Annotated in this window: 53 protein-coding genes; 25 read left to right on the top strand and 28 right to left on the bottom strand. The window is 62.5% G+C overall.

Annotated features, from left to right (window positions below; translation table 11 throughout):
• Positions 1-75: 75 nt before the first annotated feature.
• The 5 genes from AB1E34_RS20185 to AB1E34_RS20165 all read right to left on the bottom strand — a co-directional run bounded on the left by AB1E34_RS20185 (position 76) and on the right by AB1E34_RS20165 (position 4,493).
• The gene (locus AB1E34_RS20185) at positions 76-711 is read right to left on the bottom strand and encodes a queuosine precursor transporter (RefSeq protein WP_372574119.1); all 636 of its coding nucleotides are present in this window, start codon (positions 709-711) and stop codon (positions 76-78) included.
• 93 nt (positions 712-804) lie between these two features.
• Complete coding sequence (locus tag AB1E34_RS20180) at positions 805-1,689, bottom strand: esterase-like activity of phytase family protein (RefSeq protein ID WP_372574118.1); 885 nt, start codon at positions 1,687-1,689, stop codon at positions 805-807.
• Positions 1,662-2,534, bottom strand: a complete 873-nt coding sequence (mepA, locus tag AB1E34_RS20175; protein ID WP_372574117.1) for a penicillin-insensitive murein endopeptidase — start codon at positions 2,532-2,534, stop codon at positions 1,662-1,664. Before mepA ends, AB1E34_RS20180 begins: the two co-directional genes overlap by 28 nt.
• Positions 2,534-3,898 (bottom strand): MFS transporter, encoded by a 1,365-nt coding sequence (locus tag AB1E34_RS20170; RefSeq protein WP_372574116.1) that lies wholly within the window; start codon positions 3,896-3,898, stop codon positions 2,534-2,536. Before AB1E34_RS20170 ends, mepA begins: the two co-directional genes overlap by 1 nt.
• A gap of 46 nt (positions 3,899-3,944) precedes the next feature.
• Positions 3,945-4,493, bottom strand: a complete 549-nt coding sequence (locus AB1E34_RS20165) for an acyl-CoA thioesterase (RefSeq protein ID WP_372574115.1) — start codon at positions 4,491-4,493, stop codon at positions 3,945-3,947.
• A 133-nt stretch (positions 4,494-4,626) separates the two neighbouring features.
• Here AB1E34_RS20165 and AB1E34_RS20160 point away from each other — a divergent pair, with 133 nt between their 5' ends.
• From AB1E34_RS20160 to yaaA, 3 genes are all read left to right on the top strand, one after another.
• Complete coding sequence (locus AB1E34_RS20160; protein WP_306197155.1) at positions 4,627-4,914, top strand: YggT family protein; 288 nt, start codon at positions 4,627-4,629, stop codon at positions 4,912-4,914.
• A gap of 89 nt (positions 4,915-5,003) precedes the next feature.
• Complete coding sequence (gene recQ, locus AB1E34_RS20155; RefSeq protein WP_372574114.1) at positions 5,004-7,043, top strand: DNA helicase RecQ; 2,040 nt, start codon at positions 5,004-5,006, stop codon at positions 7,041-7,043.
• 30 nt (positions 7,044-7,073) lie between these two features.
• Positions 7,074-7,880, top strand: a complete 807-nt coding sequence (gene yaaA, locus AB1E34_RS20150; protein WP_372574113.1) for a peroxide stress protein YaaA — start codon at positions 7,074-7,076, stop codon at positions 7,878-7,880.
• A gap of 22 nt (positions 7,881-7,902) precedes the next feature.
• On the opposite strand, the gene AB1E34_RS20145 is transcribed toward yaaA, so the two are convergent.
• The 9 genes from AB1E34_RS20145 to AB1E34_RS20105 form a co-directional block, all read right to left on the bottom strand.
• Positions 7,903-8,691, bottom strand: a complete 789-nt coding sequence (locus AB1E34_RS20145) for an IclR family transcriptional regulator (RefSeq protein ID WP_372574112.1) — start codon at positions 8,689-8,691, stop codon at positions 7,903-7,905.
• Entirely contained in the window at positions 8,681-9,835 is a 1,155-nt protein-coding gene (locus AB1E34_RS20140; RefSeq protein ID WP_372574111.1) for an acyl-CoA dehydrogenase family protein, read from the bottom strand. The genes AB1E34_RS20145 and AB1E34_RS20140 overlap by 11 nt, the downstream gene beginning before the upstream one ends.
• Positions 9,836-9,859: 24 nt before the next feature.
• Positions 9,860-11,056 carry an acyl-CoA dehydrogenase family protein gene (locus tag AB1E34_RS20135; protein ID WP_372574110.1) on the bottom strand — a complete coding sequence of 399 codons (1,197 nt, stop codon included), beginning with the start codon at positions 11,054-11,056 and terminating at the stop codon, positions 9,860-9,862.
• On the bottom strand, positions 11,056-12,234 hold the full coding sequence (locus AB1E34_RS20130) for an acetyl-CoA C-acyltransferase (RefSeq protein ID WP_372574109.1): 1,179 nt from the start codon (positions 12,232-12,234) through the stop codon (positions 11,056-11,058). Before AB1E34_RS20130 ends, AB1E34_RS20135 begins: the two co-directional genes overlap by 1 nt.
• A gap of 11 nt (positions 12,235-12,245) precedes the next feature.
• On the bottom strand, positions 12,246-14,315 hold the full coding sequence (locus AB1E34_RS20125; RefSeq protein ID WP_372574164.1) for an FAD-dependent oxidoreductase: 2,070 nt from the start codon (positions 14,313-14,315) through the stop codon (positions 12,246-12,248).
• A gap of 184 nt (positions 14,316-14,499) precedes the next feature.
• A complete protein-coding gene (locus AB1E34_RS20120) occupies positions 14,500-16,542 on the bottom strand; it encodes a hypothetical protein (protein ID WP_372574108.1) in 2,043 nt (680 codons plus the stop codon).
• The gene (locus AB1E34_RS20115; RefSeq protein WP_372574107.1) at positions 16,539-19,310 is read right to left on the bottom strand and encodes a DUF4159 domain-containing protein; all 2,772 of its coding nucleotides are present in this window, start codon (positions 19,308-19,310) and stop codon (positions 16,539-16,541) included. Before AB1E34_RS20115 ends, AB1E34_RS20120 begins: the two co-directional genes overlap by 4 nt.
• A complete protein-coding gene (locus tag AB1E34_RS20110; RefSeq protein ID WP_372574106.1) occupies positions 19,307-20,182 on the bottom strand; it encodes a DUF58 domain-containing protein in 876 nt (291 codons plus the stop codon). The genes AB1E34_RS20115 and AB1E34_RS20110 overlap by 4 nt, the downstream gene beginning before the upstream one ends.
• Positions 20,179-21,186, bottom strand: coding sequence for an AAA family ATPase (locus AB1E34_RS20105; RefSeq protein WP_372574105.1), 1,008 nt, complete (start codon positions 21,184-21,186; stop codon positions 20,179-20,181). The genes AB1E34_RS20110 and AB1E34_RS20105 overlap by 4 nt, the downstream gene beginning before the upstream one ends.
• Positions 21,187-21,251: 65 nt before the next feature.
• On the opposite strand from AB1E34_RS20105, the gene AB1E34_RS20100 reads away from it, so the two are divergent.
• The 3 genes from AB1E34_RS20100 (at position 21,252) to AB1E34_RS20090 (ending at position 24,669) form a co-directional block, all read left to right on the top strand.
• Positions 21,252-21,830: a DUF1285 domain-containing protein gene (locus AB1E34_RS20100; protein WP_372574104.1), complete on the top strand. Its 579-nt coding sequence runs from the start codon at positions 21,252-21,254 to the stop codon at positions 21,828-21,830.
• Between the two features lie 77 nt (positions 21,831-21,907).
• Positions 21,908-23,362: a xylulokinase gene (xylB, locus tag AB1E34_RS20095; RefSeq protein ID WP_372574103.1), complete on the top strand. Its 1,455-nt coding sequence runs from the start codon at positions 21,908-21,910 to the stop codon at positions 23,360-23,362.
• On the top strand, positions 23,359-24,669 hold the full coding sequence (locus AB1E34_RS20090) for a cytochrome-c peroxidase (protein WP_372574102.1): 1,311 nt from the start codon (positions 23,359-23,361) through the stop codon (positions 24,667-24,669). Before xylB ends, AB1E34_RS20090 begins: the two co-directional genes overlap by 4 nt.
• Here the strand turns inward: AB1E34_RS20090 and AB1E34_RS20085 are convergent.
• On the bottom strand, positions 24,666-26,189 hold the full coding sequence (locus AB1E34_RS20085; protein WP_372574101.1) for a CRTAC1 family protein: 1,524 nt from the start codon (positions 26,187-26,189) through the stop codon (positions 24,666-24,668). The two genes, AB1E34_RS20090 and AB1E34_RS20085, sit on opposite strands and share 4 nt — an antisense overlap.
• The gene (locus tag AB1E34_RS20080) at positions 26,176-27,399 is read right to left on the bottom strand and encodes an ROK family transcriptional regulator (RefSeq protein ID WP_372574100.1); all 1,224 of its coding nucleotides are present in this window, start codon (positions 27,397-27,399) and stop codon (positions 26,176-26,178) included. Before AB1E34_RS20080 ends, AB1E34_RS20085 begins: the two co-directional genes overlap by 14 nt.
• 170 nt (positions 27,400-27,569) lie before the next feature.
• Here AB1E34_RS20080 and xylF point away from each other — a divergent pair, with 170 nt between their 5' ends.
• From xylF to xylA, 4 genes are all read left to right on the top strand, one after another.
• A complete protein-coding gene (gene xylF / locus AB1E34_RS20075) occupies positions 27,570-28,586 on the top strand; it encodes a D-xylose ABC transporter substrate-binding protein (protein ID WP_372574099.1) in 1,017 nt (338 codons plus the stop codon).
• An 83-nt stretch (positions 28,587-28,669) separates the two neighbouring features.
• Positions 28,670-29,968 (top strand): sugar ABC transporter permease, encoded by a 1,299-nt coding sequence (locus AB1E34_RS20070; protein WP_372574098.1) that lies wholly within the window; start codon positions 28,670-28,672, stop codon positions 29,966-29,968.
• Entirely contained in the window at positions 29,968-30,747 is a 780-nt protein-coding gene (locus tag AB1E34_RS20065; protein WP_249706584.1) for an ATP-binding cassette domain-containing protein, read from the top strand. The genes AB1E34_RS20070 and AB1E34_RS20065 overlap by 1 nt, the downstream gene beginning before the upstream one ends.
• A 34-nt stretch (positions 30,748-30,781) precedes the next feature.
• Complete coding sequence (xylA, locus tag AB1E34_RS20060) at positions 30,782-32,089, top strand: xylose isomerase (protein ID WP_372574097.1); 1,308 nt, start codon at positions 30,782-30,784, stop codon at positions 32,087-32,089.
• A gap of 4 nt (positions 32,090-32,093) precedes the next feature.
• Here the strand turns inward: xylA and AB1E34_RS20055 are convergent, their stop codons facing one another.
• The 7 genes from AB1E34_RS20055 to AB1E34_RS20025 form a co-directional block, all read right to left on the bottom strand.
• Entirely contained in the window at positions 32,094-33,092 is a 999-nt protein-coding gene (locus AB1E34_RS20055) for an ABC transporter ATP-binding protein (protein WP_372574096.1), read from the bottom strand.
• Positions 33,089-34,063 carry an ABC transporter ATP-binding protein gene (locus AB1E34_RS20050; protein WP_372574095.1) on the bottom strand — a complete coding sequence of 325 codons (975 nt, stop codon included), beginning with the start codon at positions 34,061-34,063 and terminating at the stop codon, positions 33,089-33,091. The genes AB1E34_RS20055 and AB1E34_RS20050 overlap by 4 nt, the downstream gene beginning before the upstream one ends.
• Complete coding sequence (locus tag AB1E34_RS20045) at positions 34,060-34,977, bottom strand: ABC transporter permease (RefSeq protein ID WP_372574094.1); 918 nt, start codon at positions 34,975-34,977, stop codon at positions 34,060-34,062. The genes AB1E34_RS20050 and AB1E34_RS20045 overlap by 4 nt, the downstream gene beginning before the upstream one ends.
• On the bottom strand, positions 34,974-35,951 hold the full coding sequence (locus AB1E34_RS20040; RefSeq protein WP_372574093.1) for an ABC transporter permease: 978 nt from the start codon (positions 35,949-35,951) through the stop codon (positions 34,974-34,976). Before AB1E34_RS20040 ends, AB1E34_RS20045 begins: the two co-directional genes overlap by 4 nt.
• A gap of 58 nt (positions 35,952-36,009) precedes the next feature.
• Positions 36,010-37,593: an ABC transporter substrate-binding protein gene (locus tag AB1E34_RS20035; RefSeq protein WP_372574092.1), complete on the bottom strand. Its 1,584-nt coding sequence runs from the start codon at positions 37,591-37,593 to the stop codon at positions 36,010-36,012.
• Positions 37,594-37,950: 357 nt separating this feature from the next.
• Positions 37,951-38,409, bottom strand: a complete 459-nt coding sequence (locus tag AB1E34_RS20030) for an ATP-binding protein (RefSeq protein ID WP_372574091.1) — start codon at positions 38,407-38,409, stop codon at positions 37,951-37,953.
• 9 nt (positions 38,410-38,418) lie between these two features.
• Positions 38,419-38,757 carry an STAS domain-containing protein gene (locus AB1E34_RS20025; protein ID WP_372574090.1) on the bottom strand — a complete coding sequence of 113 codons (339 nt, stop codon included), beginning with the start codon at positions 38,755-38,757 and terminating at the stop codon, positions 38,419-38,421.
• A gap of 99 nt (positions 38,758-38,856) precedes the next feature.
• Between AB1E34_RS20025 and AB1E34_RS20020 the strand changes: the two genes are divergently transcribed.
• The 3 genes from AB1E34_RS20020 (at position 38,857) to msrC (ending at position 41,638) form a co-directional block, all read left to right on the top strand.
• On the top strand, positions 38,857-40,029 hold the full coding sequence (locus AB1E34_RS20020) for an acetyl-CoA C-acyltransferase (RefSeq protein ID WP_372574089.1): 1,173 nt from the start codon (positions 38,857-38,859) through the stop codon (positions 40,027-40,029).
• Positions 40,030-40,117: 88 nt separating this feature from the next.
• A complete protein-coding gene (locus AB1E34_RS20015) occupies positions 40,118-41,158 on the top strand; it encodes an alpha/beta hydrolase (protein WP_372574088.1) in 1,041 nt (346 codons plus the stop codon).
• A gap of 27 nt (positions 41,159-41,185) precedes the next feature.
• Positions 41,186-41,638, top strand: a complete 453-nt coding sequence (gene msrC / locus AB1E34_RS20010) for a free L-methionine (R)-S-oxide reductase MsrC (RefSeq protein ID WP_372574087.1) — start codon at positions 41,186-41,188, stop codon at positions 41,636-41,638.
• Between the two features lie 20 nt (positions 41,639-41,658).
• Here msrC and AB1E34_RS20005 read toward each other — a convergent pair whose 3' ends face one another.
• Positions 41,659-42,453, bottom strand: a complete 795-nt coding sequence (locus AB1E34_RS20005; RefSeq protein ID WP_372574086.1) for a LytTR family DNA-binding domain-containing protein — start codon at positions 42,451-42,453, stop codon at positions 41,659-41,661.
• Between the two features lie 70 nt (positions 42,454-42,523).
• Here AB1E34_RS20005 and AB1E34_RS20000 point away from each other — a divergent pair, with 70 nt between their 5' ends.
• On the top strand, positions 42,524-43,015 hold the full coding sequence (locus AB1E34_RS20000) for a DUF2306 domain-containing protein (RefSeq protein WP_372574085.1): 492 nt from the start codon (positions 42,524-42,526) through the stop codon (positions 43,013-43,015).
• 7 nt (positions 43,016-43,022) lie between these two features.
• Here the strand turns inward: AB1E34_RS20000 and AB1E34_RS19995 are convergent, their stop codons facing one another.
• Positions 43,023-43,295 (bottom strand): DUF1294 domain-containing protein, encoded by a 273-nt coding sequence (locus tag AB1E34_RS19995; protein WP_372574084.1) that lies wholly within the window; start codon positions 43,293-43,295, stop codon positions 43,023-43,025.
• A gap of 119 nt (positions 43,296-43,414) precedes the next feature.
• On the opposite strand from AB1E34_RS19995, the gene AB1E34_RS19990 reads away from it, so the two are divergent.
• From AB1E34_RS19990 to rarD, 9 genes are all read left to right on the top strand, one after another.
• On the top strand, positions 43,415-43,984 hold the full coding sequence (locus AB1E34_RS19990) for a helix-turn-helix domain-containing protein (protein WP_372574083.1): 570 nt from the start codon (positions 43,415-43,417) through the stop codon (positions 43,982-43,984).
• On the top strand, positions 43,984-44,607 hold the full coding sequence (locus tag AB1E34_RS19985) for a LysE family translocator (RefSeq protein ID WP_372574082.1): 624 nt from the start codon (positions 43,984-43,986) through the stop codon (positions 44,605-44,607). The genes AB1E34_RS19990 and AB1E34_RS19985 overlap by 1 nt, the downstream gene beginning before the upstream one ends.
• Before the next feature lie 4 nt (positions 44,608-44,611).
• Positions 44,612-44,992, top strand: coding sequence for a GFA family protein (locus AB1E34_RS19980; protein ID WP_372574081.1), 381 nt, complete (start codon positions 44,612-44,614; stop codon positions 44,990-44,992).
• A 14-nt stretch (positions 44,993-45,006) separates the two neighbouring features.
• Positions 45,007-47,451, top strand: a complete 2,445-nt coding sequence (locus AB1E34_RS19975; RefSeq protein WP_372574080.1) for a GcvT family protein — start codon at positions 45,007-45,009, stop codon at positions 47,449-47,451.
• A complete protein-coding gene (locus AB1E34_RS19970) occupies positions 47,448-48,500 on the top strand; it encodes a zinc-binding dehydrogenase (RefSeq protein ID WP_372574079.1) in 1,053 nt (350 codons plus the stop codon). Before AB1E34_RS19975 ends, AB1E34_RS19970 begins: the two co-directional genes overlap by 4 nt.
• Positions 48,497-49,393: a homocysteine S-methyltransferase family protein gene (locus AB1E34_RS19965; RefSeq protein WP_372574078.1), complete on the top strand. Its 897-nt coding sequence runs from the start codon at positions 48,497-48,499 to the stop codon at positions 49,391-49,393. The genes AB1E34_RS19970 and AB1E34_RS19965 overlap by 4 nt, the downstream gene beginning before the upstream one ends.
• Before the next feature lie 12 nt (positions 49,394-49,405).
• Positions 49,406-50,380, top strand: a complete 975-nt coding sequence (locus AB1E34_RS19960) for a GlxA family transcriptional regulator (RefSeq protein ID WP_372574077.1) — start codon at positions 49,406-49,408, stop codon at positions 50,378-50,380.
• 87 nt (positions 50,381-50,467) lie between these two features.
• Complete coding sequence (locus AB1E34_RS19955; RefSeq protein WP_372574076.1) at positions 50,468-52,921, top strand: GcvT family protein; 2,454 nt, start codon at positions 50,468-50,470, stop codon at positions 52,919-52,921.
• 145 nt (positions 52,922-53,066) lie between these two features.
• On the top strand, positions 53,067-53,972 hold the full coding sequence (rarD, locus tag AB1E34_RS19950) for an EamA family transporter RarD (RefSeq protein ID WP_372574075.1): 906 nt from the start codon (positions 53,067-53,069) through the stop codon (positions 53,970-53,972).
• On the opposite strand, the gene AB1E34_RS19945 is transcribed toward rarD, so the two are convergent.
• Both AB1E34_RS19945 and AB1E34_RS19940 read right to left on the bottom strand, forming a co-directional pair.
• Positions 53,951-54,601, bottom strand: coding sequence for an SGNH/GDSL hydrolase family protein (locus AB1E34_RS19945; protein WP_372574074.1), 651 nt, complete (start codon positions 54,599-54,601; stop codon positions 53,951-53,953). The genes rarD and AB1E34_RS19945 overlap by 22 nt on opposite strands.
• A gap of 62 nt (positions 54,602-54,663) precedes the next feature.
• Positions 54,664-55,074 (bottom strand): nuclear transport factor 2 family protein, encoded by a 411-nt coding sequence (locus AB1E34_RS19940; protein ID WP_372574073.1) that lies wholly within the window; start codon positions 55,072-55,074, stop codon positions 54,664-54,666.
• A 95-nt stretch (positions 55,075-55,169) separates the two neighbouring features.
• Between AB1E34_RS19940 and AB1E34_RS19935 the strand changes: the two genes are divergently transcribed.
• Positions 55,170-55,817 (top strand): RluA family pseudouridine synthase, encoded by a 648-nt coding sequence (locus AB1E34_RS19935; protein WP_372574072.1) that lies wholly within the window; start codon positions 55,170-55,172, stop codon positions 55,815-55,817.
• Between the two features lie 3 nt (positions 55,818-55,820).
• Here the strand turns inward: AB1E34_RS19935 and AB1E34_RS19930 are convergent, their stop codons facing one another.
• Positions 55,821-56,189, bottom strand: a complete 369-nt coding sequence (locus tag AB1E34_RS19930) for a winged helix-turn-helix transcriptional regulator (protein ID WP_372574071.1) — start codon at positions 56,187-56,189, stop codon at positions 55,821-55,823.
• 108 nt (positions 56,190-56,297) lie between these two features.
• Between AB1E34_RS19930 and AB1E34_RS19925 the strand changes: the two genes are divergently transcribed.
• Positions 56,298-57,074 carry a nuclear transport factor 2 family protein gene (locus AB1E34_RS19925; RefSeq protein WP_372574070.1) on the top strand — a complete coding sequence of 259 codons (777 nt, stop codon included), beginning with the start codon at positions 56,298-56,300 and terminating at the stop codon, positions 57,072-57,074.
• Positions 57,075-57,212 lie beyond the last annotated feature (138 nt).

Here is a 57,212-nt window from a genome sequence, read left to right as displayed (position 1 = left end):
CTGGATCACCTCCTTTTCTAACTGTTGCGGTTAGCAAGGAGCGTGACACAAGCTGTGCCGATCTCAAAGCGTTTTTTATGCGGGCTGCGCAGCTGTCATCCGCGCCACGATCAGACGGAACGGCACCAGAGCAATCAGCGCCAGCGCCAGTTTGACCAGCCAGTCGGCAAAGCCCAGCGTCACCCAGAGCGGCGCTTCGGGGCCGGTGAGCAGGAAGGGCACAGGCTCCCACGCCCAGGAAATCACGGCGTCGGCGTTTGTGCCGAAGAACGTAACCGAGGCTGAGAAGGCGATGGTGAAGAACAACGCGGTGTCCAGCGCCGAGCCAACCAGCGTTGAGACCAGCGGCGCACGCCACCAGCGGCCCGCGCGCAGGCGGTCAAACAGCGCCACATCGGTCAGTTGCGCGATCAGGAAGGCGGTGCCCGAGGCGACGGCGACGCGCAGCGGCACGGCAGGGCCGAACTCCAGCATGATCTGGCTGCCGATCAGCGAGCAGAGGATGCCGGTGACGAAACCGGCAAGCACGACCTTGCGCGCGGCCTGCACGCCATAGACGCGGTTCATGATGTCGGTGACGATGAAGGCGCAAGGGTAGGTGAACGCGCCCCAGGTCAGCAGACCGTCGAGGATCAGGAACTGAACCAGAATGTTGGAGGCAACCACAATGGCGGCCATGGCAAGAATGCCGGGAAGGTAGGTACGTGTCATATCTTGGTGCCCGTTTTGACAAGGTAGCGGCGACTTGGCCCGATTCATTTCAGGCAGGCCGCGCTAATAGCCGCTGTTTTCGGCTTTGGCAAGTCAGTCCGGCAGGGTGTATTCCACGATCTCGGTGCGCAGGAAGAACACGAAATTGTCGTCCGAGATCATTGTGGCACGCAGCTTACCCCCGTCGTTGCGCCAGACCGAGACCCCTTCAAGATTCTCATGGGCACCGGCGCGCGTGTCGAGCACGGTTTCCTCGTTTGTGGCCTCCGTATCGCTCACCGTCCAGCGTCGCAATCGGCTGCGAAACCCCAAAGCCCCGGTCGCGCGCTCCAGAACATACAGCCGCCCGTCCGGGCCGAAATCTGCCCCGACCGGCAGGTAATCACCGCGCGGCGGCAGCTTGAACGGGGTCGACCAGCGCCGCCCGTCCCAGCGATAGACCGGGATGGAGCCATCTGCGGCGCGGCTGCTTTCGGGCATGGTGTAAAGTCGCCCCTGTGCGTCGATTGCGAGCGGCTCGAACGAGCCGTTGCTGGCCAGATCCTTGAACGCCTCGGGGCGCGGCAGCACGTTTGACCGGCTTTCGGGATCGGCATAATGTGCGAGGCGATGCACCCCTTCGAACGAGATGTAATGGCTGCCGTCAGGCCCGATGGCCAGACCTTCGGAATCGCCTGCCCGCCCGATCAGGGGTTTATTCTTGCTGGACCGGACCCAGTTGGCCGATGTGACCTCGACACCGCTGACACGTCCGTCCTTGCGCTGTAAATCCGCGCTCACAAGGATCGAGCGGTCGCTGAGCGCCAGCATCGAGCTGCCGTCTTCTGACACTTCAAGGCCGGAAAACCCGCCAAACCATGGGGCCTTGCCGGTCCACAGATAGCTGCCGGCGGGCGTTGCGCCGGATCGCTCCACCGCATGCACACTGCCCGTCAGGATCAGGGCGCAGATTACCGCGACTGCAGAACGGCGGCGCATTGCTGGGGCAGGTCGGAAAGGGTGTATTCCCGGCGCTTCTTGGGCGCCGGTGCGTTGGGGTCACGCGGTTTGGGCGGTGGCGGGTTCAGGATATTGTTGACCCATTGCTGCGCCTCGGCGCAGCCATCCCCCTTTGGGGGCGGATCCTGATTGACGCAGCCCCGCACGCCTTTGGGGCAGCTCAGCCGGACATGGAAATGATAGTGATGGCCCCACCACGGCCGGATTTTGCGCAGCCATTTGCGATTACCCTTGGCATCCTTGCACATCTGCACCTTGGCGCCGGGAAAGACGAAGATTCGCGCGACGCGCTTGTCCTTGGCCGCGGCTTTCAGGATCTCGTGATGTTGCCGGGTCCAATTGGCGTTGACAAACGCCCCTTCGGCCCGCCGCATCGAGATTGACGAGATGTTCTCGCGGTTGCGGCGCGACAGGTTCAGCTTGTTGGCCGGGCGCATCCAGATGTCGATATCCAGACCGATCTGGTGGCTGCGATGGCCGCTCAGCATTGGGCCGCCGCGCGGCTGGCTGATATCGCCAATATAGAGCCCGTCCCAGCCTGGCTGTTTCGCCGCGAACTGGCTTAGGTCCTGGATGTAGTCGATGGTTTCGGGGTGACCCCAGTTGCGATTGCGCGACAGGCGCATCGCCTGCCAGGTCGGTCCGGTCTCGGGCAGTTGCACGGAACCTGCGGCGCAGCCCCGGGAATAGCTGCCATAAGCAGCGGATTTCTGCCGGGAGCCTTGCGATTGAGCCCCGAACAACTCCTTGGCCAGCGGGGCGGCATCTGCGGTGGCACTTAGTCCGGCTAGCGCGGCAATCGTCACAAGTACCCGTAAAAACATCAGGTCTGATCCCCTTCCGGTCTTACCCAGCGCAACAATATGAGCCCCAGAATAAACAACCCGATCACTGGGGAAACCCCCAATCTCGCATCTCCGAATATCCCGGTCGCCACGCCGATCAACATGGGCGCCAGAAAGGCAGTTGCACGACCCGACAGACCATAGAGCCCGAAGCTTTCGGTCGGGTGGTCCGGCGCGGTGTGGCGCACCATTAGTGATCGGCTGGCCGATTGCAGCGTGCCACCCATGCCGCCAATCAGAACGCCGCAGCCAAAGAACAGGATATCGGGCAGCGAGGACCCCTCGGGCAGTGCGATGCCGAAAATCTGGGTGCGGTCCATACCGACAATCAGTGCGCAAACCGCGATCAGGATAAGGATGCAGCCGCAGATAACCGGTTTCGGCCCCAGCCGTTTGTCGAGCTTGCCGCCGAAATAGACAAAGATCGCCGAGGCCAGAACGCTGACGATACCAAAAATCCCGATCTTGATCAGATCCCATTCCAGCACCAGCCGCGCATAAACACCACCAAAACTGTAAAGCCCGTTCAACGCATCACGATAGAGCATCGAGGACCCAAGATAGGCTGAAAGGCTGTAGCGATGCCGTAAATCCGCGATCGTCCGGCCCAACAGGCGCAGCGCCCCGGAAAACGATCCCCTCTTGCCGCTACGCGGCCCGTCCCGGACCCAGAGGAAATAGGGGATCATGAAGACAATGTACCAGGCGGCGGTCATCGGCCCGACAAAGCGGGTGCCCTCCATCTGCGCGGCGTTCAAGCCAAAGGCCGGGTCGAGGCCGATCAGGGTTTTTCCATTGGGCTGTTCGACGAAGAACAGCAACATGATGGCCAATGAGATCAGCCCGCCGAAGTAACCAAAGGCAAAGCCGCTGCCCGAGATCTCGCCAACATCCTCTTTGTTGCTGATATCGGGTAATTGCGAATTGATGAAGATCAGTGCGTATTCCGCGCCGACAAAGCCGAGACCGAAAGCTGACAGCATCAGCCACATGTTCGACCCGTCCGGCAGCGTGAACCAGAGCGCGGCAGAGCCCACCGCATACATCACCGAAAAGGCGAAAATCCACGGCATGCGGCGGCCAGTGACATCGGCAAACGCGCCCATCAGCGGGGCGCCGAAGGCGATGATCAGCCCGGTGATGGTCAGACAGTTGGCCCAGACAACCTGCGCCCGCGCCGCCGCTGCGTGGGCGGAAAGCCCGGTGGTCACGAAATACTCGGCGGCGACACCGGCGAAATAGGGGCCGAAGATGAAGGTAACCAGAAGCGAATGATAAGGCTGGCTGGCCCAGTCGAAAAACCACCAGCCCCAGACGCGTTTGCGCGCGGAAATTTCTGCCATGCCCGTCCTCAAGTGCTTTGCCTAGATATGACGGGCTGCGCGCGCGTTACACAAGCTTTTCCTGCATCGGCGGCCAGGGGCGCAGCGCGTCAGCAGCACACCAGGCCGCAAGCCATTCGGGCATCGGGGGCGATGTCGTGTCCTCTTGCCCCATTTGGAGCAGTACTTCGGAGGGCGGAACGATCCCGTTCTCATTGGTAACCGCAGACCGGAACACCACATGGCTGGCGCATTCGCCGTTCCGTTTCCACATGGTTTGCTCCAGGTAGATGAACCGTTCATCCCAACAAATGGCACGAGACCGCATTTCGAACCGTTCAAACCCGCGAATGCGGCGGCGGAACCGCACCGTGGAGCCGGCCATGGTCATGGCCCAGCGACGCGCCAGAATGGCCTTGCCCAGGCCCACACGTTGCGCCAGCATGGTGCGCCCCAGATCATAGAGCGTCATGGCGCGGCCATTGTTCAACTCCAGCCAGATATCCAGGTCCCAGGGCCAGCACCTGTGGTTCGACACATGGGTCTCGGTCAGCTCAAGCGGCTGCATGCGGCTGGCAACGAACATGTCTTTCGCCAAGCGGACAATCGGGAACATCGGGCTCTCCAAAGCGGTTTGCCGATACACATGCGAAAAGTGACGCAGACGTCAATCACGACGGTGCGGCATCCTTGCGCTTTTGCATGCCAGCGATTACCTGTCGGGCAGATCATGAAGGAGAATTCTGACGATGATGGCAATCTACGGACCGCTGCAGCTGATCCTCAGCGTGGTTTATTTCTTCATCATCGTGCATGTGATCATGAGCTGGCTCATCAATTTCAACGTTCTCAACGTGCATCAGCAGCTTGTCGGGCAGATCTGGTACGGGCTGAATCGGCTGCTGGAGCCGATCTATCGCCCGATCCGCAACATCCTGCCCGATACCGGCGGGTTGGACCTTGCGCCGTTGGTGGCCTTCATCATCGTGCTCTCGCTGCAGAACTACATCCTGCCGACGCTGTTTGGCTTCATGTAGGCGTCACGCCCTCTTGTTCACCGATTCTTAGTGTGGAACACTGCTTGGTAAGAGCAGACAGACAACACTGAGAACAGGATCACCTGCCCATGCTGGACGCAGCGCCGCTTTTGCGGGACGTCTTTGGATTCGACGCCTTTCGCCCCGGGCAGGAAGAGATCGTCGATGCGGTGAGTTCTGGTGAAAATGTGCTGGCCATCATGCCTACGGGTGGGGGCAAGTCGCTGTGTTTTCAACTGCCCGCGCTGCTGCGCGAGGGGGTCACGGTGGTGATCTCGCCGCTGATCGCGTTGATGCGCGATCAGGTCCGCGCGCTGCAAGAGGCGGGCGTCTCCGCAGGTGCGCTGACCTCGGGCAACACGCCCGAAGAAAATGATGAGGTCTATGCCGCGCTTGAGGCTGGCGCGCTCAAGCTGCTTTACATCGCACCGGAACGTCTGGCGGCGGGTTCGGCCATGGGGATGCTGCGCCGGATCGGCGTCAGCCTGATCGCGGTGGATGAGGCCCATTGCGTCAGCCAGTGGGGCCATGATTTCCGCCCCGACTATCTGCGTATCGGCGAGTTGCGCCGTGCGCTGGGCGTGCCGCTGGCTGCCTTCACCGCCACGGCGGACGCCGAAACGCGTGATGAGATCGTCACCAAGCTGTTCGAAGATCAGCCGCCACGCATCTTCTTGCACGGGTTTGACCGCCCCAACCTGCATCTGGCCTTTGCCGCCAAGGACGGCCCGCGCCGTCAGATCTTGGATTTCGCGGATGCGCGGCGCGGGCAGTCGGGCATTGTTTATTGCGGCACCCGCAACAAGACCGAGGCGCTAGCTGCTGCGTTACGCGAGCAGGGTCACAAGGCCTGCCATTATCACGGCGGGATGGAGGCCGAGGATCGGCGGCAGGTGGAAATCCGCTTTGCCCGCGAGGATGGCTTGATCGTGGTGGCGACGGTGGCCTTCGGGATGGGCATCGACAAGCCCGACATCCGCTGGGTCGCCCATGCCGACCTGCCCAAATCCATCGAGGCCTATTATCAGGAAATCGGTCGCGCCGGGCGCGACGGTGCTCCGGCCGAAACGCTGACCCTGTTCGGGCCGGACGACATCCGTTTGCGGCGCGCGCAGATCGACGAGGGGCTGGCCCCGCCGGAACGGCGCATCGCCGATCATGGTCGCCTGAATGCGCTGCTGGGTCTGGCCGAGGCGCTGGAGTGTCGCCGCAAGACCCTGCTGGGCTATTTCGGGGAAGAGGCCGAAAGCTGCGATAAATGCGATCTCTGCGCCCAGCCCGCCAAGGTGATGGATGGCACTCAACCGGTGCGCATGGCCCTATCGGCGATCCTGCGCACCGAGGAATGGTTTGGCGCGGGACACCTGATCGACATATTGGTGGGCAACGAAACCGACCGCGTGCGCGACCGGCGCCATGATCAGTTACAGACGTTCGGCGTCGGGCGGGCCCATAGCAAACAGCAATGGCAGGCGATCTTTCGGCAAATGATGGGCCATGACCTGATCCGCCCCGATCCCGAGCGTCACGGCGCCCTGCGCATGACCGAGGCGGCGCTGCCGATCCTGAAAGGCCAGGCCAGCATCCGTCTGCGCCAGGACACGATCAAGGCGGCGGGGCGGCGTCCGGCGGTCAAGGCAATGGTCTCGGACGAGGATGCACCGCTGCTCTCGGCCCTCAAGGCCAAGCGCCGCGCGCTGGCCGAGGCCGCCAAGGTGCCCGCTTACGTGATCTTCCCTGACCGTACCCTGATCGAGATGGCCGAAAGACGCCCCGCGACGCTTGACGACATGGCGCGGGTCAGCGGGGTCGGGGCGAAGAAACTGGACCGCTACGGCGCGATGTTCCTGCAAGTGATCACTGGCGCGGAAGAGAGCCATCACCCCCAGCAGCGCAAACTCGCGGGCGCGGGCAAGGCGGCACTGTTCGATCAGTTGCTTGAAGTGCAGACTGAACTCGCACGGGGGGCTGACGGCACCCAAAAACCGCTCAGCTGTTCGGCGGCGCAACTGGCCAAGGTGGCGCAGCTTCAGGCAGATGATCAGACCGGGTTGCAGCGGGTGCTGGGCGAAAGCCGGGCGAAACGTTTTGGTCCGGCGTTTCTGGACGTGCTGCGCGCGGCGGGCTAGGTCCGCACTTAGACACGGGAAGGGGTGGATATGCTTGTAGTGATTTCTCCGGCCAAGCGGCTGGACTGGGCAGAGCGCGACGTCGCGCCGACGCAGCCCGATTTTCAGGACGATGCCATCCGGCTGGCGCGCACGGCGCGCAACCTGACGCTGGGCGATCTGCGCAAGTTGATGGGGTTGAGCGATGATCTAGCGCGTCTGAACCGCGACCGATTCCGGTCTTTTGCCGAAGACCCGGCTGCAGATGCGGTGCGACCGGCGGCGCTGGCCTTTGCCGGGGACACCTATCAGGGGCTTGAAGCCGCCTCGCTCGACAGTGATGAGATGCGCTGGGCGCAGGATCACCTGCGTATCCTGTCGGGGCTTTATGGCGTGTTGCGGCCCCTGGATGCGATCCAACCCTACCGGCTGGAAATGGGCAGCAGGCTGAAGACACGGCGCGGCAAGTCGCTTTATGACTACTGGCGTGATCAGTTGAGCAAAGCGCTTAATGCACAGGCAGCTGAAATCGGGAGCGACACGCTGATCAACTGCGCCAGCCAGGAATATTTCGGGGCCGTCGCGCCCGCCGCGCTCAAGCTGCGGGTGATCACGCCTGTCTTTATGGAAGACAAGGCCGGCAGCCCCAAGATCGTCAGCTTCTTTGCCAAGAAAGCGCGCGGGGCGATGGCGCGCTACATCATCCGCAATCGTCTGACTGATCCGGCGGGTTTGCTGGAGTTCGACACCGGTGGATATGTATATCAGCCCGAGATGTCCGACCCCGACCGGCCTGTTTTCCTTCGGCCTTATGCCGTCTCTACGCAGGCGTCGCCCGCGCAGACAGTCAATGCCTGAGGTCGGTTGGCAAGTCAGCCATTCAGATAGGAGCGATGGCGGGAAAACTCTGACCAGTGGCGCGCCGCAACTCGTCAACGGCGCGCGCCAGTGCCGGGCCGACACTGTCGTGAATTCTCTCGTCGCTCAGCGCGTCCGATGTCGCACCGCTAAAGAACGACACAGGCGCGCCAAATTCCGAGGGACGATAGGGTGTCGCCAGCGCGTTTATGGAGCGCGCGAAGCGCTCGGGACCGCTGACAAAGGCATAGCCATGGGCCAGCATCTGATCGCGCGCCTGTTCGGTCAGCTTTGCCAGCGCTTCCCCCTGCTCATCAGGCAAGAGTGCGGCGAGCTTGCGCGTCTCTTCATCGGTCAGCGCCCCGATATAGGCCGCCCCCGAGGAAGAGGACAGCATCGGCATGCGATACCCAACATCCAGCCAGATCGAGGGCGACCCCGCTGGCCGCCAGGTCTTGACCATCAGCATCTTGCCATCATCCTGAATCGCCACCCCGATCAGCGTGGCGGTCTCATCCGCCAGGCGCTGCATGATCGGCGTGGCGATCTCGACAAACGAAAAGGAGGCCGCCGCGATATTCCCAAGCGCCAGTGCTGCCGGGCCAAGCCGGTATTTGTCATGGTGGCGACCATGGGTCAGATACCCCAGAGCGCAGAGCGTGAAGGTCAGCCGCGACACGGTGGAGCGGGGGATGCCGGTACGCTCGGACAGGTCCAGATTGCCCAACCCATTGTCGGTGGGCCGGAACGCCCGCAAGATGCTCAGGCCACGGGCCAGCGTGTTGGCATAGCGTTTGTCACTATCCGGCATCGGCAGAGTTCCCGGTTGTCTCAGGCCCGCTGCTGAGCAGGATGAAACGGTCCAGATGGTGATCCACATCCCCAAAGATATGATCGATCATCACCAGTCGGCGGGCGTGATGGGACAGGGCGTATTCGTCGGTCATGCCGATCCCGCCATGCATCTGGATGCATTCCTCGGCCACCAGCGCGCCGACCCGCCCGATCAGGTTCTTGGTCGCGCTCACATGGCGCTCGCGGGTGAGGCGGTCGGCCTCCAGATGACTGGCCAAGTTGATCACTGCCGAGCGGGCCTGCTCCATCTCGATCAGCATATCGGCCAGCCGGTGCTGTAGCGCCTGAAAACTACCGATCGGCACGCCGAACTGCTTGCGCTCTTTCAGATACTCCACCGTCAGGGCTTTGGCTGCCTCCATCGCCCCCAGCGCTTCGGCGCAGAGTGCAAGCGTCGCGCGGGCATGAGCCGCCTCCATCGCTGCGTAGGTCTGACCCGGAGGTCCCAGCCGCTGGCTCTGATCGACTGCAACAGCCTCCAGAGTGATGCGGGCCGAGGATGTGCCGTCGACATTGACGTGACTATGGCAGTGCACGCCCGCTGTCGTGGAGGGGATTAGAAATAGCGAAATACCATGCTCGTCGGACGGCTCGCCCTCTTCGCGGGCAGATACCAGCAAGATCTCGGCCTGCGCGCCGCCCTGAACATGGGCCTTGGTGCCGTTCAGCACGATGGTACCGCCTGACGTGCTTGCGTGTGTGGTTACATGGTTCAGATCGTAACGTGATTCCGGCTCGGCATGGGCCAGTGTGAGGATGGTTTGCCCGGCAATGACCTGTTGTATCACCTCGCTCTGCCCCTCCGCATCCAGAGCAGTCAGCAGCCCGCCTGCCAGCACGGCTGATCCCAGAACCGGTTCGATCACGCCAGCGCGGCCCAGTTCCTCGAACACGACCATCAGATCGGTGCCGGCCCCGCCATAGCCGCCATGCTCTGGCGCGAAGACCGCGCCGAGAATACCCAACTCGGCCAGCTCCGCGAACATCGCGGCGTCAAAGGCCTGACCGGAGGCCAATACCGCGCGCCGCGCCTCGTGGCTGTAGCGATCCTTCAGGAACCGCCGCAGCATGTCCCGCAGCATCGTTTGGTCTTCACTCAACCCGAAATCCATCTGCCTACCCCGTCAGAGCCCGAGCGCCGATTTGGCGATGATCGTGCGCTGGACCTCGTTCGAGCCGCCGAAAATCGACAATTTGCGCATGTTGAAATACTCCGGCGCGGCAGCAGGCGCATGTTCGGGGCCGAGCGGGTCGGCATTGTCGCCGCCATCCAGAAAATCCGGCAGGTAGGGCATCGCGTCCGGCCCCACCGCGCGGCGCAGAAGCGCGCTCAACTCCTGGCGTAGCAAGGTGCCCTTGACCTTCAGCATTGAGCTTTCGACCCCCGGTGCCTGTCCCTTAGCCGCCGCGCTCAGCATCCGTAGATTGGTGGTCCGCATCGCCATCAGATCGATCTCGACCTGCGCCATGCGGGCCGCGAAATGCGGGTTCTGGTGCAGCGGCCTGCCTCCTGCCATCGTATGTGCCGCCACATGTTTCAGCGTTGCAAGCGCGGCATCGGAAAACCCCACGCCCGCGATGTTGGTGCGTTCATGGGTCAGCAGGTATTTCGCATAGGTCCAACCCCTGTTTTCCTCGCCGACAAGGTTTTCCACAGGCACACGGACATTGTCGAAAAACACCTCGTTCACTTCCGCCGCGCCATCGATCAGTACGATGGGGCGAACTGTGACGCCGGGGGTATCCATGTCGATCAGCAGGAAGGAAATCCCCTCCTGTTTCTTGGCATCGGGGTCGGTGCGCACCAGACAGAAGATCCAGTTGGCGTACTGGCCCAGCGTGGTCCATGTTTTTTGCCCGTTGACCACGTAATGGTTGCCCTCGCGCACCGCGCGGGTCCTCAGCGAAGCCAGATCGGATCCTGCGCCGGGCTCGGAATAGCCCTGACACCACCAGTGTTCGCCGCTCAGGATCGGCGGCAAAAAGCGTTGTCGCTGTTCCTCGCTGCCAAATTCGAACAGCACCGGCGCGAGCATCTTCAACCCAAAAGGCACGATGCGCGGCGCGTGGGCGCGGCAGGCTTCTTCCTCGAAGATCTGGCGCTGCACCGCGTCCCATTCTGCGCCGCCATATTCGCGCGGCCAATTCATCGCCAGCCAGCCGCGCGCGTTCAGCGTCGCGTGCCAGTCCTGCATCTCAGCCTTGGTCAGGCGCTTGCCCAGCCGTACCTTTTCCCGGACCTGCCCAGAGAGGTTTTCGACGAGAAACCCGCGTAGCTCAGCGCGAAACGCCTCTTGCTCGGGTGTGTAGGCGAGGTCCATCAGAAGATCTCGAACAGACCGGCAGCGCCCTGACCGCCACCTATGCACATGGTCACCACGCCCAGCTTCGCGCCCCGGCGCTTGCCTTCGAGCATCAGATGCCCGGTCATGCGCGCGCCGGTCATGCCAAACGGATGCCCGATCGAGATCGAACCGCCATTGACGTTGCAGATCGCAGGATCGATCCCTAGGCGGTCGCGGCAATAAAGCGCTTGGCTGGCGAAGGCCTCGTTCAGCTCCCACAGGTCGATATCCTGCACGCTCAACCCGTGACGTTCCAACAGGCGCGGCACGGCAAAGACCGGCCCGATGCCCATTTCATCAGGCTCGCACCCGGCCACCGCAAAGCCTTTGAACGCCCCGAGCGGCGTGACGCCCTCGCGCGCGGCCACGTCCTCATCCATCAGAACCAGCGCCGCCGCCCCGTCGGAAAGCTGCGAGGCATTGCCTGCGGTGATGAACTGCCCCTCGCCGCGCACCGGTGCGAGGCCTGCCAGCCCCTCCAGCGTGGTGTTGGGGCGGTTGCAGTCATCCATGGCAAAGGTGACCTCCTTGCGGGTGACCTCACCGGTGTCGCGATCCTTGAAGGCCTGCGTTACCGTGATCGGCACGATCTCGTCATCCAGTTTCCCGGCGGCCTGAGCGGCGGCGGTGCGCTGCTGGCTTTGCAGCGCCAACTCATCCTGCGCCTCGCGGCTGATGTCATATCGCTTGGCGACGATATCGGCGGTTTCGATCATGGACAGGTAGAGGTCGGGCTTGTGCTCGCTGATCCATGGCTCCTGCGCCTGCGGCGGGCGCGAGGGCGGCATCTGGCTGATGTTCTCGACCCCACCGGCAAGGGCCGCGGGGGCCTTTTCCATCGTGATCGCATGGGCCGCCATGGCGACGGCCTGCAGCCCGGATGAGCAGAACCGGTTCACCGTCGCAGCGGCCACGGTGACCGGCAGCCCGGCTCGGATCACCGATTGCCGGGCGATATTGCCGCCGGTCAGCCCTTCGGGATAGCCACAGCCGACAAAGGCGTCTTCCAGCAATGCAGGATCGATACCGGCGCGACTGACCGCATGTTCGATGGCATGGCCCGCCATCCTCGCCCCATGGGTTTCGTTGAACGCCCCGCGGTAGGATTTGGCCAACCCGGTGCGCGCGGTCGAGGCAATTACAGCTTGTTTCATCGCAATGATCCTTATGTGTTCAGGCTGGCGAAAGTCTTGCCCTCATCCACCAACCGCTGCAGCAGCGGTGCGGGCTGCCAGAGGAAGTCATCCTCGGCGGCAAATATGGTGATGTCGCGCAGGATCTTATCCAGTCCGACCGTATCGGCATAATACATCGGACCTCCGCGCCAACGCGGAAACCCGTAGCCGTTGAGCAAGGTGACATCGACGTCGAGCGGGCGGCGCGCGATGCCTTCGTCGACCACCCGTGCGGCCTCGTTCACCATGGCTGCCATGTAGCGGTCGATGATCTCTTGATCGGAAAGCGCACGGGCTTCGATGCCTTTGGCCGCGCGTTCCTGTGCAATGATCGCGTCAACCTCGGGATCGGGTGTGGGGCGGCCATCGCCGTAAAGGTAATAGCCCCTGCCGGTCTTGCGGCCAAAGCGGCCCATCTCACACAGACGGTCTGCGAACTCGGCATAAGCCTCGCGCGGGTCGCGGGTGGGGGCCAGGCGCTTGCGGGTGGCCCAGCCGATATCCAGCCCGGCCAGATCGCTGACCGCGTATGGCCCCATGGCGAGGCCAAACCGGACCAGTGCACGATCGACGTCGAACGGGCTGGCCCCGGCGATCACCGTGCCGTCCAGCGACTTGCGATAATGCGACAAGATGCGGTTGCCGATGAATCCGTCACAGACGCCCGCACGGACCGCGACCTTGCCAAGGGTCTTTGCCAGCGCAAAGCCGGTTGCGGTGACTTCCGGGGCGGTCCGGTCCGCGACCACGATCTCCAGCAGCTTCATGACATGGGCAGGCGAGAAGAAATGCAGACCGATCACATCTTCGGGGCGTGCGGTCATCGCGGCGATGGCGTCCACATCCAGATATGAGGTGTTGCTGGCCAGGATTGCGCCGGGTTTGCAGACTGCATCCAGCTTTTCGAACACCTCTTTTTTCACATCGAGGCTTTCAAAAACCGCTTCAATCACGATGTCGGATTGAGCAAATTCCTGGTAATCTGTTGTGGTTTTAAAGCAATCAGACATGATTTCGCCATATTTTACCTCGGCCAGCTTACCCCGCTTCACTGCGCCTTTCAGCAGGCCGGAGACCGCCGCATGTGCCCGATCTGCGGCCTCTGAATGACGCTCGACCAGTGTTACCTTGAGGCCGGCAAGCAAGGCGTTCGTGGCGATGCCCGCGCCCATGGTGCCGCCGCCGACGACGCCCAGAGTCTGGACGTCGCGCGGGGCGACGCCCTTGATCTCGTCCAGCTTTCCAACCTGCCGCTCGGCAAAAAACGCGTGGATCATCGCGCCGCGCTGATCCGACGCCATCAGTTCCTTGAACAACTCCCGCTCCTGCGCAAGACCCTCGGCAAATGGCAGGTCAACCGCGCCCCGAAGCGCGTCCAGAGCCTTTTGCGGGGCGATCTGACCACGTGCGGATTTTGCCAGCTTGGTGCGCGCCGCATCCATTGCACCCGGCTCCGGCGGATTGCAGGCGAGGCGGTTGGTGGGGCGCGGTGCAGCGCCCGTTTCGATCAACGTTTTGGCATAGCCCAGACCCGCGTTCCGGATATCGTCATTGTCCGCGATCTGGTCGATCAGGCCAAACTCAAGCGCGTCTTGCGCGCCGATCTGGCGGCCCGAGGTGATCATGTCGATCGCATTGGACATCGGCACCAGCCGTGGCAAACGCTGGGTGCCGCCCGCGCCGGGCAACAGGCCCAGCATCACCTCTGGCAGCCCGAAACGCGCGGAAGCCAGCGCAATGCGGTAGTGCCCGCCCAGAGCCAGTTCCAGCCCGCCGCCCAAAGCGGTGCCATGCAAAGCGATCACAACCGGTTTGGTCGAGGCCTCGATCTGGTCGATTACGTCGGGAAGCGAGGGCTCCATCAACGGTTTGCCAAATTCGCGGATATCCGCCCCGGCGATGAAGGTTCGGCCCGCGCAGCAGATCAGGATGGCTTTGACCTCCGCCATCTCTGCGGCCTGCGTGACGGTGTCAGAGAGCCCGGCGCGCACGGCTTGGGACAAGGCGTTGACCGGCGGGTTGGACACTTGGATCACGGCAATATCGCCGTGAAGCTCCATCGTGACTGGATGCGACAAAACCGGCCCCTTCTCTCTGCTGCCTCATATTGGCAGAGGGATAGAAGATTGCCTTAGAAATTTCAATATGTGGAATTCATTCCCCATAAATAGAATTTCACAAACCCGCGCAGCGAGACCTGACGCGGTAATCCGGGTCCTCTCACGTTCAGATTTGATCTTCGGATCAGTGGCGGCCTTCGCGCAGCCAGCCTGCCAAGATGAAACCGGCAGCGAGGAACAGGACCAGCCAGGGCGGCAGCAAGGCGGTTTGCGTCACATCGCGGGTTTCATAGGCGCCACGTGGTGTCAGCCCGATCCAGCCCCGCCCTGCTGCGGGACGCCCTTCGCGCACCGACCGGATCGAGGGCAGCCCGTCTTCCAGACGCATCACGCCGCCGCGCATGGTGGCCAGGATCGGGTCGAGAACCTCGCCCGTCGCAATGGTCTGTTCGAATTCGCGCGGGGCAGCTGGGCCAAGGCCGATAACCGCCTGGCGCTCGCCTTCCTGCAAGCGATAAAGGCCGATCTCAGGCCCTGTATAAAGCGCCTCGAAGCGACCGGGTGAGACCTCCTGCAAGGTGACAGTCTCAGTCTCGCCATTGGGCCGGGTGATGGTTACCGGACCGATCTCTTCCTCAAGCGTGCGGCGGATGATGCGCATGGTGCGGCCCTGCGCATCGGCCCAGAGCGCCTCTTCCTCAAGCTCGGGTTCCTTCATCATCCAATGGGCCAGCCGACGCAGCAGTTCCAGTTGCGGCCCGCCGCCTTCATAGCCCCGGCTCCAGAGCCAGGCGTGATCGGAGGCCAGCAGCGCGACCCGGCCTTCGCCGACTCGATCCAGGATCAGAAGCGGACGCTCGTCGATGCCACTCATCACCACATTGCCTGATCTGGGAAAGACATCAACCTGACGCAGCCACGCGCCCCACTCTTCGATCCCGCCCAGATCGGCGGTAACCGGATGGCGTTCGCCCAGTTCAGTCACCTGTGGCATGTAGCGTTCTTCGATCACACGGGCGGTGGGCTGTGCGGGCAGGGTTGGCCCCAGCGGCGAGCGATAGATGCTGTCGGCGGTGGCAAAGTCAGGCCCGGCGGCGACCAGAACGGCGCCGCCATCCGCGACATATTGCGAGACATTGTCCAGATAGATCGCGGGCAGGATACCGCGCCGCTTGTAGCGGTCAAAGATGATCAGGTCGAAATCGTTGATCTTTTCCAGAAAAAGCTCGCGCGTGGGAAAAGCGATCAGCGACAGTTCATCCACCGGCACGCCATCCTGCTTTTCGGGCGGGCGCAGGATGGTAAAATGCACAAGATCGACGGCACTGTCGGATTTCAGCAGGTTGCGCCATGTGCGCCCGCCGGGATGCGGCTCGCCCGAGACCAGCAGCACCCGCAGCCGGTCACGCACGCCGTTCATCTGGATCAGCGCGGTGTTGTTGCGGTCCGTCAACTCGCCCTCGGCGGCAGGAACAGTGAACTGGATTACGTTGCGCCCGCCATGGGTGAGGGTCACGGGCAGATCGATATCTTGCCCGATAGGCACGGTGAAGGTATCCGGCTCGGCCCCATCGACCGAGATTTGCAGCGGGGCCGAGCGTTGGTCAGCAGGCGTAGCGCCGCTATCCTCGATCCGCAATGTCAGGGTCACCGGCTCGTCAATGATGGCAAAGGCGGGGGCGTTCTTGACGATCAGGCGGCGATCCCAATCGTCGGACCGACCCGATAACAACAGATGCATCGGCGCGGGCAGTTGCGGGGCCATATCGGCATCATGCACCCGACCATCCGAGAGCGCGATGATCCCGGCGACCCGCGCGCGGGGTTCCTCTGCCAAGACCTCGGAAAGTGCGCTCATTAGCTGAGTGCCTGCGTCGCCTTCACCATCGCCGACGCGGACTCGGCGCAATTCGGTGTTGTCACGAGCCTCGATCGTCGCGGCAAGCGCATCCGCCGCTTCTTGGGTCTGCTGTTGCCGGTCGGCCAGGGTCTGGCTGGCGCTGTGATCTTCCAGCAGGATCACGATATCGCTGAGCGGCGCGCGGTCCTCAATCTGATAGGCCGGGCCTGCCAGCGCACCTAGCAGAACGAGCGCCGCAAGGCCCCGCAATGCCCAACCGGACAAGCCACGCCAGAGCGCCAATATGACCCCGGCACCGGCAAGAATGGCCAAAACAGCCAGGGCAGGCCACGGGATCAGCGGGTCAAAGACGATACTTCCTGTCATTGTCCCAACCTGTCCAGAAGTGCGGGCACATGCACCTGATCGGATTTATAGTTACCGGTCAGCACATGCATCACCAGATTGACGCCAAAGCGATAGGCCAGTTCCCGCTGTCGCTCGCCGGCAAAGCCGCGTCCGACCGGCAGCAACGGGCGGCCGTTGCCGTCGATGGCCCAGGCTGCGGCCCAGTCATTGCCACCAATGATCAGCGGGGTGACCCCGTCATTGAGATTGCGGAAGGGCATGCCCTCGATCTGTTCGGCATCGGGTGGGGCGGCCTCGACCCAGACATCCGCACCCTGATGGCGACCGGGGAAATCCTGCAGCAAGTAGAAGGTGCGGGTCAGCACGTGATCGCGCGGCACCGGTTCCAGCGGGGGCACGTCCAGCGGGGCAGCCAGTTGCTGCAATTTGCGCCCATTCGGGCTGCCTGCCCCGAACCGCGCGATATCGGCGTCTCGCGTGTCAAAGAGGATCATGCCGCCTGATCTGAGATAGGCGTTCAGTTTTGAATAGGCTGCGTCCGAAGGCTGCGGCTGATCCGGCGAGATCGGCCAGTAGAGGAAGGGAAAGAAGGCCAGTTCGTCACGCTCAAGGTCGATGCCGACCGGCTCCACCGGTTCCACCGACGTGCGATAGCTGAGGATCTCGCTGAGGCCCCGCAAACCGGCCTGCGCCACATCATCAACGTTGCGGTCGCCGGTCAGCACATGGGCCAGAACCAGTTCAGCGGTGGCGGAGAGGGCGAAATCGGTCTCCTCGCCCTCCTGCGCGCGCGCTTCCGGCGAGACCAGCGAGAATGCCAGCCCGAGCAGGAGAGCAGGGGCCAAGGTCGCCATCCGCAAGCGGCCCGACAGCGCCAGCGAGGCGATCACATCGAGCAGCAGTAACAGCAGCGCCAAGCTCAGTAACGGACCGCCCAGCGGTGTCTCGCGTTCGACCGTAAGGCCTTCGACCGGGATGTCGGAAGGCCAGGTCACGGGCACCAGATCAGCCTCGGCGGTCAGCACATTACGGGCCAGCCGCCGGTCTTCGCTGGCATAGATACCGGGGCGCAGATCGGGGCCGAGCGGGTCTTCGGCCAATGCGGCCCCCTCGACGCCCGGCAGGTTGCCCGCCTCTTCCAGCGCGCCAAAGCCGTCCAGCACCTGCACCGGGGTCCATGTTGTGCCCGCCAGATCTTCCGCCTCGGGCGGCTTGGCCGAGGAGGAGACGGCGAGCCGTTCCAGCATTTCGACAAACAGTCCCGACAGCGGCAGGCTCGACCATTCGGCATTGGCGGTGACGTGGAACAGCACGATCTGACCCTGACCCAGCGGTTTGCGGGTGACCAGCGGCGTGCCGTCGCTGAGCGCGGCAATGACCCGGTCGGCCAGCGTGGGATCGGGCTGCGCCATCACCTGCGCTGTCACACGAACATCGTCGGGCACTGGCAGGCCAAAGAACGGCGAGGTGTCGGGGAAGGGGGCCAGTGCCTTGGGTTCGCCCCAGCTCATCGCGCCGCCCACAGACCGCCCACCGGAGCGCAGGCGTACCGGCATCAGCGGATGCTCGTCATTGCGGCTGACTTCGCTCGCGGCAAGGCGCGGCCCGGCAAAGCGCAGCAGCAAGCCGCCCTCTTCGACCCATTCGGTCAGCGCGGTTTCTTCGGCACCTGACAGCGTGGCCACATCGGCCAGCACGATGACATCGGGTTTGGCGGGCAGGATATCGGCAAGCGCGCCGTTCAGCAGCTCGGCGGTTGGTTGCAGCGCCTGTTCCAGATAATGCAGCGGTGACAGCAGTTCCAGCCCTTCGCGGTCTTCGCGCCCGGCGATCAGCGCAACCTCGCGGCGGCGCAGGCTGTCATCAGCCAGTGTCACGGCACCGGCAGAACGTTGCCCCTGCAACTCGAACCGGGTGATCCGCGCGCGCAATTCCGAAGGCAGCGACAGCGCAGTTTCGGCATGGGTTTCCCCGGACGCAAAGCTGGCGGTGGCCGAGGCCAGAACCCGCGCGGTGCCGCCCGGGTCGCGGCCATGGGCCAGAATGGTGCCCTCCTGCGGCAGCGTTGACGGGCTGCGAATGGCGCGCAGTTGAATGGCGCCATCTTCGAAGAAAGACGGCAACATGCCCAGAACCGGTTTCTCGGTCTGGTAGACGCTGACCGGACCAGCGCTGTCGAGTGCAGCCAGAATCCGGTCGCGGCCCGCATAGTCCAGCCCGTCACTGAACCAGCGGGTTTCAAAGCTTTCGTCGATGGAGGCGATGGCGGTCTCGGCACTGGTGATCTGGGCAATGGCAGGCTGCCAAGGCATCGGCTCCAGCCCCGGCAGACGGTTGCGCCAGACATCGGCGCTCTGGAAGACGGGTTGTTCGGGGGCGCTCAGACGCAGGATCGAGACTGGTCTGCCGGTGCGCCCGGCCTCTCCAAGCTGTGCATCCAACAGAGCTATCTTGTCGGGCCAGGCCGTGGCCCCGGCCCAGCTCGCATCGAGAACGATCAGCAGCGGGCCAGAACCGCTGGCTTCGCGCGAGGGGTTCAGCACCGGTCCGGCAAGGCCGGTGATCACCGCAGCCACAGCCAGCATCCGCAACAGCAACAACCACCACGGTGTCCGGTCCGAGACGCTTTCATCATCGCGCAGACCCAGCAGCAGGGTGACGGCAGGGAACAGGCGGCGGATCGGTGCAGGCGGGACCGCACGCAGGATCAGCCACAGCACCGGCAGCGCCAGAAGACCCAGCAACAGCCAGGGCGCGGTGAAGCCTATGCCGCCAATCACCGTCACCGATGGCCACCATCAAGCGCGCGGTAAATCCACAGCAGCGCCGCCTGGGCACTGTCCCCGGTATGATGCAGGCCGAACTGCCATCCGGTCGCGTGACACAGGTGTTTCAGCCTGTCCTTCCTTTCCGCCAGACGGGCGATGTAGCGCGGCTTAAGGTCCCCGGCCTTCAGGGTTTCGTGACGAAACGTGCCGCCGACGCTTTCGAAGATGGTCCGCCCCTGATATGGGAACTCTTCTTCACTCGGATCAAGGGTCATCATCAAAACCCCGCGCACGCCACGATCGGCGGCCTTTGTCAGGGCCAGTTCCACTTCGTCAAGATCGCCCAGAAAATCTGACAGGAATACGGCGCGCGCATGCGGGATCATGGCGCGGTGTTCGGGGGGCTGGTAGTCGGGCTCGGCATCCTGCGCCCAGGCCTCGGCCAGCCGGATGATCTGCGCATTGCCGCGGCGGGGCGGCAGTGTTGTGCCGGTCAGGCCAACCCGCTCACCGCCCCGGATCAGAAGGATCGCGATGGCCAGCCCAACCAGCCGGGCCCGGTCGGCCTTGGTCGGCAGGGCCTTGTCCGAGGCAAACCGCATCGAGGCGCCCTGATCGACCCACAGCATCACCGATTGCGCAATCTGCCACTCGCGCTCGCGCACGAATTGCTGATCGCCGCGCGCCGAGCGGCGGTGGTCGATCAGGCGTTTGCTGTCGCCGTGCTGTGCCGGGCGGTATTGCCAGAAATCATCGCCCAGCCCGGCGCGGCGGCGGCCGTGATCGCCCAGCAGGACGGTGCCCGCCAGATGCTCGGCCCGCGCCAGCAGCGGCGGCAGGCGCGATGCTTCGGCCTCGGATCGTTCCCTGAGGGTCAGGGCAGGCGTCACGCGGCGGCCTCGGTCCGGCTCAGGCCTTGCGCGGTGCTGTCGATCAGATCGGCCAGACGGTCACCGCGCGCGCGCGCGGCAAAGTTCAGCGCCATCCGGTGGCTGAGAACCGGGCGCGCCATGTCCAGCACATCCTCGGCATTCGGCGCCAGCCGCCCCTGCAACAAGGCACGCGCGCGCACCGTCATCATCAGGGCCTGTGCGGCGCGTGGCCCGGGGCCCCAGGCCACGGTTTCGGCCACTTGTTCGGACACGCCCGCCTCATCAGGCCGGAAGGCGCGCACCAGATCGAGGATCAAATCCACCACCGACTCGCCCACCGGCATCCGCCGCAGCAGGGTCTGGGCGGCGAGCAACTCGTCGCGGGTGAAGACTTGTGTCGCTTCGGCCTCGTCCACACCGGTTGTGGCCAGCAGAATGTCACGCTCGGTCTCGCGGTCGGGATATTCCACATCGACTTGCACCAGGAACCGGTCAAGCTGCGCCTCGGGCAGAGGATAGGTGCCCTCCTGCTCGATCGGGTTCTGGGTGGCCAGCACATGGAACGGCTCGCCCAGCACGCGATCCTCACCAGCGACAGTCACGGTCTTTTCCTGCATCGCCTGCAACAGCGCCGATTGCGTCCGTGGGCTGGCGCGGTTGATCTCATCCGCCATCAAGAGCTGGCAAAAGATCGGCCCCGACACGAAACGAAAATGGCGCGAGCCATCCTCGGCGGTGTCCAACACTTCGGAGCCCAGAATATCGGCGGGCATCAGGTCGGGCGTGAACTGGATGCGGTTGCCATGTAGTCCCATCACGGTCGACAGCGTTTCGACCAGCAGGGTCTTGCCGAGTCCGGGCAATCCGATCAACAGCGCATGGCCGCCACAAAGCAAAGCGGTCAGCGTCAGGTCCACCACACGCTCCTGTCCGATGAAGCGGCGGGTGATCGAGGCCTTGGCCTGCTGAAGCTTTTCTTCCAGCGCTTCGATCTCGGCGACAAGGTCGGTGTGATCGGACATGTCATTCCTTTCTGTGGGCGTCTATGGTTGTGAGTGTATCTCTCTCACCGGAAATGGCAAAAACAATGAGCGAACAAAAGAGCGTTACACCCTCGGCAGATGGCATTGCGGCGTCGGTTCGGGCCGCTGGCAAGCGCGGATTGCCGCCGGTGCATCTGTGGAATCCCCCCTTTTGCGGCGATCTGGACATGCGGATCGCGCGGGACGGGACGTGGTTTTATCTTGGCTCGCCCATCGGCAGACCGGAACTGGTGCGGCTGTTTTCGTCGGTGATCAAGAAGGAGGATGGCAAGTACTTCCTCGTCACGCCGGTGGAAAAGGTCGGTATCACCGTGGATGACGCGCCTTTTGTCGCCGTGGATTTCGAGGCGACGGGCAGTGGCACGGATCAGGTGCTGGAATTTGTGACCAAGACCGAGGACAGCGCTACCGCTGGCCCGGATCATCCGATTCGCTTTGTCCGGGATGCACAGACCGGCGAGCCATCGCCCTATATTCATATCCGCGCCGATCTTGAGGCGCTGATCGACCGCAAGAGCTTTTATCGGCTGGTCGAACTTGGCAGCCACTCCGATGGCTGGTTCGGCGTCTGGTCGTCGGGTCAGTTTTTCCCGATCATCCCCTCGAACGAGTTGGATGTCTGACCGCCAGGCGCGGGATTTGTTGACAGGCGCGGCTTTCTCGATTTATTTTTGCCGTAAAAATAAAATGGGAGAAAGCCGTGTATCTGGGACTTGATCTGGGCACGTCCGGGCTGCGCGGGCTGTTGATTGATGGCGATGGCCGTGTTGTCGGCTCGGCCGAGGCGTCCTATTCCAACCCGCATCCGGCACCGGGCTGGTCCGAGCAGGACCCGGCGGACTGGATCAAGGCCTGTCGGGCCGTCATGGCAGAACTGTCTGCGGCCTATCCACGGGAAATCAGCGCCTTACGCGGTATCGGGTTGAGCGGCCATATGCATGGCGCGACGCTGCTCGGGGCAGATGACACCGTGCTGCGGCCCTGCATCCTGTGGAATGACACACGATCCGCCGAACAGGCGCAGTGGCTGGATGCGCAGCCGGGCATCCGCGAAAGCTCGGGCAACATCGTGTTTCCGGGCTTCACCGCGCCCAAGCTGCTCTGGGTCGCAGAGCACGAGCCGGAGGTTTTCGCGAAACTCGCCAAAGTGTTGCTGCCGAAGGATTATCTACGTCTGTGGCTGACGGGGGCGCATATCAGCGATATGTCCGACAGTGCCGGAACCACCTGGCTGGATGTCGGCGCGCGCGACTGGTCTGCGCAGGCGTTGGAGACCAGCCATATGCGGCGCGAACAAATGCCTGAACTGGTCGAGGGCAGTGCTGCGGGCGGTCAATTGCGCGCGGCACTCTGTACCGAATGGGGCATCACCGGGCCGGTCGTGGTAGCGGGCGGTGGCGGTGACAACGCGGCGGCGGCCTGCGGGTCGGGCTGTTTTGGTGAAGGCACCGGCTTTGTTTCCCTTGGGACCTCGGGGGTTCTGCTGGCGGCGCGCGACAGTTTTGCGCCCGCGCCGGAAACGGCGGTGCATTCCTTCTGCCACGCTGTTCCGGGGCGCTGGTACCAGATGGGCGTGATCCTTGCGGCCACCGATTGCCTGAACTGGCTGTCGCGCAGCGTCGGGCAAAGCCCTGAGCAACTGTCTGCGGCCCTGCCTCGTCAGGTCTCCGGGCCCGGCGCGCTGACCTTCCTGCCCTATCTGTCGGGCGAGCGGACGCCGCATAACGATGCCGCCATTCGCGGGGCCTTTGTCGGGCTCGATATCGGGATGGAGACCGACGCCCTGACCCGCGCGGTTATGGAAGGCGTCGCCTTCGCCCTGCGCGACAGTCTTGAGGCGTTGCGCAAGACCGGCGCCAATCTGGAAACGGTGCTTGCGGTGGGCGGCGGCACGCGGTCGCGATTCTGGCTGGAAACGCTGGCCTCGACGCTGGGTCTGTCGCTGGCACTGCCTGCGGGTGGCGAATTCGGGGCGGCTTTGGGTGCGGCCCGTCTGGCGATCTGTGCTGAGACCGGCGCGGACCCGGCGCAAGTCATGACCGCGCCTGAGATTTCGGAAACCATCGCGCCGCGTAGCGATCTGACGGCGCGCTATGACGAGGCCTACCAGACCTATCGCGCGCTATACCCCGCCCTGCGCCAGGCCGGGGCATGAGCAGGCTGGCGCAAAGCCTGACCGCCGCCATTTGTTTGGCTGGCGCCGGTCTCGCACGCGCCGATCTGCCCGATCTGGGGCCGCCACCGGTCTTCACCGACCCGGATATCGAGCGGGCTGCGCTGGGGCAGTTGCTGTTTTACGACCCGATCCTGTCCGGCAATCGCAATATCTCATGCGCCACCTGCCATCATCCCCGGTTCAGCACGTCGGACGGGGTGTCGCTGTCGCTGGGCGAAGGGGGCATCGGTTTGGGGCCCGAGCGGTCCCCCGACCCCGCAAACCTGCCCGAGCAGCGATTGCCGCGCAATGCGCCGGCGCTCTGGAACCTTGGCGCGCAGGAATTCACGGTCATGTTTCATGACGGCCGGTTGGAGGCTGATGAGACGGAACCAAACGGCATTCGAACGCCCCTTGGCAGTGACATGACCACCGGCTTTGACTCGGTTCTGTCGGCGCAGAGCATGTTTCCGGTTCTGTCGGGTGATGAAATGGCCGGGCATTACTCGGAAAACGAGATCAGCCGATCGGTGCGGCTGGGGATGCTCAGTCAGGAGGGCGGGGCCTGGGACCAGCTTGCCGCCCGCGTTCAGGCCATTCCCGCCTACGCTGAGCGGCTAGAGGAAGTGCGGCGCGCGGATGAAAGCGACGGGTTCCCCCTGATCTCGAACCTGATCGCAGACTTCATCCGCTTTGAATGGCGCGCCGATAACAGCCCCTTTGACCGCGCCTTGCGCGGGGAGGCGGCGCTGGACCCCGCGGCACAGCGGGGTATGGACCTGTTTTATGGCGAGGCGGGGTGTTCCTCGTGCCATTCCGGCTGGTTCCAGACGGATCATGCCTTTCACGCCATTGCCCTGCCGCAGATCGGCCCCGGCAAGGCGGCCCGCTTTGAAAATCATGCGCGGGATGAGGGCCGGATGCGGGTCACCGGTGACCCCGAGGATGCTTATGCCTTCCGCACGCCCTCGCTGCGCAATGTCACGCTGACCGCGCCTTACGGGCATAACGGGGCCTATCCTGATCTGGACTCGGTGATCCGGCACCATCTGGATCCGCTGGCGGAATTGCAGCGCTATGACCCGGCGCAGGCGCGTCTGCCCACCCTGACCGGAGCCGAGGACACAGTGGCACTGAACGACCCGGATGAGACAGCGCGCATTGCTGCGGCAAATGATCTTGCGCCGGTGTCTCTCAGCGACGCCGAGATCGCGGACCTGATCGCGTTTCTGGGGGCGCTGACGCATGACGCAAAGCGGCTGGGCGTGCCAGAGACCGTGCCCAGTGGATTGCCGGTGGACCGCTAAGGTCGCAGTGCAATCCGGGTGTTGGCCACAACATTTTGCCAGACAGAAGGTGAGCCACCTGGCCAGATCACCCGGATATCGGCTGACTTTTCTGCGCCCAAACCAAAATGCAGTGGCTCGGTGCTGCCGCCTGCATGGCCGCCGCCAACGGTGATCTCCCGCGTCTGCAAACCTTGCGCGCTGCGCACCTCAACAAACGCCCCCAGCGCCTGATGGTTCGGCGCGAGGCCTGTGACATCCACCAGCAACCAGTTGCCCTGCGCTCCGGTATTTTCATAGAGTTCCATCGGTGCCCGCCGGTTCACCACCGCCAGATCGAGCGCGCCGTCGAGATTCAGGTCAACCAGCGCCGCCCCGCGCGACCGCGCCATCGAGGCGACCCCGGCCTCTTCGGCCCTCTCATCAAACCGCCCGTCACGTCCCTGCATCAGCAGCGTGTTGGGGTCCTTCATGGCGGCATCCGGCATCTGTTCCACATTGCCTTTGGCCACGAAGATGTCGTCGCGCCCATCGCTGTTCACATCACCAAATGCCGCATGCCATCCGGTCGAAGGCCGACCATCGCCGCCCGTATGCGGACGATGCGCCGTGGTGCCCCGGTCATAGGTGGCGTCGCGCCAGACCGGCCCGCCCGGCGCGGGATCAAAGCTCTGGAATTTCTGGTCGCCCATCGAGGTCAGATAGACCTCTGGAAAGCCATCACCGGTCAGATCGCGCGAGGCGATGCCCATGCCCCAAAGCCTGTAGGGCAACCAGCCTTCTGCTTCGGAATAGAGGCGCGGGGCCTCTTCCATCGCCCACATCTGTTCCTGCCCGCCACGCACGTAATAGTGCCGGTCATTGCTGATCCGCAGGTCGGCGCGGCCCGTGCGGCCCCAGTCGGAAAACAGCATCGACAGCGCGCAGAACCCCGGCTCCAGCCGTTCCGGCGGGCCATAACGGTTGCCTTCGGGACGGTAGAGCAGGGTGGCATCGCAGGCCTCGAACGGGCCATCGGGATTGGAGCGGTCCACATAGGTGCCAAAGGCCAGCGTCGGCAGGCTTTGGCCAGCCTCCCAGGCGGCGGAAAACGCGGTGGTCCAGTGATCGCCCGAGGTGAAACCCAACCCCTCAAAAGGCGTGAATGTGCAATCGCCCTGACCGCGCAGCAACAGATCCGGTCCGACCCGCAAAATGGCGAGGTCCAGCAGCCCGTCGCCGTCGATATCAACCGGATAGGCCCCGGTTACGCCAGTCAAGGACAGGCCGTCCGGCGTGTTTTCCTCAAAGCGCAGGGGCGCTCCCGGGCCATTGGTCCGGTTGCGCATGAGTTGGGCAGGGTTCGTGCCACCGGCGGCATACAGCTCTGGCAGATCATCGCCATCGCAGTCGAACGCAGCAACGCCACCGCCCACGAAATGCTCCCAACCGCCATCATAGACATGATCGGGAATCGGGCGCGGTTCAAATACCGGAGCGCCCGGGTCGGCATGGCCGGGCAATGCCAGCACCAAAAGCGGCAGCGCCTTAAGTCGTTGCATTGATAACCTCTCGGGCGGCGCGGGCCGAGACCTGCTCAATCCCATAAGCGGCGGCCCCCTTGGCCCACATCAGATCGCCCCAGTGATGCACCTTGATCTCTGGCAGCGGCGCGTCGATCTCAACGACCGAGCGTTTAACGCTGTCCAGAACGCGCTCCTCGTAGAGGTGGTCAAAGGCGATCTGCGCGCCCGACAGCACGATCAGTTGCGGGTCGAAGATGTTGATCAGGTTCGACAGGCCCATGGCAAACATCTGGCCCGCCCGATCCAGAACCGATTGCGCCAGCCGGTCGCCCTCGCGTGCGGCGGCCAGAACATCACCCACGTCGTTCGGTCGCTCGCCCATGGTCTGAATGTTGGCCTCGCGCAGCAGTGCATAATCGCCGACATAAGCCTCAAGACAGCCACGCTGGCCGCATTGGCAGAGCGCGCCGCCATTCTGCACTTTGGTATGTCCGAATTCGGCCCCGCAACCGCGCGCGCCGCGATAGAGCTTGCCATCCAGAACAATCCCCATCCCCACACCATGCTCGATCGTCACCACGAGGAAGTCGCGATAGCCCTGACCGTCACCGAAGAGCTGCTCGGCAATCGCCACCAGATTGGCGTCATTGTCGATGAAAACGGGACTGGAGAGCTTGCGCGCGAGGATATCGCCGAATTGCACATTGCGTTCGGTCAGGGACGACGACCAATGCACGAAGCCTTTGGGGGCGTCGATCTGGCCGGGCAGACCGATGGCGATGCCGGAAAGCGAGCGCTTTTCAATCCCGGCCTTGGCGCAAGTGGCCGCAATGGCTGCCTTGATCTCGTCAGCCAGTTCGTCGCCCGACATGCGGGCGTTGCGCAGATCATGCTCGTGCAAGGCAATCTCGGTGCCGCTGAAGTCCACCAGCAGCACCGTAATGCTTTTTTGCGAGACTTTCAGGCCTGCGATTCTATGCGCCTCGCCCCTCAGTTTGAGCAACACACGGGGCCGGCCGCGCTTGGCCTTGGTGCCGCCTGCGCCAGCTTCCTGGCTGATTTCCTCGATCAGCCCTTCCTCCAGCATGTCAGCGGTGATCGCGGTCACGGTCGCCGGGCTGAGGCCCGTTGCGGATGCAATATCAATGCGCGCGATTCGATTCGCGGCGCGAATTTCTTCGAGGATTCTCAACCGGCTGACCTCTCGCTGGTCAGCTGCCGCAGGGGTGGGTCTGGGCGCGTTCATGGCGTTCAATCCTCTTTTGGCTTGTGTCGCGTTATATTGCGGAACAAGCTGGGTCAGGTTCTTTTGTGTAAGCTGATCATATTTATTTTGACAGAAAAAATAAATATGCTAAAACAGATCATGCTGAGGCCAAACCATCAGCACGCAATTTCTCAGGGAGGAGGAACACCATGAAAAAACTCGGACTCACTGCTGTTGCCACAATGCTGATGAGCACAGCGGCATTTGCACAGACCGTCGGCGTAAGCTGGTCGAATTTTCAGGAAGAGCGCTGGAAGACGGATGAAGCTGCGATTGTCGCGGCGCTTGACGCGGCTGGTGCCGAATATGTGTCGGCGGATGCGCAATCATCGTCCAGCAAGCAATTGTCGGATGTTGAAAGCCTGATCGCCCAGGGCGTGGACGCGCTGATCATTCTGGCGCAGGACACGCAGGCCATCGGCCCCGCAGTTCAGGCCGCCGCCGACGAGGGCATTCCGGTCATCGCCTATGACCGCCTGATCGAAGACCCGCGCGCCTTTTACCTGACCTTCGACAATGTCGAAGTGGGTCGGATGCAGGCCCGCGCGGTGCTCGAAGCGCAGCCCGAAGGCAACTACGTGATGATCAAGGGCTCGCCCACCGATCCGAACGCGGATTTCCTGCGTGGCGGACAGCAGGAAATCCTGCAAGAGGCGATCGATAGCGGCAAGATCACCATCGTGGGCGAGGCCTATACCGATGGCTGGCTGCCTGCGAACGCGCAGCGCAACATGGAACAGATTCTGACGGCCAACGACAACAATGTCGATGCTGTTGTCGCCTCGAATGACGGCACAGCCGGTGGCGCCGTTGCGGCTCTGACGGCTCAGGGCATGGAAGGCACACCGGTTTCGGGGCAGGATGGCGACCATGCCGCACTGAACCGTGTGGCCAATGGCACCCAGACCGTATCGGTCTGGAAAGACGCGCGCGAATTGGGCAAGGCAGCAGGCGAAGTTGCCGTTGCGATGGCCGGTGGCGCGTCGGGCGCGGATGTCGAAGGGGCAGGTGAATGGACCTCGCCGGGCGGCACCACAATGTCGGCCAAGTTCCTGGCCCCGGTTCCGGTCACCAAGGACAACCTGACCGCTGTGGTCGATGCTGGCTGGATTACCCAGGAAGCGCTCTGCCAAGGTGTGACCGGCGGCCCGGCCCCGTGCAACTAGGGCTCCTGTAAACAGAACGATCGGGTGCTGCGCCACGGTGCGGCACCCCACTCCCCATCACCGCTGAAACGAAGAGGTCTGACATGACAGACACAACGTCTCAGCCAATCCCCGAACGGCAAAAAGGCAACCTGTTCCAGCAACTGGAACTGGACCTGCGGCTATTGGGCATGATTGGCGCTTTCGTCATCCTGTGTATCGGTTTCAACATCCTGACGGATGGTCGGTTTCTGACACCGCGTAACATTTTCAACCTCACGATCCAGACCGTCTCGGTCGCGATCATGGCGTGTGGCATGGTCTTCGTGATCGTGAACAGGCATATCGACCTGTCGGTGGGCGCACTGCTGGCCACGACCTCGGCGATCATGGCGGTGACGCAGACGCAGATTCTGCCGCATACGCTGGGTATGGGGCTGGGCAATCCGGCAATCTGGCTGATCACCTTGCTGGTCGGGTTGACCGCAGGCACGCTGATCGGCGCTTTTCAGGGCTGGATGGTGGGCTATCTGAGTATCCCGGCCTTCATCGTGACCTTGGGCGGCTTCCTGGTCTGGCGCAACGTGGCCTGGTATCTGACCGATGGGCAAACGATAGGCCCGCTCGACAGCACCTTCCTGGTCTTTGGCGGCACCAACGGCACGTTGGGCGAAACGACAAGCTGGCTGTTGGCTGCATTGGCAGCGGCGCTGGCGATCTGGGGCCTTTGGGGCGCGCGCCGTGCCAAGGCAGGACATGGTTTCCCGGTCAAACCGGCCTGGGCCGAAGCAACGCTGTGCGCCATTACCGCCGGGGCCATCTTTGGTTTCATCTGGATCCTGAATTCCTATCACATCCCCAAACGCCGTCTGGAACGGATGTTTGAGGCGCGGGGTGAGACCATGCCCGAAGGGCTGGAAGTGGGTTATGGCCTGCCGGTCTCGGTCCTGATCCTGATCACGGTTGCGGTTGTGATGACGATCATTGCACGCCGGACCCGCTTTGGCCGCTATATCTTCGCCACCGGAGGTAACCCGGACGCGGCAGAACTGTCGGGCATCAACACGCGGCGTCTGACGGTCAAGATTTTTGCGCTGATGGGCTTCCTTTGTGCGCTCTCGGCGGTGATTGCCTCGGCGCGTCTGTCCAATCACTCCAACGATATCGGCACGCTGGACGAGCTGCGCGTGATCGCAGCCGCGGTAATCGGCGGCACCGCACTGTCGGGCGGCTTCGGCACCATCTATGGCGCGATTCTTGGCGCCCTGATCATGCAGGCGCTGCAATCGGGCATGGCCATGGTTGGCGTCGATGCGCCATTCCAGAACATAGTGGTTGGCACGGTGCTGGTTCTGGCGGTGCTGATCGACATCATCTACCGCAAAAGAGTGGGGGCCAAGTGATGACACGCAATCCAAAACGCGCCGCGGGCGAAACGCCGCTTGTCGAAATGGACGATGTCTCGATCTCTTTCGGGGGCATCAAGGCGGTCGATCATGTCAGCGTCGATCTTTATCCGGGCGAAGTTGTCGGTCTGCTGGGCCATAACGGCGCCGGGAAATCGACCCTGATCAAGATGCTCTCAGGCGCCTATCAGAAGGAAACAGGCGAGATCCGGGTGAACGGCCAGACGGTCGACATCCAGAACCCCCGCGATGCCCGTGCGCTGAACATCGAGACGATCTATCAGACGCTGGCGCTGGCGGACAATCTGGACGCGGCCTCGAACCTGTTTCTGGGGCGCGAGCTGGTGACGCCACTTGGTCTGGTGGACGATTCGGCGATGGAGGCCGAATGCCGCAAGATCATGGGTCGGCTCAATCCGAACTTCCAGAAGTTCAACGAGCCGGTCTCGGCCCTGTCAGGTGGCCAGCGTCAGTCGGTTGCCATTGCACGTGCGGTCTATTTCAACGCCAAGGTCCTGATCATGGACGAGCCCACGGCAGCGCTTGGCCCGCATGAGACCCAGATGGTCGCGGAGCTGATCCAGCAGCTGAAGGCGGACGGGATCGGCATCTTCCTGATCGACCATGATGTGCATGCGGTGATGGAGTTGTGCGACCGGGCCAGCGTCATGAAGAATGGCGAATTGGTCGGCACGGTCGAGATCGACGATGTCACCGATGACGATCTGCTGTCGATGATCATCCTTGGTAAGAAACCGGGGGAAGAGGCGGCTTGAGCCTCTTCCCATACTAACAAAAAGGAACCACGGGATGAGTACCGGATTCTTCGACGGCATCGAAAAGGTCAGCTATGACGGCGAGGGCAGCACCAATCCGCTGGCCTTCCGCTACTACAACCCCGACGAGATCGTCATGGGCAAGCGGATGGAAGATCAGCTGCGCTTTGCCGTTGCCTATTGGCACAGTTTCGCGTGGGAGGGTGGCGATCCTTTCGGCGGCCAGACCTTCATCCGGCCCTGGCATCCGCAGGACGATTTGGGGCGGGCGAAGCTGAAGGCGGATGTGGCCTTCGAGATGTTCGATCTTCTGGGCGCGCCGTATTTCTGCTGGCATGATGCCGATATCCGGCCCGAGCAGGGTAATTTCGCCGACAACCTCGTCACTCTGGACGAGATCACCGACTATATCGGCGCAAAGATGGAGGGCAGCAAAACCGGCCTGCTCTGGGGCACCGCCAACATGTTCAGTCACCGTCGCTGGATGTCGGGAGCCTCGACCAACCCGGACCCGGAGGTTTTTGCCTTTGCCGCGGCCACGGTCAAAAGCTGCATGGATGCCACCAAAAAGCTGGGCGGGCAGAACTACGTACTCTGGGGCGGGCGCGAGGGGTATGAGACCCTGCTCAATACCGACCTGAGCCAGGAACTGGACCATATGGGCCGCTTCCTCAACATGGTGGTCGATTACAAGCACAAGATCGGGTTCAAGGGCGCGATTCTGGTCGAGCCGAAGCCGCAAGAGCCGTCAAAGCATCAATATGACTACGACGCGGCCACCTGCATCGGCTTCCTGCGCAAATACGGGCTGGAGGATGAGGTGAAACTGAACCTCGAACAGGGTCACGCGATCCTTGCCGGTCACAGTTTCGAACATGAGATCGCGGTTGCGGCGGCCGAAGGGATGCTGGGCTCCATCGACATGAACCGTAACGACTACCAGTCCGGCTGGGACACCGATCAGTTCCCCAACAACACGCCCGAAGTGGCGCTGGCCTATTACCACATCCTGAAGGCAGGTGGCTTTGACACGGGCGGTACCAATTTCGATGCCAAGCTGCGCCGCCAGTCGCTGGACCCGCAGGACCTGATCGCGGCCCATGTCGGCGGCATGGATATCTGCGCGCGCGGTTTGAAAGCTGCCGCTGCAATGGTCGAAGATGGCGGGTTGGAACAGGCGTTGGCCGAGCGCTATGCGGGATGGTCAGAGCCGGGGGCGCAGGCCATGCTGGACAGCGATCTGGGCAGTATTACCGAAAGAGTGCTGGCCGAAGGGATCAACCCCGCACCCCGCTCTGGCCGGCAGGAGATACTGGAAAACTACGTCAACCGCTTCGTCTGAGGCCTCAGGTCTCGGTCCAGTGGTGACAGGCCACCGCGCGGGTGGGCGAGATGGTTTCCAGCATCGGGCGTGCCGCGCGACAATCGGTGCGGACCAGCGGACAGCGCGGATTGAAATGGCATCCGGGCGGCGGGTCGAGGGGCGAGGGGATCTCGCCTTCGATCGGTGCGAAATCGCGCTTGCGCTGATCCAGACGCGGGGCCTCGGCCAGCAGAGCCTTGGTGTAGGGGTGTTTGGGATCGGCGAACAGCTCTTCGGTGGGCGCGCTTTCGACGATGCGGCCCAGATACATGATCGCGACCCGGTCGGCGATATGCTCGACCACGCTCAGATCGTGGCTGATGAACAGATAGGTCAGGCCCAGTTCTTGGCGCAGGTCCATGAACAAGTTGATGACTTGCGCCTGGATCGAGACATCAAGCGCGGCGATGGCCTCGTCACAGACCAGAAATTTCGGTTTCACTGCCAGTGCACGGGCAATGCCGATCCGTTGCCGTTGCCCACCCGAAAACTGATGCGGGTAACGGCGTTTGAGCGACGGATCCAGCCCGACCTTGCTCATGACCTCATCCACGTAACTCGACGCGCCCGACGCCGAGACCAATCCATGCACCCGGGGTGCCTCACCGATGATGTCCTCGACCCGCATCCTGGGGTTCAGGCTGGCGAAAGGGTCTTGAAAGATCATCTGGATCGCCAGCGTGGCGGCACGCTTCTCGGCCCCTGTCAGCGTGGCGATATCCTTGCCATCATAAAGCACCTGACCATCGCTCGCCCCATGTATCCCGGCCACCACACGGCCCAACGTGGACTTGCCACAGCCCGATTCCCCCACCAGCCCCAGCACCTCGCCCGGCGCGATGGAGAGATCGACGGCATCGACCGCATGTACGGTCTCTTCCCTGATTTTCGAGCCGAGGCGCTGGGCGATCTTACCCGCCACGTCCAGCCGTTTGGTGAACCGTTTCGACACACCCCGGATTTCAAGCAGCGGCGCGGTCACGATGCGACCCCCGCGATCTGCGGGTGATGACAGCGCAACTGCCGTCCGTCGATATCGGTGATCGGCGGCGCGGTATCACATGCCGGCGTCGCGGCGCGGCAGCGGGGGGCAAAGGCGCAGCCTGTTGGCATCGCCAGCATGTTTGGCGTCATCCCTTCGATCTGATACAGCCGCTGGCCGCGTTTGTTGGCCGAGGGCACCGAGCCCAGCAGGCCGACCGTATAAGGGTGCAGCGGTCGATCGATCACGTCATCGGTTGCGCCCTGTTCGACGATCCGCCCGGCATACATGACCGATATATGGTCGGCGAGCCCCGCAACCACGGCCAGATCATGGGTGATCCAGATCATCGCGGTGCCGGTCTGGCGGGTCAGCTTCTGCGCCTCGTGAATAATCTGGGCCTGAATGGTGACATCCAGCGCGGTGGTCGGCTCATCGGCGATGATCAGGTCGGGACGGTTGAGAAAGGCGGTGGCAATGGCCACCCGCTGCCGCATCCCACCCGACAATTGATGCGGATAGGCGCGCAGCCGTTCCTCGGGTGAGGGGATGCCAACAAGGCCAAGCGCATCGCGGCTGCGCTCCCAGGCGGTCTGGCGGGGGATGTCCTCATGCGCGAGGATCGCCTCGATCATCTGGGTGTCGATGCGCAGCACCGGATTCAGCGTCATCATCGGGTCCTGAAAGATCATCGCGATCCGGTTGCCGCGCAGTTTCTGCAACTCCGGCTCTGGCGCATTGGCGATCTCGGCCCCGTTGAAGCGGATCGAGCCTTCGACAATGCGCCCCGGTGGATCAATCAGGCCAAGGATCGAAAACCCGGTGATCGACTTGCCCGACCCGGATTCGCCCACCAGACCCATCACTTCGCCCTTGCGCACGGTGAAATCGATCCCATCGACGGCCTTCACCACTCCGGCATGGGTAAAGAAATGGGTGCGCAGCGCGCTGACCTGCAGCACGTCGCTCATTTCTTCAGCCTCGGGTTCAGCACATCACGCAGCTGGTCGCCAACAAGGTTGATCGATACCACCGTGAACAGCAGCGCCAGACCGGGAAAGACCGAAATCCAGTAGCGCCCTGACAGCATGTATTCGAACCCGTTGGCGATCAGCACACCCAGTGACGGTTCGGTCTGGGGCAGGCCAACACCCAAGAAGGACAGCGTCGCCTCAAGCGAGATGGCATGTGCGGTCTGTACGGTGCCCACCACGATCAGCGGTGCAAGGCAATTGGGCAGGATATGGCGAAACACGACGCGCAGGCGCGACAGGCCAAGACATTGCGCGGCCTCGACATATTCCTTGTTGCGCTCGACCAGAGCGGTGCCGCGCACGGTACGGGCATAATAGGCCCATTGCGCCACCACCAGCGCCAGGATGATCTTGTCGATCCCCTTGCCCAGGATGGCCACCAGCATCAGCGCGACAAGCGCCGCCGGAAAGGACAGTTGAAGATCGACCACCCGCATGATGATGTTTTCTGTGCGCCCGCCTGCGTAAGCCGCCAACAACCCGATCGCCATGCCGATCGCCAGCGCGATGATGCCCGAGGCGACACCGACCGACAGCGAGATGCGCAGCCCGTAAAGGATCGCGGAATAGAGATCGCGCCCCGATCCGTCCGAGCCCAGCCACATTGTGTATCCGGCAAACGCCTCAGACCCGGGCGGCAGCCGCCCGTCCAGCACATCGACCTGCGCCAGATCATAGGGGTTCTGTGGCGTGATCCAGGGGGCCAGAACGGCCAGCAAGATGATCAGCCCCAGCAGACAAAGCGCCACAGTCGCGATGCGGCTTTCAAAAAACTCAGAGGCGAAGCGGCGAAAGGGGGTTTCGACCTTTGCGACCGGGGTCGCGGTCTCGGGCGCGATCATGTCACTCATGCGCCCTGATCCCGCAGGCGCACCCTCGGGTCGAGGATGGAATAGAGGATGTCCACGATCAGGTTGATGAGGACAAAGAACAGCACGATGATCATCAGATAGGCCACCACAACAGGCCGGTCGAGTTGCAGGATCGCGTCGATCAGCAGCTTGCCCATCCCCGGCCAGGCAAAGATCGACTCGGTCACCACGGAAAAGCCAATCAGGCTGCCGAACTCCAGCCCCATCACCGTGACCACCGGGATCATGATGTTCTTGAGCACGTGTACGAAGACGATGCGCCGGGTCGAGAGCCCCTTGGCGCGGGCGTATTTCACGTAATCCTGCCCCATCGCCTCGCGCACACCGGCGCGGGTCAGCCGGATCGCCAGCGAGATTTTCAAGAGCGCCAGGTTCATCGCGGGCAGCAGCACGTGCGACAGCCCGTCCCGCGTCGCGAGGCTGGTTTCGATGCCAAGGATATGCCCGGTATCACCGCGCCCGGTCGAGGGCAGCCAGCCCAGTTCGACCGCAAACAGCATGATCAGCATCAACCCGACCCAGAAGGTGGGCAGAGAAAAGCCCAGGATCGACCCTGCCATGATGCCCTTGGACAGAGGGCTGTCGGGATAGAGCCCGGCATAAAGGCCCAGTGGCACACCCACCGCCACCGCCAGAAACAGCGCGCTGAAGGCAAGCTCCAACGTCGCGGGCATATGATGCAGGATCAGTTTCAACGCCGGTTCCCCGAAGATGAAGGAATTGCCCAGATTGCCCTGCGCAGCGCCGCTGACGAACAGCAGATATTGCTCCCAGATGGGTCGATCCAGGCCAAGGCGGCGGATGGTCGCCTCGATATCGGCCTGATCGGCGTCGGGGCTGACCAGCATATGCACCGGATCGCCAATGACATTGACGCCGAAGAACACGATCACCGACATCAGGAACACCACAAGAAGGGCCTGCATCAGCCGCCTTATGATGAAAACTGTCATGAGAGCCCGCCTTGCCGGTCAAAGGGTCGGGCCACGCCTTGTGGCCCGACGCAATCGCTTACTGTTTCACCACGCCGGTGGCGAAGGTGTATTCATCGGTGCGAGGGATGTATTCCAGCCCCTTCTTGGCCGCCCAGGTGTTGACCTGGAAATGGGTCGGAATGATCGCGGCATTCTCGATCGCCATCTCGGTGGCCTTGGCCAGCAGTTCCTGCCGCTTGGCATCGTCCACCGTGCGCAGTGCCTCTTCGATCATGGCGTCGATCTCTGCGTTGGAATGGCGGCCACGATTGGATGAACCGAACCCTCTGTCCTTGTCATAGGTATGGATCAGCGATTTCAGCGGCGATGACGCCTCGCCCGAGCCTGCACCCCAGCCAACCAGGATGAAGCTGAATTCCGGCAGGCCTTCGGGGCTGCCTTTCGAGGCGCGCCCGAAATAGACCGAACGGGGCATGGTCTCGACCGAGGTCTTGATCCCTACCCGCGTCAGCATCTGGCCGATGGCTTCGGCGATCTTGGCGTCGTTGATATAGCGATCGTTGGGGCCATGAATGGTCAGCTGGAAGCCGTCCGGATAGCCTGCCTCGGCCAGCAGTGCCTTGGCGCCTTCGGGGTCATAGGCCACCGGTTCAAGATTTTCGGACACGCCGAAGAAGCCGTCTGGCAGCAATTGCCCGGCGGGCAGCGCGACCCCTTCCATCACCCGATCCACGATGGCATCGCGATTAATCGCCTTGGAGATGGCGGTGCGCACCTTCGGGTCCATCAGCGGGTTCTTGATCTCGCCCCCGTCAGTGCCTTTCACGAAAGGCGAATTCTCGCGGAACTGATCCAGATGCAGATAGATCACTCGGTTCGACACGCCCTGGCTGAGCTGGATGTCCTCATTGGCCTCAAGCGTGGCGATGTCGGTGGTCGGAACACCCGCAATCATGTCAACATCGCCCGCCAGCAGGGCTGCAACCCGGCTGGGGCCGGATTTGATCGGGCGGAATTCCACTTCGGTCCAGGCTGGCGCATCGCCCCAATAGTCATCATTGCGCATCATGGTGATGCTCTCGCCGGGCTTGTAGTCCCCAAATTTGAACGGACCGGTGCCCACGGCTGCGGTGCCTGCGTTAAAATCCTCCGTGCTGGCGTTGCACCCGGCGCCGTCTGAAATGATCGGGATCGTCGAGATATCATTGGCCATCAGCGGGTAGGGCTCGGCCGTCTTGATATGGACGGTATAGTCGTCGATCTTTTCGGCGGTTTTGCCCTTGAGGTAGGCGCCGAAGCTGGAGGGTGAGTTCGGCACATCCGGCGCGCGGGTGATGGTGCAGAGCACGTCATCGGCGTTGAACGGGCTGCCATCATGGAATGTCACGCCCTCGCGCAGCTTGAATTCCCATGTCAGGTCGTCGATCGGCTCCCACGATACCGCCAGGCCGGGTGTCAGAGCCTGTTTCTCATCCTGCGCGACGAGCCGGTCGAAGATGTGAAAGGCGATGGCGTTGTTGGGTCCGAGATTGTGGAAATGCGGGTCCATCGCGGTCGGCTCAGAGGCCAGTCCGATGGTCAGTTTCTCCGCAGATACAGATGTCGCGGCAAGCACAAGCATGCTTGTCGCCACGGCAATGGCCGTTGTGACTTTTGTCATGAATCAGTCTCCCTGTGCGGGCGGTATGTTTTGCGCCGAGAACTGGCGCGATCTCCGCTTCACTGGAGGGATGCTACCCAAGTGGCGTTTCATTGCAATGATTAAGCCTGATTGTGCGTCCCCAGCGACGGGCATCTCCCACCTGCAAAAAGGACATAGTGGCGCGAGTCATCTGAAAACGGGATCGGCAGTGCAATTGGCGCTGGGAGTTTGTCGTCGGAGCTTTTTTGGGGGAGGGTGTTCCTCGGCGCCGCGTTCAGGGTGGGGGCTGTTACACGCTGCGCCGAGGGAAGCTTTATGCAGCTACAGGAATTGTATCGCCTGTGTTTGCGGCGGGACTACGGAATGAATGGGACTTTATTGTGACACGCTGGCGTTGTGTTCCGGCAGGTCGAAACGCAGGCTCAGATGGTTGCAGCCAGCTCGTCTTTCATAGGCGATCTGATCCGCAAGCGTCCGGATCAGATGCCATCCGAACCCACCCTCGGGCAGGTCATGGGGCTCAGGCGGGGGCAGGGTGCGGTCCGACAGGTTGCGCAGCGGTAACGGCGCGCCGAAGTCGGACAGCTCGATCTCAACCACCTCAGGTGTCGCGGCAACGCAAACACGGATGCGACCGGGCGCGCGGGGGCTATAGGCATGTTCGACGATGTTGTTGAGCGCTTCGCTGAGCGCGATACGGATATCTGCCATCCGCGCAGGGGCTGAGCCCGGTTTCGCGATATGGTTGCAGATATCCTTCACCGCCTGGCGCGCGGCCAGCGGTGTGGCGATCACGCTCAGGCGCAATCGGTCAGAGGCGCGGTCCAGATCCACCTGCTTGTCTCACAGTGTTTCCGCCGACAGCGCCGCGTCGAGGGTGGGGAACAGGTTGAAGATCGTATCCATCCGGGTCAGGCGAAAGACCTTTTCGACAATCGGGGTCAGCCCGGCCAGATCCAGCTGGCACCCTTCGCCAAGCTGTTTCATCGACGCTACAATCGCGCCGAGCCCGCTGGAATCGATGAACTCGACCTCTGACAGGTCCAGAATGACACGCCCGGTGGCGTCCGCGGTCTGGGTGCGCATATCTTCCTTGAACTGGATCGCCATGGCGGCATCGATCCGGTCGACGCTGACCGTGATGATGCGCGCATCACCGGCCACCGTGCTGCTCAGGCTCATATCCGAATTTCCCCCATTTTGAGTGCGATAGGTAGAAATACGCTAGACGGCAAATCTTACCATTCGGTATTCAAGTGACGACAAATTGGGAGGATGTTCATGAAAGAGGTGGTGATCGCAGGTGCGGCCCGGACGCCGATGGGTGGATTTCAGGGGGCGTTGGAACCGGTGAGCGCGCCCGCTCTGGGCGGTGTCGCCATCCGCGCCGCACTTGAAGGTGCCGGTCTGACCTCGGTCGATGAGGTGCTGATGGGCTGCGTTCTGCCTGCTGGGTTGGGGCAGGCCCCGGCACGACAGGCAGGCTTTGCCGCCGGGCTGGGCGATGAGGTGCCCGCCACCACGCTCAACAAGATGTGCGGCTCGGGCATGAAGGCGGCGATGATGGCGTATGACCAGATCGCGCTGGGTCATGCGGATACGATGATTGCGGGCGGGATGGAGAGCATGACCAATGCGCCTTACCTGCTGCCCAAGATGCGGGGCGGCGCGCGGATCGGCCACGGTCAGGTGATTGACCACATGTTCCTCGACGGGCTCGAAGACGCTTATGACAAGGGCCGGTTGATGGGTACATTTGCCGAGGATTGTGCCGAGAAATACCAGTTCACCCGCGAAGCGCAGGACGAGTATGCGCTGCAATCGCTGTCCAACGCCCGGTCGGCGCAGGAAAGCGGGGCGTTTGATGGGGAAATCGCAGCGGTGTCGGTCAAGACCCGCAAGGGTGAGGCCCTGATTGCGGATGACGAACAGCCCAAAACCGCACGCCCCGACAATATCCCGACCCTCAAACCGGCCTTTCGTCCCGAAGGGACGGTGACGGCGGCAAATGCCTCTTCGATCTCGGACGGGGCGGCCGCGCTGGTGCTGACATCTGCCGAGGCCGCCGCCGCACAGGGTCTAAAGCCGCGCGCGCGCATTTTGGGTCATGCGAGCCACGCGCAGGCTCCGGGCTGGTTTACCACCGCCCCGGTGCCCGCGGCGCAGAAATTGCTCGACCGTCTGGGATGGAGCACGGATGACGTTGATCTGTGGGAGGTAAACGAGGCCTTTGCCGTGGTGCCCATGGCCTTCATGCATGACATGGGGCTGCCGCGCGACAAGGTGAACGTGAACGGCGGGGCCTGCGCCCTGGGTCATCCCATCGGTGCCTCGGGCGCGCGAATCATGGTGACGCTTCTCAACGCGCTGGAGAAACGCGATCTCAAACGCGGTGTCGCTGCGATTTGCATCGGCGGCGGCGAGGGGACTGCCATCGCGATAGAGCGTCTTTAGACCGGGACAGCCCGTGACGCTGCGTAAGCGCTTGTCGCTTGCCATGTGATCGGCGCAGCCTGCCGCCGAGGCAGGGAGGCTTTGTGACATGCGAAAGGCGAGAATCTTGTTCGGGTTCATCAAGCTGCTGATGCCCGAACCACTCGTGGCGCTGCTCTATACCGGGCGGCGCACGACGGTTGCGGGCCGGGTGATCGACGCCAAGGCGCAGGCTGTGAGCGATCTGGTGGCGCTGATGCGCGACCCCGATGAGCTGCCACCTGTCGAGGAAGGCCGCCGCCAGCTTGCGGCAATGGCCGAAAAGCTTGGCAAACCCTGCCCCGACGGTGTTGCGACATCCGACATTCAGCTGCCGGGGGCTATGGGCGACCAGCCTGCACGGGTCTATGTTCCCGAGGGTGGTGATATGCTGGGTGCGCAGCCAACGCTGCTCTTCCTGCATGGCGGTGGCTGGATACAGGGCAGCATCGAGACCCATGACGGGCTGTGCGGGGCTTTGGCCTTGCAAGCCGGGCTGCGCGTGATCTCGTATGACTACCGTCTGGCGCCGGAAGATCGCTTTCCGGCCGCCCCTGACGATGTTCTGGCCGCCTACCGCGCGCTGATTTCCGGCGAAACGGATCTCAGCGTCGCGCCCGAGCAGCTTGTGGTTGGCGGCGACAGCGCCGGTGGCAACCTGACCGCTTGCCTGATGCACGATCTCGTCACGGCTGGGATTCAACCTCCCCGAGCGCAATTGCTGATCTATCCCGGCCTGGATGCGCGGCTGGAAACGCCGTCGGCGCGGGACCTGCGGGACCAGCCGTTGCTGTCTGCCACGCGGATCGATTGGTATATCAAGCTCTACCTGCCCGAGGAACAGGACCGGCGGGACCCGCGTGCCTCGCCGATGTTCTCGGATACGTTTGCCCGCCAGCCCGAGGCGCTGATCATCGCAGGTGGACATGATCCGCTGTGGGACGACGCGCAGATCTATGCGGCCAAACTGACCGAAAGCGGCGTCAAGGCCGAGTTGTTGAACTATCCCGGCCAGATCCACGCTTTTATGTCCTTGACCAAGGTGATCCCACAGGGCAACGACGCGGTGGACAAAACCGCCGATTGGCTGCGGCGCGTTCTGAAAGGGTGACCGCGGCCCAGCAAGGGATATCAGATCATGCGCGTTGACTATGCAACCTTGGCCCAGACCATCACCTCGCTGACAGAGGGTGAAAACGATACGGTCGCGCTGATGGCCACAATCGCCTGCGAGGTGCATCATTCCGATGACCGGTTCGACTGGACTGGCTTCTACCGTGTGACCGAGCCCGAGCTGCTCAAGATCGGCCCCTATCAGGGCGGCCATGGCTGTCTTGTCATTCCCTTTGCGCGCGGCGTCTGCGGAGCGGCGGCGCGCACCGGCGAGGTGCAGCTTGTCGCCGATGTGAATGCGTTTGAAGGCCACATCGCCTGTGCCAGCTCCACGCAGTCGGAACTTGTCTTGCCGGTGCGCGACAAGGCGGGCGAGATCATCGCGGTGTTCGATATCGACAGTGATCAGCCTGACGCTTTCACCGAAACAGATGCAGAGGCCCTGTCGCGCATCCTGTCCGGGGTCTTTGCCCGTTAACACCTTGTATCTGTGCGCAATTAGGCACGGGGTGCTGGCAGCAGCCCCACCTTTTGCAGTGTGGGCAGGTATCTGCGACTAAGAGGTATCTCTGTGCCGTCGGTCAGCGTGACGATTGCCCGATCCTTGCTGCGGCGTGCGTCCTTGATGCCGGATCGGGACACCCAATGCGAGCGGTGGACCTGATAGCCCTCGATCGGGGCGGTCTCCTTCATCGCGTCCGAAAAGCGCATCAGGATCAACTCCTCGCCCTTGTCGGTGCGCACATTGGTGTAGTGATCTTCGGCCGACAGGGACAGCAAGCGGCCGCGCTTGGCGAAGGGCAGGCGTTCAAGGATCGCGGGGTTCTGGTCCGGCTCAACGCCGATATCGTGGATGCGCTGCAATGTCACGGTAATGACCATCGTTGCGCCAATGACGCTCGGCGCAAAGGACACCATGTCGGCAGGCGGGACCGGTCCAAACGCCAGCAGGTTCAACCCCAACACCGCGGCCAGTATCAAAACCCCAGCTACCGCGCCCTGCACCAGCCAACCCACAAGGCCGCTCAATCGGGTGCTCGACAGCCAGGCGCCAAATGTCTGTGCCACAAGAAAGCCGATCGCGTAGGTCACCCAGACCATCACCAGCATGTAGATCAGATGGGGCGCGAGGGTCGTCTCATCCTTCAGGCCAAACGCGTCAATGATCGTCAGAACAAGCGCAACGGCGCACAGGATTGTTGCCGTGGTGGGGTGCCTTAAATGCTGCTGCAACTCGCGCAGCGCGAATGCCACGCGGGTGGGACTGGCGCAATTGTCTCGTATCTGGCGCATCTGACCTTGTCGCATATGCCTTGGTGCCGATCAGAGTAGTCGCGTTTCCAACAGCGCGAAAGGCCCAGAGGTGACACTCGACCCGATCCTGAATGCCCCGCCTGCGATCCAGATCCACGTCTTTGCAGCGATCCCGGCTACAGTGCTGGGCCCGCTTGTGATCTATCGCAAGAGGCGCGATCTGCTGCATAAATCACTCGGCTATGTCTGGGTCGCCGCGATGGCGGTGATGGCGCTGTCCTCGTTCTTCATTTCCGGTTGGAGGATCATTGGCTCGTTTGGACCCATTCACCTGATCTCCATCTTTGTTCTACAGGGCCTGATTTCCGGTCTCGTCGATGCGCGTGCCGCCCGCATGGCCGAGCACAAGGCCACCATGCAGGGCGTCTATTGGTGGGGGATCGGTTTTGCGGGGCTCTTGACGCTCATGCCGGGCCGCCGGTTGAATGAAGCGCTTTTTGCGAGCCATCCTGAAAATGCCTACTGGGTCATGGCAGTTGGGCTTTGCTTGCTGATCGCACGCTGGTGGTTCGCGCAGCCGGGCCGGGTTCTGTCGGTTTAGCCGCGGATCATATGAGCCCGTTGGATGCGGCGAGCCCGACCAGCCCTGCTTGCACTAGGGCGATCCCCCACAGCCAGCGCGAAAACGGTTGTTTGCGGGTTTTGTGGCGGAAAATCCAGCGGCTCAGCAAGGCCGCCGGGCTGCCGCCCAGGGCCGCGCACCAGAGCAATCTGCGCTCGGGTACGCGCAGGCGCTTGCGCCGGGCACAGAGCTTGTCCCAGCCAAACAGCGCGATTGTCAGACCGTTTATGGCCCACAGGAAAAACACCACATTCCACATGCCCCGGGTGATACCGCCAGAGAAAATCCAAGCGCAATGAAAAAACGCTTGGAAATTTCATGGAATCAGCGCTACATGAAAAACGGAGCGAAAATTTCACGAGGTTGACGGAGGGACATGTGAACGATCAGGCCCCGCAGCGAGCGACATTGGGGGTCGATATCCGCGCCTTGCGCAAGGCCCGCGGTCTGACACTGTCCGACATTGCCACCAAGCTCGACCGCTCGGTCGGCTGGCTCAGCCAGGTTGAACGTGATATGTCCGAGCCGACCATCTCGGACCTGCGTCAGATATCGGAATGTCTGGGTGTGCCGATGTCGATGCTGTTTGCCCATTCCGCGGCTCCCGCCGAAGAGCAGGGTTATGTGGTGCGCGCCGGAGCGCGCCGCCCGATGGGCTCGGGCGAAGAGGGGCTGATCGAAGAGCTGCTCTCCCCCGACCTGAGTGATGATTTCGAGATGGTGCATTCCACCTTTCAGCCACGCTCGCGCATGCAGACCCCGGCTGATCGTCCGACGCAGGAGGTCGGTTATATGGTGTCCGGGCAGCTTGATCTGACCATCGGCGCGCGTCACTTCACTGTCGGTCCCGGAGACAGCTTTCGCATCAAGCAGGAAGTCTATCACTGGGCCAACCCCTATGACGTTCCCGCCGTGGCCGTCTGGGTCATCGCCCCGCCGGTGTATTGATGAGCATCGAGGCCTGGACCATATTCGCGCTGTTCTGGTTGGTGTTTGTCACCACGCCGGGGCCAAATGCGGTCAATTGCATTTCGAACGGGATGAGCCTGCCTTTTGCCAAGGCCATGATCGGCGTGTTGGCGATCCTGACGCAGGCCAGCGCCTTCCTGATTCTGTCGGCGCTGGGCGTTACCGCGCTGATCGCCGCATCGCCCACCGGCTTCTTCATTGCCAAACTGATCGGTGCCGGGTTCCTGATCTATCTGGGCATTCGCGGCTGGATGAACGCCTCAAGGCCGGTGCCCGCCACAGAACGGCCCGCGCGCCACATCTATCTGCACGCGCTGGCCATCGCCACGATCAACCCCAAAAGCGTTGCGGGCTATCTCGCTGCGTTTTCCCAGTTCGTGCAGCCGGATGTGCCGATCTGGCAGCAGATGGGGGTGATCATGCCCACCGCGCTGATCATCACCACGCTCAGCTATACCGGCTTCACCTTGTTGGGCGCGATCATGGGCCGGGCGGCATTGGGGGCGGTCTTCAACATCTGGGTGCGGCGCATTATGGGGGGCTGTTTCATCATCTACGGGCTGTTGCTGGGCGCCAGCAGCACCCCTGCGGCGCGAGGATAGAGCGATGCACAAGGGGTCCTGTCTCTGTGGTCAGGTTGCGTTCACCATCGACGGCGCGCTAGCGCCGCCCTCGGCCTGCCATTGCAGCCAGTGCCGCAAGCAGTCTGGCCATCACTGGTCCTCGACCGAGACCCATCAGGATAACCTGAGCTTTACCAGCAATGAGACGCTTGGCTGGTTTCGCGCCTCAGACACCGCAAAACGCGGGTTTTGCAGAAATTGCGGGTCGTTCCTCTTCTGGCAGCACACGGACGAGGACACGATCTCGATCTCCATGGGGGCGTTCGATACGCCCACCGGACTGACCCTGAACCGCCATATCTTTGTGGCGGACAAGGGCGATTATTATGAACTCAAAGACGATCTGCCCCAGCGGGCACAGTAAACGGGAACTTGAAAATGGCTGAATTTCCGACAACGGCACGTGTGGTCATCATCGGCGGGGGCGCGGTGGGCGTTTCGACGCTCTATCATCTCGCGAAAGCGGGCTGGACCGATTGTGTCCTGCTGGAAAAGAACGAGTTGACCGCCGGGTCAACCTGGCACGCGGCAGGCAACTGTCCGAACTTCTCGGCCTCGTGGTCGGTGATGAACATGCAGCGCTATTCGCTGGAGATGTATCGCACGCTTGCCGAAGACGTGGATTATCCGATGAACTACCACGTCACCGGTGCGCTGCGTCTGGGCCATAGCAAGGAACGGATGCAGGAGTTCGAGCGCGTTGCCGGTATGGGTCGCTATCAGGGCTTGCCGCTGGAAATGCTCGAACCACACCAGTTGCAGGACTACTACCCGTTCCTGGAAACTCACGACATCGAAGGCGCGCTCTGGGATCCGCTCGATGGCGATATTGACCCGGCGCAGCTGACCCAGGCCATGGCCAAAGGTGCGCGCGATCTGGGTGCCAACATCCAGCGTTTCTGCCCGGCCACCGGTGTCAGCCGCGATGGCGACGAATGGGTCGTGCATACCGACAAGGGCGACATCAAGACCGAGTTTGTCGTCAATTGCGCAGGCTATTACGCCAAGCGCGTCGGCGAATGGTTCAAGCCTTATGGCGGGCGCGACGTGCCTTTGACCGTCATGTCGCACCAGTATTTCCTGACCGAGGAAATCCCTGAAATCGAGGCCTGGACCAAGGAAAACGGAAAGAAACTTCCGATGATCCGGGACGTCGATAGCTCCTACTATCTGCGGCAGGACAAGCATGGGTTGAACCTTGGCCCCTATGAGCGGAACTGCAAAGCACACTGGGTCACGCCCGAAGACCCGATGCCGCATGACTTCTCGTTCCAGCTTTACCCGGATGATCTGGAGCGTTTGGAGTGGTATATTGAGGACGCGATGGGCCGCGTGCCGCTTCTGGGCACATCCGGCGTTGGCCGTGTGATCAATGGCCCGATCCCTTATGCGCCTGATGGTTTGCCGCTGATGGGTCCGATGCCCGGCGTGAAAAACGCATTCGAGGCGCATAGCTTCACCTTCGGGATCGTGCAGGCAGGCGGCGCGGGCAAGGTTATGGCCGAATGGATCACCGAAGGTGAGACCGAGTGGGACATGTGGGCCGTCGATAGCCGCCGTTATACCGAGCACGCGGATTTCGATTTCTGCCTAAAGAAGGCGCTGGAAACCTATGGCCACGAATACGCGATGCATTTCCCGCATCACGAATGGCCCGCCGCGCGGAATAAGAAACTGTCGCCCAACCATGACCGGCTGGTCGCCGATGGCGGCCAGATGGGCGCTTACAATGGTTGGGAACGTGCCAACTGGTTTGCCAAACAGGGCGACGATACCTCCGAAGCAGCGACCGAGACCTGGCTGCGCGATGGCCCCTGGACCATCCGCGTCAAGGAAGAGGTCGAGGCGGTGCGCGATGGCGTTGGCGTCATCGATATGTGCGGCTTCTCGCGCTTCACGCTTGCGGGCGAGGGCGCGGCAGAGTGGCTGCGCGGGACGGTAGCCGGCGCGTTGCCCAAGGTAGGTCGGATGAACCTGATCTACCTCACCGACAATCGCGGCCGCATCCTGACCGAGATGTCCTGCATCCGTCATGGCGAAGATGATTTCACGCTGATGACCGCAGCGGTCGCGCAATGGCACGATTTCGAACTGCTTTGGCGCAACCTGCCCGAGGGGCTGGAGTTGTCCGATGTGTCGCGCGACTACACCACCATGCTGGTCACCGGCCCGAAATCGCGCGATCTGTTTGCAAGCCTGTCGGATGCCGACCTGAGCACGAGCTGGCTCAGCCTACAATCCGCCATTGTTGCCGGGCATGAGGCCATTCTGGCGCGGGTTTCCTTCGTGGGCGAGCTGGGCTGGGAGGTGCATGTCGCAACCCAAAACGCGGCCGAGGTCTATGCTGCCATCCGCGATGCCGGTGCGACGCCCTTCGGCATGTACGCGCTCGATTCCATGCGGATCGAGAAAGGCTACCGGACTTGGAAGGGCGATCTGTCCAGCGATTACTCGATGCTGGAGGCAGGCCTGGGCCGGTTCGTCAAACTCGACAAGCCGCAGGGCTTTCCGGGCAAGGCGGCGTTGTTGTCCGAAAAGCAGCAAGGTTCGAAAAAGGGCTTTGTCACGCTGGTCATCGAGGCGGGCGATGCCGACGCGCCCTACATGTCGACCGTCTTCAAGGGTGACGAGGTGGTGGGCGAGACCACATCCGGCAACTATGGCTACCGCGTGAACAAGTCGATTGCGCTGGGCGTGGTGCGCGCCGAACTTGCCGCGCCGGGCACCGAGCTTGAGGTGGAAATCTACGGCGAGCGTCGCAAGGCTATCGTGCAGACGGATGCGCCGCTCTGGGATCCCGAAAACGAGCGACTGCGCGCATGACGACACCCGCGACCATGTCCGGCGTCTATCTGACCCGCCATGGCGGGTCAGAGGCGCTGGAATGGCGCGAGGATATTCCTGTTCCGGTCCCCGGACCGGGGCAGGTTCTGGTTCGGGTGGCTGCGGCTGGGGTCAACAACACTGATATCAACACGCGGGTGGGCTGGTATTCCTCGGATGTCACCGGCGCCACCGATGCGGTGGATCAGGATGTCGAGGCGGGCGGTTGGGGCGGTGCATTGGCTTTCCCGCGCATTCAGGGCGGGGATCTATGCGGCATAGTCGAACGGGTCGGGCCGGATGCCGGTTTTGAATCCGGTCAGCGGGTGACCTGCCCGATCAACCTGCCACGCCCCCGCCCCGGCAATCCGCAGGGGTTCATCGCCTTGGGCTCCGAAATCGACGGGGCCTTTGCGCAATACTGTCTGGTCGAGGCGGGTGATCTTTATGATGTCACCGCAGCACCCCTGTCTGATATCGAAATCGCCGCCATCCCCTGCGCTTATGGCACGGCGGAAAATCTGCTGACCCGAGCCGGTGTCACGGCGGGGCACCGGGTTCTGATCACCGGCGCGTCCGGCGGTGTGGGGCTGGCAGCGGTTCAGCTTGCAGCGTTGCGCGGGGCCTCGGTGACGGGTGTGACCAGTCCGGTCAAATCCGCCGTGGTCCTGCAGATGGGCGCCAGCGACACGCTTGACCGGACTACCGTGCCGCCGAAAGACAGTTTCGATGTAGTCATCGACGTGGTGGGCGGCCCGGCCTGGCCCGACCTGATCCGCGCGCTCAAACCGGGGGGGCATTACGCGGTCTCGGGCGCAATCGCGGGCCCGATGGTCGAGGCCGATCTGCGCGAAATCTATCTGCGCGACATTACCATTCACGGCTGCACTCATCAGCCGCCCGAGGTGTTCGGCCGTCTGGTGGCGCTGATGAATGCGGGCCACGTCAAACCCCTGGTTTCGAAAACCTATCCGCTGCGCGAGATCACGCGCGCGCAGGAGGAGTTTCAGGCCAAGACCCATCCCGGCAAACTGGTGCTGATCTCATGACGGATATCACGCTTCTGGATGGCTCGATCGGGCAGGAGCTGGTCAAACGCAGTGGCGATCGCGCGACGCCGCTTTGGTCGACGCAGGTGATGATCGACCACCCGGATCTCGTGGGCGACGTGCATGGGGACTACTTCCGCGCCGGGGCCACGATCGCCTCCACCAATAGCTACGCGCTGCACCGCAACCGGCTGGAGCGTGTGGGGCTTGAGGGCGAGTTACTGCATCTGGTCGATACCGCCATTGCCCAGGCGCAGCAGGCGCGCGATGCTAGCGGGTCGGGCCGGATCGCGGGTGTGCTGGGGCCGCTGCTGGCCTCCTACCGCCCGGACCTGCATCCGCCCGTGGATCTGGCAATAGAGAGATATGGCGAGCTGGTGGCGCGGATGCGCGATCATGTGGATCTGTTTCTGCTCGAAACTGTGTCCTCCCTGCTAGAAGCTGAGGGCGCGCTGTCGGGCACGGGGGGCTGCGGCAGGCCGGTCTGGCTGGCCCTGACCGTCAAGGATGAGGACGGCACCCGCCTGCGCTCGGGCGAGGACCTTGCAGACATTGCCCCGCTTGTTGCGTGTTTCGATCCCGACGCGCTGTTGATCAACTGCTCGCGCCCCGAGGCGATCCCCGCAGCGCTCGACCGGATCAAGGGATTTGGAAAACCCTTTGGCGCCTATGCCAACGGGTTCACGAGGATAGCCGAGGCGTTTCTGGAGGATGCGCCTACGGTCGACGCGCTGGAACAACGCCAGGATCTTGATCCCGCCGCTTACGCCGATCACGCCATGAGCTGGGTCGCGCAGGGCGCTACGATTGTCGGCGGCTGTTGTGAGGTCGGCCCGGACCATATCGCCGAACTGGCCCGCAGGCTGCGCGCCGCTGGCCATGAGATTGTTTAGGAGCGGCGGGGAATGGCAGGTCGAACGGACCAACAGCCACGTGTGATCCATTTCGATGTGATCGTCGCGGATGGGTTCGTGCTGACCGAGGTCGCTGGTGTGGTGGATGTGATCCGAACCGCCAACAGGGTCTTTCCCAAAGCGCAGTTCACATGGCTCTACCGGTCGCGCCGCGGCGGGCCGGTGTCGTGCCGCGCGGGCGCGCGCATTGAGACAGAAAAGACCGACCGCAACGCCAATGCGGATTATGTCTTCGTGATTGGCAATGCCGATCCCGATCACCCCGACCTGTCGCTGGGGCGCGTGGTGCAGGACTATACCTATCGCGGCGCGCAGGTATTCCTGCTGGCCGAAGCGGCGACGCGCTATATCCGCGAGTTTGGCGGTCAGTCGGGGCAGCACACCACCCATTGGGAAAACTCCTTCATCCTGCGTGAACGGATGGAGCCGCTTGACGCCCGCCATGCGCTGGCTTCGCAGGTGGGGCAGGTGGTGACCTGTGCGGGCATGGGATCGACCATCGATGTAACGCTGGAATTGATCGGGCGGCATATGTCTAGCGCAGCGATGATGACCGTATCTGACATCTTTCTGCATGAACGTGTGCGTGACTATGCCTCGCCGCAGCCCTATTCCGGCATCAAGTCGACCACCACCGGCGATGAAAAGCTGGATCAATGTATCAAGATCATGCAGGCCAATATCGAGGAACCGGTGGCAATCCACGAGCTTGTCGGCACATTGGGCCTGTCAAACCGCTCGCTTGAGCGCAAGTTCAAGACGTTTCTGGGTGCGACCCCCAACGGGTTCTATCGCGAGATGCGCCTGACCAAGGCCAATAACCTGCTGCTCAACACCACGATGAGCATCCGCGAGATCGGGCTGGCCTGCGGGTTTCCGAACGGGTTTTCAGGCATTTACAAGAGCTTTTTCGGGGTCACCCCGTTTGCGATCCGCCGCCGTCGCCGGAGCACGGATCATCCCTGATTTCCGGCACGACCTGACGCTTTTCGCAGATTTTCCGCCGTATATCCGTGGCAAGACAGGCACAACGGCAGAATCGGAGGTAAAGTCATGGCAGATCTTCCCAGCAAGGCGCGTGTTGTCATCATCGGGGGCGGCGTGATCGGGTGTTCGGTCGCCTATCACCTGACCAAAAAGGGCTGGAGCGACGTTGTGCTGCTGGAACGCAAGCAGCTGACCTCTGGCACCACATGGCACGCGGCCGGTCTGATCGCGCAGCTGCGCGCGACCGCCAACATGACCAAGCTAGCGAAATACAGTCAGGAACTCTATGGCTCGCTGGAAGAAGAGACCGGCGTGGCCACCGGCTTCAAGCGCTGTGGCTCGATTACCGTCGCGCTCACCGAAGAACGCAAGGAAGAGATCTATCGCCAGGCCGCCATGGCGCGCGCCTTTGGTGTCGAGGTCGAAGAAATCTCTAACGAGCGCGTGCAGGAGCTGTATCCCCATATCAACCTCGACGATGTCAAGGGCGCGGTTTACCTGCCGCTGGACGGGCAGGGTGATCCGGCCAATATCGCGCTGGCCCTTGCCAAGGGCGCACGCCAGCGCGGTGCCGTGGTCAAGGAACGCACCAAGGTGACCGAGATCGTCAAATCAGGGCGCAGGGTCACCGGCGTAGATTGGGTGTCCGATGATGGCAGCGCCTCGGGCCATATCGAATGCGACATGGTGGTGAACTGCGCCGGTATGTGGGGTCACGAAGTGGGCCGCATGGCGGGCGTGAACGTGCCGCTGCATGCGTGCGAGCATTTCTATATCGTCACCGAGAATATCGAGGGCATGACCCAGTTGCCGGTGCTGCGCGTGCCGGACGAATACGCCTATTACAAGGAAGATGCCGGTAAGATCCTGCTGGGCGCCTTTGAGCCGGAATCGAAGCCCTGGGCGATGGATGGTATTCCTGAGTCGTTCGAATTCGACCAGCTTCAGGAAGATTTCGACCACTTCGAACCGATCCTGGAAAAGGCTGTGGAACGCGTGCCACTGTTGGCCGAGGCGGGTATCCACACTTTCTTCAACGGCCCCGAAAGCTTCACGCCGGACGACGCCTATCACCTCGGCCTTGCGCCCGAGATGGACAATGTCTGGGTCGCGGCAGGCTTCAACTCGATCGGTATCCAGTCGGCAGGTGGCGCGGGCATGGCACTAGCGGAATGGATGGATACGGGCGAGAAACCATTCGATCTGGGCGATGTTGATATCAGCCGGATGCAGCCGTTTCAGGGCAACAAACAGTACCTGTTCGAACGGTCCAAGGAAACGCTCGGCTTGCTCTATGCCGATCACTTCCCGTATCGCCAGAAAGCCACCGCGCGCGGTGTGCGCCGCACGCCGTTCCATCATCACCTGCTGGAGCAGGGCGCGGTCATGGGCGAGCTCGCGGGCTGGGAACGGGCCAACTGGTTTGCAAATGCCGGGCAGGAGCGGGAGTACCAGTATAGCTGGAAACGTCAGAACTGGTTCGAAAACTCCGCCGCCGAACACCGGGCGATCCGCGAGAATGTGGGCATGTATGACATGTCCTCCTTCGGCAAGATCCGCGTCGAGGGGCCGGATGCCGAGGCGTTCATGAACTATGTAGGCGGCGGCGACTATTCGGTGCCCACCGGCAAGATCGTCTATACCCAGTTCCTCAACCGCTCCGGCGGCATCGAGGCGGATGTGACCGTCACTCGCCTCGGCGAACTGGCCTATCTGGTCGTCACCCCGGCCGCCACGCGATTGGCCGATCAGACCTGGATGGAGCGCCACAAGGGCGATTTCAACGTCATCATCACCGACGTGACCGCAGGCGAAGGCGTGCTGGCGGTCATGGGTCCGAACGCCCGGAAACTGCTGCAAAAGGTCTCTCCGGCCGATTTCTCGAACGAGGTGAACCCGTTTGGTACCGCGCAGGAGATCGAGATCGGCATGGGGCTGGCCCGTGTTCACCGCGTCACCTATGTGGGTGAGCTGGGCTGGGAGGTCTATGTTTCGTCCGACATGGCCGGGCATGTGTTCGAAACCCTGCACCAGGCCGGGCAGGACATGGACCTGAAGCTTTGCGGGATGCACATGATGGACAGTGCTCGAATCGAAAAAGGCTTCCGCCATTTCGGCCATGACATCACCTGCGAGGACCACGTGGTTGATGCGGGCCTTGGGTTCGCCGTCAAGGCCAACAAGCCTGCCGACTTCATCGGCAAGCAGGCAGTGATCGAGCGCAAGGAGAACGGCCCCAAAAACCGGCTGGTGCAGTTCAAGCTGACCGATGCCGAGCCGCTCCTGTTCCACAACGAACCAATCCTGCGTGATGGCGAATATGTCGGCTATCTGAGCTCCGGCAATTACGGCCATACGCTGGGGGCCGCTGTTGGTCTGGGCTACGTACCATGCGAGGGCGAGAAGGCCGCCGACGTGCTGGCCTCGACCTATGAAATCGATGTGTGCGGTGTGAAGGTAAAAGCCGAAGCCTCGCTCAAGCCCATGTACGATCCCAAATCGGAACGGGTCAAAGTGTGATAATCGGGGTCGGGGCTCTGCCAGACATGCCACTCAGCGATGTCCCGACCCATCACAATCCGTGATGTGCAACCGCACAGATATGAGTGTTTCCTTTGACCGCTGACCTGCCCTAAACACGGCTGGTATCATCCGGAGACCGGCCATGGCATTGACAGCATCTCCTGTCGACGACGTCGACACGCCAAAAGGGCTGGCGTTTGCGATCACCGCCTATGTGCTGTGGGGGTTCCTGCCGCTTTACATGAAGCTGATGGCGCATATTCCCCCGGCCGAGATCGTCGCCCATCGCATCATCTGGTCGGTGCCGATCGCGGGGCTGCTTTTGGCCGCGCTGGGACGCACCCGCGACCTGAAGGCGGCGCTGGGCAATCCGCGGATGCTGGGCATGGCCTGTCTGACGGCGGCGCTGATCTCGGTCAATTGGGCGATCTATGTCTGGGCGATTGCCAGCGGCAATGCGCTGGACGCGGCCCTTGGCTACTACATCAACCCTCTCTTCAGCATCGCGCTGGCATCGCTGCTGCTGCGCGAGCCTCTGACCCGCACCCAATGGGCGGCGGTGATGTTGGCCGCTCTGGGCGTGGCGGTGCTGATTCTTGAGGCCGGAGAGCTGCCTTGGGCGGCGCTGGGTCTGACGGTCAGCTGGGGGTTTTACGCCTTCTTCAAGAAATCCCTGCCGATTGGTCCCAATCAGGGCTTTCTGCTGGAGGTGCTGATCCTGCTGATCCCGGCACTGGCTTATGTCACCTGGCTGGGAGCCGCGGGAACCGGTCATTTCGGGCTGCTCTCGACTGATACGTCCTTGTTGCTGGGGGCAGGGCTGGTGACCGCGGTGCCGCTGCTGGTCTATGCAAACGGGGCCAAGCTGGTGCGTCTCTCGACCATCGGCATCCTGCAATATATCGCGCCGACGATGATCTTTCTGACCGCGATTTTGGTCTTTGGCGAGCAGATGGATATGGCCCGGATGATCGCCTTTCCCCTGATCTGGGCAGCGCTGATCGTCTATTCGATCCCGCTGGTCCGTCAGCTGCGCGCACGGAGTTGATCGCGGATCACCTGCACGATCTGCCCGGCCCAAAGATCATAGAGCCGCGCGCCGGGATGGTACCCGTCGGTCGCTGCCAGCGATGGGTCATCCGGCAGGTCATGCGACAGGTGGTGCGCTTGCGGAAACTCCCGCGTGAGGGCATGCAGCCCCGTGTCAAGCCGGGCGGCTTGTTGACCCAGCACCCATGCGAGCGGTTGCGGCAGGGCCGGGAATCGCGCCATCTGCGGTACGCCGGACACCACGACGCAGCGCGCCTGCAACGGGCCGGTCAGATGCGCCAGCAATGCGCGTTGATGCGCCACAAATTGCGCCCGTGTGCGCCCGCGCGTCACGTCATTGACACCCAACGCGGTCACGGCCACGTCCACCGGTTTCTGAGCCTGTTGCAAGCAGCCCAGCGTGACGCGGGTTGTGTGGCCGGTCGTGGCCTCTAATCGCCACTCAACGGTGAAGTCGCGCGCCAGTCTGGCAACGATCTGACCGGACAGCGCATGATCCTGCGTGGCGACACCCACCCCGGCTGCCGAACTGTCGCCCGCGATCAGCACGCGCAGCAACGGGCCGTCGCCAGCGCGTCCAGAGCGCGCGCCGACAGGCTCGGGCAGCACTTGCGCCTTACGCCGCACCAGGACGCCTTGCGCCAGAAGTAACGGCAGCAGCGGCAGACGCAGGATCTGGTCCGGTGCGATCAGGACAGCGCCTCGCGGAAATGCAGGAAGCGTTCATCGGTCATCACCCGCGCATTCATCGCATCGCGCAGCGCGCCGATGGTCTTGTAGGGACGCATGACCACTTCGAAATCCTGAATGAGGCCTTCGTCGTTCAACGTGATCAGATCGACGCCCACCGCATCTAGGTCGCTGACCTTGCACTGAAACTCCAGCGCCCAATCCTTGCCGTCCCCCAAGATGCGGCGATAGCGGAACTCGGTGAACACCTGACTGACATGACCAAGAACCGCAGCCACCGGTGCGCGACCTGTCCAGGTCTTGTAATAGGTTGGTGGCTGGAACCGCACATCCTCGGCCAATATCTCGGCGATCAGTGTTTCGTCGCCTTTTGCGATGATTTCCTGCAGTCTGGTGATGGTTGGGTGCATGATCTCTCCTCTTTTCCGCAGCAAGCCTTGCGGATGTCATGCGCGCAGGCAAGGACGACGTTGCGGGAAACCCAGCGCTGCGATAGGCAGCGCTCATGTCCGAGAATTACGATCCCCCGCAGACCGCACTTGATGTTCTGCATGAAGACGCGCAACTGATCGTCGTCAACAAGCCTGCGGGGTTGCTCTCGGTGCCGGGCAAGGGGGCGCATCTGGCCGATTGTCTGCTGACGCGGGTGCAGGCCGCCTTTCCGCAGGCGCTGCTGGTGCATCGGCTGGATAGGGATACGTCCGGCGTCATGGTCTTTGCCCAGACGCCCCATGCGCAACGCCATTTGGGGCTGCAATTCGAGAAACGCCAGACGCGCAAGACCTATGTGGCGCGGGTCTGGGGCGTGTTGGAACCCAAGACCGGCACGGTCGATCTGCCGCTGATCGTCGACTGGCCCAACCGGCCGAAACAGATGGTCTGCCACGAGACCGGCAAACCCGCCACGACCGACTGGCGCGTCCTGCGCCATGACGGCGAGACCACCCGCGTGCGGTTGATGCCCAAGACGGGCCGCTCGCATCAGCTCAGGGTGCATATGCTGGCGTTGGGCCATCCCATTCTGGGTGATCCGTTTTATGCCACCGGCCCGGCGCGAGACCATGACCGCCTGATGCTGCATTCCGAAGAGCTGCGGCTGAAGAACCCCGAGGGCGGCATCTCGATGAAGTTCCGCGCCAAGCCGGATTTCTGAGCGCTACTTCTGTTCCCAGTTCTCGCGCGCGGCCAGAACCGCCTCGCGCCGGTCCGTGGCCCAGCGGACCAGCGGCATGTAATGCTGCACAAACTCGCCCCCCAGCCCCGTCAGTTCATAATGCACCTCGATCGGCGGACCGGGGATGACGGTGCGGGTCAGATAACCGTCACGCTCCAACGCGCGCAGGTTCTCGGTCAGCACGCGCTGGGTGATATCGCCCACGCCCCGCTTGATCTCGGAAAACCGCAAGGACCCGCCTTTCAGCGATAGCAGGATCAGCGAGCTCCACTTGCCCATCACGGTGGTCAGGATCGCGCGGATCGGGCACTGCCCGTTTTCATCCATCTCAGTATCAATGGTCAGCGGCATCGCGGTTCCTTTCAGGATACCAGGTATGGATTTAGTGCGTAATTGACACCTGGTTCCAAATTAATACCTCTATGCGGCATACAATTCAACTCATGCCGGAGATCTGCCATGACCCCCAAGGACCTCGTATTACAAGCCGTGTCTGCGCTGTTCATCGACTTCGACCCCGAGGCCGCCAAAGAGCTGCTGGCGCCGGATTACATCCAGCACAACCCCGCCGTTCCCACCGGGGCTGCGGCGATCATCGGTTTCATACCGGCGCTGCAGGAAAGCGGTGTGACCGCGACTATCCACCGGGTGATTGCCGAGGGTGATCTGGTGGTGCTGCACACCACCTATAACAACGCGCAGGCCTTCGGGGCCCAGACGCTGGTGGGGTTCGATATCTTCCGGGTGGAGGATGGCAAGGTGGCCGAGCATTGGGACAATTTGCAACCTGCGGTACCGGCCCCTGAGACTGCGAATGGCAATTCCATGACGGATGGCGCGACCGAAGTGACCGACCTGGAAAAGACCGCCGAAAACAAGGCGCTGGTCGAAAGCTTCCTGCGCGATGTGCTGAACGGTGCTGCGCCCGAGCGGATCACCGACTATGTCTCGACCGAGACCTATATTCAGCACAACCCGATGATCGGAAACGGCCTTGATGGGCTGGGTGCTGCGCTGGCGGCAATGGCTGAGGCGGGGCAGGTGATGACCTATACCGACACGCCGATCATCGTGGCCGAGGGCAATTTCGTTTTCGCTGCCTCCGAGGGTGTGCTGGGCGAGACACCAACCGCGTTTTTTGACCTGTTTCGCATCGAAAATGGCAAGATTGTCGAGCATTGGGATACGTTGTCCGAGATCCCGTCAGAGATGGCGCATGAGAACGGCAAGTTCTAGGTTCTGGACCTATTAATTTTGTTGCCGTCATCCCGCCTGCGTGATTCATGCCCGTGAGTTTCAGGGGTATAACATGAGCAATCTATTCTGGCTGACCGATGAGCAGATGGCGCGGCTTCAGCCTTACTTTCCAAAGAG

Origin of the sequence: Ruegeria jejuensis (genome assembly GCF_041537905.1) — a bacterium.
In the GTDB taxonomy this organism is placed as follows: Bacteria; Pseudomonadota; Alphaproteobacteria; order Rhodobacterales; family Rhodobacteraceae; genus Ruegeria_C.
Note: the sequence above shows the minus strand (reverse complement) of the source record. Positions and strands in the feature narration are given on the sequence as shown.

Bases quoted from the DNA above. Each gene is read 5' to 3' on its own strand.
- AB1E34_RS20185 (WP_372574119.1), bottom strand. From the start codon at position 711: ATGACACGTACCTACCTTCCCGGCATTCTTGCCATGGCCGCCATTGTG.
- AB1E34_RS20180 (WP_372574118.1), bottom strand. From the start codon at position 1,689: ATGCGCCGCCGTTCTGCAGTCGCGGTAATCTGCGCCCTGATCCTGACG.
- mepA (WP_372574117.1), bottom strand. From the start codon at position 2,534: ATGTTTTTACGGGTACTTGTGACGATTGCCGCGCTAGCCGGACTAAGT.
- AB1E34_RS20170 (WP_372574116.1), bottom strand. From the start codon at position 3,898: ATGGCAGAAATTTCCGCGCGCAAACGCGTCTGGGGCTGGTGGTTTTTC.
- AB1E34_RS20165 (WP_372574115.1), bottom strand. From the start codon at position 4,493: ATGTTCCCGATTGTCCGCTTGGCGAAAGACATGTTCGTTGCCAGCCGC.
- AB1E34_RS20160 (WP_306197155.1), top strand. From the start codon at position 4,627: ATGATGGCAATCTACGGACCGCTGCAGCTGATCCTCAGCGTGGTTTAT.
- recQ (WP_372574114.1), top strand. From the start codon at position 5,004: ATGCTGGACGCAGCGCCGCTTTTGCGGGACGTCTTTGGATTCGACGCC.
- yaaA (WP_372574113.1), top strand. From the start codon at position 7,074: ATGCTTGTAGTGATTTCTCCGGCCAAGCGGCTGGACTGGGCAGAGCGC.
- AB1E34_RS20145 (WP_372574112.1), bottom strand. From the start codon at position 8,691: ATGCCGGATAGTGACAAACGCTATGCCAACACGCTGGCCCGTGGCCTG.
- AB1E34_RS20135 (WP_372574110.1), bottom strand. From the start codon at position 11,056: ATGGACCTCGCCTACACACCCGAGCAAGAGGCGTTTCGCGCTGAGCTA.
- AB1E34_RS20130 (WP_372574109.1), bottom strand. From the start codon at position 12,234: ATGAAACAAGCTGTAATTGCCTCGACCGCGCGCACCGGGTTGGCCAAA.
- AB1E34_RS20125 (WP_372574164.1), bottom strand. From the start codon at position 14,315: ATGGAGCTTCACGGCGATATTGCCGTGATCCAAGTGTCCAACCCGCCG.
- AB1E34_RS20120 (WP_372574108.1), bottom strand. From the start codon at position 16,542: ATGACAGGAAGTATCGTCTTTGACCCGCTGATCCCGTGGCCTGCCCTG.
- AB1E34_RS20105 (WP_372574105.1), bottom strand. From the start codon at position 21,186: ATGTCCGATCACACCGACCTTGTCGCCGAGATCGAAGCGCTGGAAGAA.
- AB1E34_RS20100 (WP_372574104.1), top strand. From the start codon at position 21,252: ATGAGCGAACAAAAGAGCGTTACACCCTCGGCAGATGGCATTGCGGCG.
- AB1E34_RS20090 (WP_372574102.1), top strand. From the start codon at position 23,359: ATGAGCAGGCTGGCGCAAAGCCTGACCGCCGCCATTTGTTTGGCTGGC.
- AB1E34_RS20085 (WP_372574101.1), bottom strand. From the start codon at position 26,189: ATGCAACGACTTAAGGCGCTGCCGCTTTTGGTGCTGGCATTGCCCGGC.
- AB1E34_RS20080 (WP_372574100.1), bottom strand. From the start codon at position 27,399: ATGAACGCGCCCAGACCCACCCCTGCGGCAGCTGACCAGCGAGAGGTC.
- xylF (WP_372574099.1), top strand. From the start codon at position 27,570: ATGAAAAAACTCGGACTCACTGCTGTTGCCACAATGCTGATGAGCACA.
- AB1E34_RS20070 (WP_372574098.1), top strand. From the start codon at position 28,670: ATGACAGACACAACGTCTCAGCCAATCCCCGAACGGCAAAAAGGCAAC.
- AB1E34_RS20065 (WP_249706584.1), top strand. From the start codon at position 29,968: ATGACACGCAATCCAAAACGCGCCGCGGGCGAAACGCCGCTTGTCGAA.
- xylA (WP_372574097.1), top strand. From the start codon at position 30,782: ATGAGTACCGGATTCTTCGACGGCATCGAAAAGGTCAGCTATGACGGC.
- AB1E34_RS20050 (WP_372574095.1), bottom strand. From the start codon at position 34,063: ATGAGCGACGTGCTGCAGGTCAGCGCGCTGCGCACCCATTTCTTTACC.
- AB1E34_RS20045 (WP_372574094.1), bottom strand. From the start codon at position 34,977: ATGAGTGACATGATCGCGCCCGAGACCGCGACCCCGGTCGCAAAGGTC.
- AB1E34_RS20040 (WP_372574093.1), bottom strand. From the start codon at position 35,951: ATGACAGTTTTCATCATAAGGCGGCTGATGCAGGCCCTTCTTGTGGTG.
- AB1E34_RS20035 (WP_372574092.1), bottom strand. From the start codon at position 37,593: ATGACAAAAGTCACAACGGCCATTGCCGTGGCGACAAGCATGCTTGTG.
- AB1E34_RS20025 (WP_372574090.1), bottom strand. From the start codon at position 38,757: ATGAGCCTGAGCAGCACGGTGGCCGGTGATGCGCGCATCATCACGGTC.
- AB1E34_RS20020 (WP_372574089.1), top strand. From the start codon at position 38,857: ATGAAAGAGGTGGTGATCGCAGGTGCGGCCCGGACGCCGATGGGTGGA.
- AB1E34_RS20015 (WP_372574088.1), top strand. From the start codon at position 40,118: ATGCGAAAGGCGAGAATCTTGTTCGGGTTCATCAAGCTGCTGATGCCC.
- msrC (WP_372574087.1), top strand. From the start codon at position 41,186: ATGCGCGTTGACTATGCAACCTTGGCCCAGACCATCACCTCGCTGACA.
- AB1E34_RS20005 (WP_372574086.1), bottom strand. From the start codon at position 42,453: ATGCGCCAGATACGAGACAATTGCGCCAGTCCCACCCGCGTGGCATTC.
- AB1E34_RS19995 (WP_372574084.1), bottom strand. From the start codon at position 43,295: ATGTGGAATGTGGTGTTTTTCCTGTGGGCCATAAACGGTCTGACAATC.
- AB1E34_RS19985 (WP_372574082.1), top strand. From the start codon at position 43,984: ATGAGCATCGAGGCCTGGACCATATTCGCGCTGTTCTGGTTGGTGTTT.
- AB1E34_RS19980 (WP_372574081.1), top strand. From the start codon at position 44,612: ATGCACAAGGGGTCCTGTCTCTGTGGTCAGGTTGCGTTCACCATCGAC.
- AB1E34_RS19975 (WP_372574080.1), top strand. From the start codon at position 45,007: ATGGCTGAATTTCCGACAACGGCACGTGTGGTCATCATCGGCGGGGGC.
- AB1E34_RS19970 (WP_372574079.1), top strand. From the start codon at position 47,448: ATGACGACACCCGCGACCATGTCCGGCGTCTATCTGACCCGCCATGGC.
- AB1E34_RS19965 (WP_372574078.1), top strand. From the start codon at position 48,497: ATGACGGATATCACGCTTCTGGATGGCTCGATCGGGCAGGAGCTGGTC.
- AB1E34_RS19960 (WP_372574077.1), top strand. From the start codon at position 49,406: ATGGCAGGTCGAACGGACCAACAGCCACGTGTGATCCATTTCGATGTG.
- AB1E34_RS19955 (WP_372574076.1), top strand. From the start codon at position 50,468: ATGGCAGATCTTCCCAGCAAGGCGCGTGTTGTCATCATCGGGGGCGGC.
- rarD (WP_372574075.1), top strand. From the start codon at position 53,067: ATGGCATTGACAGCATCTCCTGTCGACGACGTCGACACGCCAAAAGGG.
- AB1E34_RS19940 (WP_372574073.1), bottom strand. From the start codon at position 55,074: ATGCACCCAACCATCACCAGACTGCAGGAAATCATCGCAAAAGGCGAC.
- AB1E34_RS19935 (WP_372574072.1), top strand. From the start codon at position 55,170: ATGTCCGAGAATTACGATCCCCCGCAGACCGCACTTGATGTTCTGCAT.
- AB1E34_RS19930 (WP_372574071.1), bottom strand. From the start codon at position 56,189: ATGCCGCTGACCATTGATACTGAGATGGATGAAAACGGGCAGTGCCCG.
- AB1E34_RS19925 (WP_372574070.1), top strand. From the start codon at position 56,298: ATGACCCCCAAGGACCTCGTATTACAAGCCGTGTCTGCGCTGTTCATC.